The organism is Frigidibacter sp. SD6-1, assembly GCF_030143255.1.
Classification (GTDB): Bacteria; Pseudomonadota; Alphaproteobacteria; order Rhodobacterales; family Rhodobacteraceae; genus TMP-24.
This window is the reverse complement of sequence record NZ_JARJNR010000012.1, coordinates 1-54,211: the sequence shown is the minus strand read 5'-3', so window position 1 is coordinate 54,211 and position 54,211 is coordinate 1. Positions and strand designations below refer to the sequence as shown.

Sequence of the window (54,211 nt, the reverse complement as noted above, 5' to 3'; positions counted from 1 at the left end):
CGGTTCCTTCCACTGCGCAAAGCCACGCCCCAGGGCGGTGGCGCCAAGGCCAAGGAGGACGAAGATCGTTGTCACTCCAAGCGCGAAAGCCAGCGCCTGCACCACCAGCCGCCCACGCGCACCGGGGGCGATCGTGCCGCCGTCGCGAAGTTCGCGCACCGTTAGGCCCGCCATATAGGACAGGTAGAACGGCACCATCGGCAGGATGCAGGGCGAAAGGAACGACAAGAGGCCGGCAAGGGCTGCACCGCCAAAGGAAATATCCAGCATTGCCCCTCCTCCTGAGGAAAGCGCTGCCTTGCCGGAAGGGCAAAGGTAGATTACGATAGTTCTATGTTTCTATAGGACTGTCAACGTGGCGTATCCCGGTCGACTTGCCTTGACGGTATTGGCGCTGACCCCTGCCGACGTGACGGCTGGCGATTTGCAATTGCTGATGTTCGAACAGCCCGGTTGCATCTATTGCGCGGCGTGGAACGAAGAGATCGCGCCCGAGTATCCGCTTACTGCCGAGGGGAAAGCCGCCCCACTGCGCCGCCTGCAGTTGCGCGCCGCCCTACCCGAGGGGCTGACAGTTGTCTCGCCCCCAGTTCTCACGCCGACCTTCGTGCTGGTCGAGGACGGGATGGAATCCGGCCGGATCGAGGGCTATGTAAGCGAGGATTTCTTCTGGCCTCTCTTGGCCGGATTGATCGCCGACGCAAGGAAGAACTGAGGCAGCCGCGCCGCTTTGCCCGGACAATCGCAGGCAAGAGAAGTAAGTTGGGTTGCCCTTTGCGTCGGGCGCACGCAATAACGGAGTCAGGTGAAACCGGGGCAGACGCATTGGCAGGTGACGACTTCCAGAAACAGAACGGACAGGATGGCCCGGTAGATGGCTGCGATCTTTCCGACCTGATTTCGGCTGCCGAACAGGCCTCGACGCTCCTCAAGGCCATGGGCCATGACGGGCGGCTCACTATCCTGTGTCACCTTCGGACCGGACCGAAAAGTGTGACCGAGCTTGAAAACCTTCTGTCCGCGCGTCAGGCTATCGTCAGCCAGCAACTTGCGCGGCTGCGGCTGGAGGGTCTGGTCAGCGCCCGGCGCGAGGGGCAGGCGATCTACTATTCGCTGTTGGATCCGAAGGTCACCGAGATGATCGAGGTCCTGGCGCGGCTATATTTGGCAGAGCGCGGCTGAGAGGCCGAAGGGAGGCGCAGATGCTGGAATCGGTTCCGATCGGGGTGCTCGCGGCATTCGTCGGTCTGGCGGGCGGGTTTGTCCTGGGCCTTGCGGCGCGGTTGGGGGATTTCTGCACGCTCGGGGCGCTGGAATCGGCGGTCTACGGCCGCGACCAGACCCGGCTCAGGCTTTGGGGTGTGGTGCTGGCGACCGCGATCCTGACCACCCAGGCAGGCGCGATGATCGGATGGATCGATCTTGGCGGCACCTTCTATCACGCGATCCAGTGGAATGCGCTGGGGTCCATACTGGGCGGGCTGGTCTTTGGCTACGGCATGGCCCTGGCGGGCAACTGCGGCTTCGGCGCGCTGGTGCGCTTTGGCGGGGGTGATCTGCGGTCGCTGGTCGTCGTGGTCGTCATGGGGATCTTCGGCTTCATTGCGCTGTCCGGACCACTCGCCCCGCTTCGGGTGATGCTGTTTCCCCAACCAGATGCCACCGGGCCGCAGGGGATTGTGCATGACCTCGGCCAGCTTGGCCTGCCACCCGCAGTGGTGATCGTTGCCATAGCCGGGGGTTTCCTGATCTGGGGCCTGTCCCATGCCGGACTTCGCCAGAGCCCACGCCAGATCGCCTGGGGCGTTGCAGCGGGCCTTGCGGTCGCCTGGTGCTTTGTCGGAACGACCTACCTTGCCGCCGAAAGCCTGGGCGAGATAACTGTCGAAGGCCCGTCATTCACCGCGCCCGTCGGCCGGACGCTGATCTTCCTGATGACCTCGACTGCAGGGGGGATCACCTTCTCGGTCGGCTCGGTGGTGGGCGTGATGGCAGGCTCGCTGATCGGCTCGACGATCCGCGGCCTGTTCCGGTGGGAGGCCTGCGAGGACCCGCGCGAGCTTGGCCGACAGGTAGGCGGAGCGGCCTTGATGGGGATCGGCGGCGTGGTCGCCATGGGCTGTTCCTTGGGCCAGGGTATGACCGCCTTTGCAACCCTGGCCTGGTCCGGCCCGGTGACCATTGCGGCAATTGCCGCAGGCGCGCTTGTCGGCCTGCGCCAACTCATCGCGGGCTACCAGCCGGAGTGATGCGCATCCGGCGGCCTGCTACTGTCGACCGGTTCGGATGACTTCAAGCAATCAGGCCATCAAAGACTGGGGAGCGCCAAGGGTAGCTCCTCACAGCACGGTGTCAGAAAGAAGGAGCACGACATTAACCAGTCGGTCCAACGTTGGGGGTTGGATCATATTGCCTGCAGCATGCAACAGGCAGTGGACGCAATGGAAGCAGACTGGTTCTCATTGTGAAGTTGTGGCCAGTTCGGGAACCTGGGCGTTGACCGGGGACGCGGGCTACGACCTCATAGAGCAGAGCGCCCCTTCCGACAAAGCTGCCATGATCGCGCCCATCATGGCGCAGACATGAGCGCGAGCAACATTGCCTTTGCCCGTTCATCCAACATCTTTGTGCGTCTCGTTTGTTCCTTCTGCCCCGGGAACGGAGATGTGCCCAAGAAGCCGCCAGCACGCCATTCGGTAGCAGTTGCGATCAACGCCCGCCAGGCACAGACTTGCAACTAAGGTAGCCGGCCCCCGACAACAGGCGGTCATCGCCGATCTTCCGGGGAAGGTTCGGGTTGCGAGACCTTGAACCGACAACGGAGATGACGATGACCGAAGAGAGAGTGGCGCTGATCGAGCTGGTTGAGAAGCAGGCCGATGGCGACCTCGTGCGCGAGATGCTGGCCTACGCGGCCGACCGCATCATGGAGCCGAGATCGAGGCCCGGACAGGCGCGGCCAAGGGCGCGCGCTCGCCGATGCGGGAGGTTCAGCGCAACGGATACCGCGACCGCGATTGGGACACGCGGGCGGGGCGGATCGCGCTGGAGATCCCGAAGCTGCGCAAGGGCAGCTACTTCGCCAGCTTCCTGGAACCTCGCCGGACTGCCGGGAAGGCCCTCGTTGCGGTGATCCAGGAGGCCTACGTCCACGCCGTCTCGACGCGCGCCGTCGATGATCTGGTCAAGGCGATGGGCGCGGGCGGCATGTCCAAGAGCCAGGTCAGCCGGCTGTGCGCCGAGATCGACGAGCGGGTGAATGCCTTCCTGGCGCGACCGCTGGAGGGGCGTGGCCCTATCTCTGGCTGGATGCGACTTACCTCGGCGCTCTTACACCATCCCGCGGGGCACTATCGAAGTCGTAGACGACGTCGAGCTCGTCCTCGTAGATCGAAATCTGCCTTGTGCAAGAGAACGAGCTTGACCATGCATCTAGAAGAGCAGGATCGCCGAAGATCGCAAGCGTTCTTGGACGCCCAGCTGCACCTGGACAGGATGTTGATGGTAGTTCGAGATGGTCGGTCCAATCCGGGCTTTGATCGCATCCTCAAGCACTGCAGTGCTGCTTCACCACGCCGGCCATTCGCCGCGTCTGAAACACAGTGTGGCTGAACTGCGCTCGTGGCTCAGGCCGTGCGCTCCGACGAGGTGATCAAACGTCGAATCTCGGGCCGCATTCCCTGCCGCTGCCGGTCGCGCAAGGTCGTGCGGAAGGCGCGCGGGGTCTGGCCGAACTGCTGCTTGAACGCGCGTGAGAAAACGGCCGGATAAGAGAAGCCGCAGGAGAGGGCGACGTCCTTGATCGAATATTCCTCGTAAAACAGGATATTCCGCGCGGCCTGCAGGCGGATATGCAGGTAAAGCCGCATCGGAGATTCGCCGAAAATGCGGCGGCACATCCTGACAAGGGACCGTTCCGGCATCCCGGCGGCCTCCGCTATTTCGTGCAGGCTCAGCGGAAAATCGAGGTTCCGTTCCATCAGGCTGACGATGCGCTCGGCCTGTCGCGCCTGTTTCGATCCGACCCCCGTATCGCCGCGCTGTTGGGTTTCTGACGGGCGGCGGGTGTGGATCAGGGCATTGGCCACCTCATTGGCCAGCGCCTCGTTCTGGAACCGGCCGACGAGATCAAGCATCATGTCAAGCGTCGCCACCCCGCCCGCGCAATGGGCGCGGTTTCCGGAGACGCGATAGATGCGATCCTCGGGCCTTGCCGCCGGAAACTCCTCGCGGAAAGAGGCTTCAGCCTCCCAATGCACCACGGTTTCCGGGGAGGTCTCGGTGCCGCTCAGCCCCGCCCTGGTCAGCGCGAAGGCGCCGGTGTCGATACCGCCCACAATCGCGCCATAGCGCCCGGCTTCACGCAGCCGTCCGAGAAGCGTGCGCGAGATGTTCTGCGTGGGCAGGTTACCTTCAAACAACAGATAGACATCGGCCCGCGGCATGTCGTCGAGCGCATGATCGGCTGCGAACCACATCTGGTTCGAGGCGCGGACCGGTTCGCCCGTCTCGGTCACATAACACCACCGGAAGAGGTCGACCCCGGAGTTCTGGTTCGCGATCCGAAGTGCGTCCGAGGCCAGAATCAGCGCGTTGAGTGGAAATTCCGGTTGCAGCAGGAAATTGAACTGCGGAACGGCAGAGGGTGATGCGGGCGTGTTCATTCTGACAGACTGACAATATTTGGCCGAGAAAATCAACTTATTGGCCAGAATTATCAGTCCAATGGCGAGAGAGGACGCAAGACTACGCCATCGGGGAACGCCGCGTGCCGCAGCCCTGATCCTGAAAAATGAAAAATGGGCCTTTCGGCCCGCGACGGATTGCAAGTGCGCTTTCCGTCCGCGGGTGGACTGTGACCGATCAGACGAGGGTCGATTGTGACGCCAGAAAAGATGAAAAAAGCGCTGGAAGGGTGTTACGTGACCATCCCGACGCCGTTCCGGGACACCCCCGAGATGGAGGTCGACGAGGCGGCGCTGCGGGCCTATGTCCGGTTTCTCGTCGATGCCGGACTGACGGCGGATTACGCGACTTTCCTTGCCGGTGGCGCTGCGGGCGATTTCTCGACCATGACCTTCGACGAACGCATCCGCGTGGCCGAAGTCGTGGTGGAAGAGGTTGGCGGCGCGGCCCCCGTCGCGATGGGGGCGCAGACCACATCGACGCTGGAACTGGTGCGGCTCGCCAAGGCAGCCGAGGCACTTGGCGCGACCTTTATCCAAGTGTCTTGCCCGTTTTACTTCGCCCATACCGAGGCCGATTTCGAAGACTATGTGCGCGCCGCCGCCGAAGCCGCACCGGGTGTCGGCCTGATCATCTACAACACGTTCTGGACCAGCCAGAACCTCTCGTTCGGCATGATCGAGCGGCTGTCCGAGATCCCGAACATCGTCGGTCTGAAATGGGCGACGCCCCGCACCGACGCGATGGAATTCGAGGATGTGACCTCGAACTTCTCGGACCGCTTCACCATCATCGACAACAACCTTCTGTTCCCCGTCAGCGCCATGCCCGCGCTCGGTGCCCGTGCCTTCGAGGTGCATCACTGCAACTTCTGGCCGGAGTGGGGGATCAAGCTGGTCGATGAGGTCCGGGCGGGGAACTATGCCGAGATTGCCCGGATGCTGGTTGAGGAAGGCATGCCCTTCTACAAGCTCTGGGTCGATATCGAGCGCACTTACACCTCTGGCGACGGCTATCTCGACAAGCTCTGCATGGAGTTGATCGGCCTGCCGTCCAGCCGCTGCCGCCCGCCCACGCGGGATGTCCGGAACCGTTACCGGGACCGTTGCCACGCGATGATGAAAGCCATCGGTGTGCCGCGGTTGATCGAAAAGTGAAATCCAACGACTTCTAGGGAGGAGACTGGGATGACCAAGATGAAGAATGTGATTGCCGCTGCCGTGACGCTGACCGCGCTCACCGGGGCGGCCATGGCCGAGGACGATGTGCGCCTGCGGCTGAACTGGATGTATTACGGATCCCATGCGGGGTTCGCCTATGGCAAGGACATGGGGTTGTACAAGGAGGCCGGGATCAACCTCGATATCCGGTCGGGCAACGGGTCTTCGTCGGCCCACCGGCTGGTCGCCAATGGCGACAGCGATTTTGCCTACGGGTCCTGCGGCGCGCTTGTGAACCTTGCCTCGCAAGGGGCCGAGATCATCTCGGTCGGCGTTATCGACGCGATGGGGTCCGAAGCGATCCTTGTCCGGCCTGACAGCGGCGTGAAGGAAATCGGCGACCTGAAGGGCAAGAAGCTGCTGACCACGGCGAATGCCGGGGTGAACACGTTCTTTCCGATCGTTCTGGCCAATGCCGGGCTGACCGAGGCCGACATCAACCTGACCAACGTCCCCGACGGAGCGCTGGTGTCGAGCTATCTTCAGGGTGCGGGCGATGCGGTAGGCATGCTGGGCGGCATCGACGACAAGCCGGCCGAGATCAAGGCCAATGGCGGCGAGGCGCCGGTGATCTTCCCCTACAGCGACTATGGGGTGAACCAGGTCGGCTACTGCATCTCGACGCGCAAGGATCTGGTTGCGAACAACCCCGATCTGGTGAAGCGCTTCGTGGCGGCGACGATGAAAGCCTATGCCGCGACCGAGGCCGACCCGGATGCCGCCGTGAACGCCATGGCCGATATCGTCGGCGGCACGATGGCCGAGGACGAGGGCAAGGCGCAGTCGCGCGCCGTGCTCGACGTGACGCTGGGCCTTCTCTACTCGAACGCCAATACCGACCGGAAGATCGGTCTGAACGTGGCGTCCGATTGGGAGGGCATGGTTGCCCTGATGAAGGAATACAACGACCTTGATCCCAACGCGGATCCGGCGTCGTTCTACACCAACGACTTCATCGAGTGACCTGTCGCGCCGGGGGCCGCGCTCCCTGTCCCCGGCGCCTTCATTGACGGAAATCGGACATGTCGACCCTGATTGATCTTGCCGGTGTGACGAAAGTCTTCGGCTCCGGCACCGGCGCGGTGCATGCCTTCGGGCCGGTGGATATGACCATCGAAGACGGCGAATTCATCTCGCTGCTGGGGCCTTCGGGCTGCGGCAAGTCCACCCTGATGCTGATGATCGCCGGGCTTCTGGGCATCACCAAGGGCGAAATCACACTTGCGGGTCGTAATGTGACGGGACCGCAGACCGACATCGGCATCATGTTCCAGGACAATACTCTCGTCCCATGGCGCACCGTGCGCGGCAATATCGACCTGCAACTGGAAATGCGCGGCATCGACCCGGCCAGCCGGGAGGAGGATGTCGAGGAACTCTTGCGCTCGGTCCATCTGGAGGACTTTCAGCAACGCTTTCCACACGAACTGTCCGGCGGCATGCAGCAGCGCGCGGCCTTCTGCCAGGCGATGGTGCACCGGCCGAAGACGATGCTGCTGGACGAACCCCTGGGCAAGCTCGACGCGATGACCCGTGAAAACATCCGCAAGGACCTGCAATCGCTCTGGATGCAGAAACGGCCCACTGTGATCTTCGTCACCCATTCCATCGAAGAGGCGATCCAGCTTTCGACCCGCGTCGCGGTCATCACGCCGCGCCCCGGAAGGATAGAAAGGATCATCGACATCGACTTGCCCTTCCCGCGCGACTTCGATGTCAAAAGCTCGCCCGAGTTCACCGCCTATGTGCGCGAAACACAGGAGATTTTCCGCAATTATGGCGTCATCTGACAAAAAACCCTACTTCGCGGCGCTGAGGATTCATCTGGCCAACTCCTGGATGTTCATTGCCTTCTTCATCGGCTTTTTCCTCTTCTGGGAATATGCCGTCGTCTGGTTCGACATCCCGCGTTACATCCTGACGCCGCCCTCGCTGATCGTTGAGAAGGGCGCGGCCGATCTGGACCGGCTTCTCTACTACACCTATGTCACGGGGCTTGAGACGGTGCTGGGCTATGTTGTCGCCGTGGTCCTTGCCCTGCCCATCGGTCTGGCCATCGCCTTCTCGACGATCCTGCGGCGCACCATCTATCCGTTCCTCGTCTGTATCGAGATGGTGCCGAAGATCGCCTTCGCGCCCTTGTTCATCTCGTGGCTGGGTTTCGGCCTTCTGCCCAAGGTGATCATCGTCTTCCTCGTCTGCTTCTTCCCCATCGTCCTGAATGCGATCCTCGCGTTCAATTCGCTCAGCGAAGAACTCACCCGCTTCGCCCGTTCGACCGGGGCGAGCGTCTGGACGACCTTCCTCAAGATCCGGCTGCCCGCCGCCTTGCCCCAGTGCTTCGTCGGCTTCAAATACGCGGCGATCAATGCGACCGTCGGCGCGGCGATTGCCGAGTTCATCGGCTCGGACGAGGGGCTGGGATTCTACATCCAGATCGTGACCGGCAACATGCGGCCCGATCTTGCCTTCGCGGGGATCTTCTTCCTGACGCTGCTCGGGCTTGCCCTGTTCGGCATCGTGACGCTCGCCGAACGGCTGCTGATCCCCTGGCACATCTCGGTCCGCCGGACCGCTCACTGAAAGAAGCGGAGGTTTCCATGTCTCTGACCAAGGCACAGGCGCAGAAGATCGCCGCAGGCCTCAAACCCGAAACCCGGGCCTTCATCGCCGGATCGTTTCGCGATGCGTCCGACGGTGGCACCTTTGTCACGATCAATCCCTCGACGGGTGAGACGCTGTCAAATGTAGCCCACTGCACCGGCTCCGATGTGGACCGCGCCGTTGCGGCCGGACGCAAGGTCTTTGACGACGGCGTCTGGTCACGCGCCGCGCCAGAGGATCGCAAGGCGGTGCTGCTGAAACTGGCCGACCTCGTGCGTGAACATCGCGACGAGCTGGCAGTCCTCGAAAGCCTCGACAGCGGCAAGACCATCACCGATTGCCTGCACGAGATCGGCAACGAGGTGCCGACCTTCTTCCAGTGGTATGCTGAACTGACCGACAAGAGCTTTGGCAAGGTCGCGCCGACGGGCGAAGCCAACCTCGCGCTGATCGTCAGGGAACCGGCGGGCGTTGTTGGCCTTGTCCTGCCGTGGAACTTCCCGCTTCTCATGGCGGCCTGGAAACTCGCGCCCGCGCTCGCGGCAGGATGCTCCTGCATCGTCAAACCTGCCGAACAGACACCGCTCACGGCGCTCAGGCTGGCGGAACTGGCGCGCGAGGCCGGAGTGCCGGACGGTGTTCTGTCTGTCTTGCCCGGACTGGGGGAGACGACAGGACAGGCTATCGGTCGGCACCCTGACATCGACATCGTCTCCTTCACCGGCTCGACCGAGGTCGGCGGCTATTTCCTGCGCTATGCGGGTGAGAGCAACCTGAAGGTCATCGGGCTGGAGATGGGGGGAAAGAGCCCGTTCATCGTGCTCGACGATGCCGATCTGAATGATGACCTCATCGAACATGCCGCCATGTCGGCCTTCTGGAATGGCGGGCAGAACTGTTCGGCCAACATGCGGCAACTGGTGGATGCAAAGCTGGCGGCTGAGTATGCCGAACGGATCATCGCCCGCGCGAAAGAGTTCGTGGTCGGCGATCCGCTCGACCCGGACACCTCTATCGGCGCGATGGTGACGGTTGAGCATCAGACCCGTGTCATGTCCTATATCGGCAAGGGCAAGGCCGAAGGCGCGCGGCTTCTGACCGGCGGCGATGCCTTCGGGCCGGGTTCTTTCATCCGGCCCGCGGTCTTTGCGGGCCTGACCCGCGACATGACGATCGCACGCGAGGAGATCTTCGGCCCGGTCCTCGGCATCCTGCCGGTCAAGGGCATGGACGAGGCTTTGCAGATCGCGCGGGATTCCGAATATGGCCTGCATGCCTCGGTCTTCACCCGCGATATCGACCGCGCGATCCACATGGCGCGGCGGCTGCCCTGCGGCACCGTCTCGGTCAACGGGTTTTCCGAAGGCAACGTCACAACGCCCTTCGGCGGCTACAGGAAGTCCGGCTCGCTCTCGCGCGACAACGGGGCCGAGGCTATGGACCAGTATCTGCAGACCAAGACGATCTGGATCTGCACCTCTCAGCCAGGGGCCGCCTGATGGAAATCGCCGTCTGCCTTCCACTGAAAGAGGCGCAACAGGTCCGTCTCAGGCGCGGGGTCGGGGATGCGACGCTGCGGCTTCGCGATCCGGCCGATCCTTGCGATGCGCCCATCGTGTTCGGAAATCCGGAACCGGAGGTCATCGCAGCCAATGCCAGCCTGCGCTGGATGCAACTGGAATCGGTCGGGTTCGGGGAATATGCCGGGCTCGACTGGTCGCGGCCCGGCGGCAACGCGCAGGTCACGAACCTTGCGGGGTTCTTCGCCGATCCGGTGGCCGAAACCGCGCTTGCGGGCATTCTTGCGCTGATGCGCGGGATCGACCGCCTCGGGACGCTGCGCTGGGCGGGCGACTGGGTGGGCGACCCGGTCCGGGCGGAGCTGCGGCTTCTGACCGGGGCGCGGGTGGTTCTCTTCGGGCGCGGGGCGATCAACGGGCGGCTGGCAGAGTTGCTGACGCCGTTCCGCTGCAAAATCACCTCCTTTGGCCGTGACTGGACGGAACAGGCGCTCGACGCAGCCCTGGCCGACGCCGACATCGTTGTCGCGACCGTGCCGCACACACCGCAGACCGCCGGTCTGCTCGATGCCCCACGGATCGCGCGGATGGCGTCCGGGGCGGTTTTCTGCAATCTCGGGCGCGGCTCGCTCGTCGACGAGGCGGCGCTGGCCGAAGCCCTCACCGAAGGCCGACTTGTCGGTGCGGTGATCGATGTGACCCGCGACGAACCGCTGCCCAAGGGCCATGCCTTCTGGTCCACCCCGAACACCATCCTCACCCAGCATTCCGGCGGTGGTTTCGCCGAGGAAACCGACCGCAAGATCGACTGGTTCCTCGACAACCTCACCCGGTTCCGCGCCGGAGAACCGCTGCGCGGGCTTATTGATTTCGCCAGAGGCTACTGATGCACCAAATCACCAATATCCGCTGCATACTCCTGTCCTCGCCTTACGCCGATGCCGACGATCCCGAGATCAAGGAATGCTTCCCCAACGGTCCGAAGCGCACCATCGGCATGGTCGAGGTGACGCTCGACAACGGCGTGACAGGACTCGGCGAGGGCTACATCGCCGTCTTCGCGCCCAAGGTCTTCCAGTCCATCGTCGAGCTTTGCGCGCCGCAGGTCATGGGCAAGGACGGGTTCGACATCGCCGCACGGGTGCGCGATCTGCGGTCGCTCTGCGATTACTGGTCGTTGCAGGGGGCCGCGCGCCACGTCATCGCCGCCTTCGAGATCGCGCTCTGGGATGCCAAGGGCAAATCGCTCGGCAAACCGGTCTATGATCTTCTCAGCGACGGGCCGAAGGCCGATGCAATCCGCATCTACGGCTCCGGCGGATGCTGCGACCGCAAGGAACAGTTCCTGCGCGAACTGGACCTGCTGGAGAGCCTCGGCATCACCATCTTCAAGATGCGCTCGGTCAAGCATGATATCCTGCGCACCGCCTGGGTGCTGGAGGAAGCCGGGCGGCGCGGGATCGAGGTCGGCGTCGACATGTGCCAGAACCTCGCCGACCCACCGCAGGCGGTGGATGATGTGGTGGGCTTCGTCGAGGCCGTCCATGCCAAGACCGATTTCCGCATGGTTTTCGTCGAGGAGGCGATCGGCCCCGATGCGCCCGAAGGGTTCAAGGAACTCAGGTCCCGCATCGACGTGCCGGTCTGCGGCGGTGAGATCATCACCACGCCGAAGGAGATGATCGAACGGCTGAACAATGAGGTCTACGACTTCGTCCAGCCGGATGCCTCGGTCATGGGCGGGATATCGGCGGTGATGGATGTCTTCGCGGCGGCAAGGGCGAAGGGCACCGATGTGGTCGTCCACGCCTGGGGCGGCGCGGCGGCGATCATGGCCTCCTACCATGCGGCCTTTGCGGCAGGTGGCAAACTGGTCGAGTTTCCAATGCTCGACTTCCCGCTTGGGCGCGAGATGATGGGCGATCAGGCGCGGATTGTGGGGGGCAAACTCCTGCGCCCTTCGGCAGCCGGCCTTGGCCTGTCTCTGACCCCCGAGATGGAAGAGCGCTACCCATTCGACGAGACAGCTGTCTATTCCTGCGCGTTGCTGGACTATGGTCCGCCGCCTGACGCCTATTGGTCGGACTAGGTCATGTTGACAAATGGCGGAGCCATAGGCGGATCGACGTGATGTCGATGAAGCCGAGGAAGCTCTCGGCGGTCTTGTCGCAGCGGGTGGCGACGCGGCGGGCGTTCTTCAGCTTGTTGAAACACCGCTCGACGAGGGTGCGCAGCCGGTAGAGGGTGCGATCGAAGGCCACGCGCAGCTTGCGTGTCTTGCGCATCGGGATGACCGGCACCACATTGCACGCCTCCATGGTTTTGCGAACGATGTCAGAGTTATAGCCGCGGTCGGCGAGCAGGATGGTCGCCTCGGGCAGGTTGTCGGCCATGACCAGATCAAAGCCCAGGTAGTCCGATGTCTGCCCGGGCGTGATCTCCGACCTCATGGGCAGGCCTACGCCGTTGACGCGGAGGTGGATCTTGGTCGTGACGTGGAAGGTGGTCCAGAAAACGATCCGGTGGATCGTTTTCCCACCGGACGCTCGCGAACGGCCAAAAACCTGTCTTGGAGTCCCCCTTTAGCGCCCGCTGCCTGATGACGTGCGCGAACCACCCTCGCCGGTTCTCTCGCACCAGTGGCGTTCACCGGCTCGATGTCGATCATCTGCAGGGCATCGGGAACCAGCCGACTTTCGTTCAGCGCGTCCAAGATCAGCTCCCAGAGCCCGGCCAGCGTCCAGCGTCGGAACCCGCGATAGACCGACGACCACTTGCCGAACTCTTCCGGTAGATCGCGCCACGGCGATCCGGCGCGTGCAATCCAGAAAATCCCGTCCAGAAAAGGCGATGGTTCAGGGGTTTGCGTCCGTTCGGGGCGCTGGCGGCCAGGATGAAGCGTTCATGAGACGCCCACTACTCGTCCGATATCAGGTCTCTTGCCAAGATCGTCTCCATTGCAGATACCGGCTTGAATCACGTTCAGCCCGCCCTGCGAATCCCTTTTGTCAACAAGGCCTAAACCTTGGGATCACGTATCCGGGAAGTTTGCGACACAGACCGGCAATGCCCTCGGGCGGCATGTATGCGCATCGGGTGGCGGGCGCTGGCGGGTGTCGAGACGGAGCGAGCGCTCTTGAGCGAGAGCTTCGCGCCCGCAGGAGATGCTGGCCCCGGCTGACCCGGGACCAGCGAAGGTCTGCACGATCACTTCATCAGGTCGGCAACCGGAATCGCCTCCGGGATGGTCCATTCGTCAACGACGCCAGGTTTGCCATTGGTCGTCTCGACGATCAGATAGCGCGCCTTGTTCTGGTGATGGATCTCGCTCGAGAAGGTGCGCGGACCGAAGAGCGTCGGCTCTTCGTTCATCTTCTCAAGCTCGGCCACCACCGCATCGGCGTCCGTAGTGCCGGCGCGCTCGACCGCCTTGGCCCAGACGTCGATCAGCACGTAACCCGGATAGACATATTGGGTAGAGGGATCGCCACCGGTCGCTTCCTTGTAGGCGGCATTGAAAGCCGTCACATCCGCGTTCGGATCGTCGCCGTAGATCGAACCCTGGACCGGCACGAAGAAGTTCGACAGGTCCGGCACCGCCGACAGCCAGTAGCTGCCATCGACGCCCGAACCGTTCAGGATCATCGAATTGATGCCCGCCGCCCGGATCTGCTTGATGGCCGACACCGCACCCGGCATCATCGTGCAGAGCATGATCGCGTCCGGCTCTTCGGGCAGCGACTTGATGCGGGTGATCTGCGCGGCGATCGAGGCATCCTCGTTCTTGAACGTGTCTTCGCCCACGAGCGTGGCATCGGCCAGTTGCGGCAGCGCCCAGTCGAACCCGTCGCAGATGCCCTTGTTATATTCGGTCCAGGTGTCGAGAAGGCGGTAGTAGCTGCGCGCGCCCTTCTTCTCGTAGGACCATTGCGCCATGGTGGCACCCTGCACCGCGGCCAGGACCGAGGCCGAGAAGCTGTGCGGGCCGACGCCCTGGATACCGGCCTTGATCGATTCCGCGCAGAGGAAGAACGAGACGAGGCCCGCGCTTTCGGCCGTCAGCGCTGCGGGCGCGCCGAAATCGTAGTCGCAGGACACGACGACAAGGTCGGCGCCCTGGTCGATCACCGACAGGCCGGCCTTCGCGCCTTCGGCGCGGTCGGTTTTGGTGTCGGCGTTCACCACCTCGATCTGCTTGCCCAGAAGGCCGCCCGCATCGTTGATCTCCTTGATGCGGATCATCGCGGCATCCTGCGCGGGCTTGTCATAGGCCTGCATGAAGCCCGATTCCGCCGTGGCGAAGCCGACGACGATCCTGTCGTCGTCCGCCCGCGCCGGGGTGCTGGCCAGCGCGGCGCCCAGAAGCGTCGCGGTCAGATATGTCCGTCTTTTCATTTGGATACTCCCTTGCTGAGGTCAGGTTGTTTTTGTCCGGATACGTCCGGAGCCACTGAGCCGGCGCGCCGCCAGCCGAGTTCCTTGTTGCCCATCAGGCCCGAGGGGCGGCGGGCGAGGATCAGGATCATCACGACCCCGAGCGCGATTTCCTGCACGCCGTTCGGCAGGGCGAATTTCGAGGCGCCGATGGTGACGCCTGCCTCCAGCCAGCGCAGCGCCTGGATCAGGACCGACAGGAAAAGCACGCCGATGACCGCGCCCGACAGGCTGCCCATGCCGCCGACGACCAGCATGGAAAGGGTGATGAAGGTCAGGCCGAGGTAGAATGTGTCGGGCGTCACGACGCCGATCGAATGGGCGAAAAGCGCGCCGCCCATGCCCATGACCGCGCCCGAGACGACGAAGGCGATCAGCCGTTCGCGCGGCAGGTCGATGCCAGAGGCCGAGGCGGCGGTGGGTTCGTCGCGTGCCGCCCGCAACGCCAGCCCCGCGCGGCTGATCGCATGGGCCCAGGCGATGAAGACCGCAAGGATCGCGGCGATCAGGTAGGGCCAGACGGTGCGCACGATGGGAATGCCGACGACCGAGGATGTGGCACCTGTCACATCCTCCCAGTTCGAATAGATCGTGTTGATCATGGCGAGCATCGCGAAGGTCGCGATCGAAGCGGCGATGCCCGACAGCCGCATCAGGATCTTGCCGAAGAGCGCCGCCCAGACTGCGGCCCACAGGGCGGCCAGCCCCGCCCCCGCCCAGTAGGGCAGTTGCAGTGCCGTCAGCCACTCCGGCAAGCCCGGCAGAAGCGTCTGTTTCATCATCGGCGGCATGGTCAGCCAGGCGGCGGCATAGGCGCCGAGGCAGGTAAAGCCCGCGTGCCCGAACGAGATCACGCCGGAATTGCCGACGAAGATGTAAAGTCCGACGACGAGGATCACGCGCAGGAAGATGTCGATGATCGTCTGGTTGAAGGGCTTCGAGCCGACGAACCAGGCCAGAAGCGCGAAGACGATCAAGAGCGCCGACAGGATCAGTGGCGTGGCCAGGGTACGGCGGGCGACGGAGGTGCGGGCGGACATCTCAGACCCTCTCTTTCGTGCCGCGTGCGGCCAGAAGCCCCTGCGGGCGGAAGATCAGGACAAGGATCACCGCGCCATAGACGAAGGCATCGCGGAAGGGCCGCGCGTCGATGGGCAGCGTGACCTGCATCACGACCGAGGCGGCGCCGAGAAGGAACCCCGCGATCACCGCGCCGGGCAGGCTGCCGAGCCCGCCGATCACGGTGGCGATGAAGGCCATCAGCATCACATTCGCCCCCATCTGGATATCCGCCGTGCCGGTCTGGCTGCCAAGGATCAGACCGATGGCGGCGGCGAGCGCGCCCGAAAGCGCGAAGGCCCCCATGATCACCCGGTTCGCCCGCACCCCCAGCACCCGCGCCATGGTGAAATTCTCCGCCGCCGCCCGCATTTCCAGCCCGAAGCGCGTGCGCTTGAGAAACGAGGTCAGCCCGAAGAGGATCGCGACCGTCACCGCAATAGTGATGACCTGCAACAGCGGGATGCGCGCGCCAAGGATTTCCACCGGCTGGCTGAGCGCGGGCAGAAGCGAGATCGACTTCGGCCGCGAGGAGAAGAGCATCAGCAGGAAGTAGCGGATGACGAAGCCCAATGCGAAGGAGGCGATCATCATCGTCGCGGGGCTCGCTTTCCTGAACCGCCGGAAGACGGTGATTTCCGCCAGAACCGACAGCCCCGCCCCCATGACCAGCACGAAGGGCACCAGCAGGAACCACGGCAGATTTCCGGCGAAGATCACCGCAACCGCGTCGGTCGAGGGCCAGAGGAGCGCGAATATCGAAAAGGCGATCACGTCGCCATGGGCGAAGTTCACCAGCCGCATCACCCCGAAGATCAGCGCGATACCCAGCGCGCCAAGCGCGTAGAGCGAGCCGAGGCTGAGCGCGTCGAACAGGATCTGAAGGATCGCGGACATCAATGCTCCCCGTAACCGAAATAGGCGTCCTGCATCGCCTCGGACTGCCCCATGGCGCTTGCGTCGCCGTCCATCATCACCTGCCCGCCGCGCATCAGGATCATCCGGCCGCCGACCATCATGGCGCGGGTGGAGCTTTGCTCGACGATCAGGAGCGTCAGCGCCCGCTGGCGGCGGAGCGCGATGAGCCGTTCATAGACCTGGTCGGTGATATTGGGTGCGAGGCCCAGCGAGGGCTCGTCGATGGCGATCAGGCGCGGATTGGTCATGAGCGCCCGGCCGATCACCAGCATCTGCTGCTGCCCGCCGGAGAGAAGCCCGGCCTGCGCGTTCCGGCGGTCCTTCAGGATCGGGAAAGTCGCGTAGACTTCTTCAAGCGCGCTGGCGGCACGCGCCCGCCAGCCGCGTTCACCCGCATGCATGCCGGTGCCGACGAGAAGGTTTTCCTCGATGGTGAGCGAGCCGAAGACATCGCGGCCCTCGGGCACCATCGACAGGCCAAGGCGCGCAATATCCTCGGGCGCGCGGCCAGTGACATCATGATCGGCGAAATCGATCCGCCCGCCCGCAGGCGGCGTCACCCCGGCGATGGCGCGCAGGAGCGAGGACTTGCCCGCCCCGTTCGGCCCGGTGATGAACAGGATTTCTCCTTCCGCCAGCGACAGGGACACAGACCTGACGGCGGTCAGACGGCCGTAGCGGATGGTCACGTCGGCGAGTTTCAGAAGGCTCATGCCACCCCCTCCGGCATCTGTGCCTCGGCGGCGGTGCCCATATAGGCGTGGCGGACCTTTTCCGAGGCGCGGATCGCGGCCGGATCGCCGGTCTCGATCACCGCGCCGGAATCGAGGACGACGATATGGTCGCACAGCTCGAGCACCAGCCCGACATTGTGCTCGATCAGAAGGACGCCGCAGCCCATCTCGAGCGCGATCCGGCGGACGAGCGCGGCAAGGTCGGCGGCCTCGGCGGCGCTCATGCCCGCGGCGGGTTCGTCCAGCAGGATGTAGCCCGGACGCCCCATCAGCGCGCGACCGATGGCCACGCGCCGTTCGTCGGTATAGGGCAGGGTGCCCGCGATCCGGTCGGCGAGGGCGGCGATGCCGACCCAGTCGAGCATCGCCTCGGCCTCGGCAATCGCCGCGCGGCGGCTCTGGCCAAGACCGACGCCGGTGACCTCGAGGTTGTCGATCACGGGAAGATCGCGGAAGAGCCGCCCGCCCTGGAAGGTGCGGGCAATGCCCTTCCGACGTATCTCATGCGGCTTCAGTCCGGTCAGGGCGGTGCCGTCCAGCGTCACCGCCCCGCCGGTCGGGGCCTGAAACCCGGTCAGCACATTGACAAGGGTGGTCTTGCCCGCGCCGTTCGGACCGATCAGCCCGGTGATCCGGCCGGGAGCGACCGCCAGATTCACCTCGCTGAGGGCCGTGAGACCGTCGAACGCCACCGTCACCCCGTCTGCGCCAAGCCGCCGCATCAGCCCCCCTTTCTTTCCCTGGTGATGAGGTAGGACCCGCTGTCGTCCAGCGCGGCCGTCCAGCCGGGCTCGATCACGATGGTCGTGGTCACTTCCTCGATAATCGCGGGGCCTGCGATCTTCGCCCCCGTGCCGAGCAAACCGCCGTCATAGACCGGGGTCTTCACCCGCTTGCCATCGGCCGAGAAGACCGCGTCGCGGTGCCCCTTCAGGGCCTTGGCGACAGGGGTGCCCTTGCCAAGCGCCATGCGCTTCGGCTTGTCCACCCGGCCATAGACGGTGCTTTCGATGTTCACCACCTCGACCGTCGAGTGACGTTCGGAATAGGTGTAAAGCTCTTCATGCCGCTTGTGGAACGCCTCCTTGATCTTCGCGATGGACTTCGCGTCGACCTTGAAGGTGCCGATCTCGACCGTGCATTCATGGACCTGACCCACATAGCGCATGTCGAGACTGCGGCGGATGTCGATGTCCTTGCGGGCGAAGCCGTCGGCCTTCAGATGGGCGATGCCCTGTGCCTCGATCTCGTTGAAAAGGCTGTCGATCCTGGCATAGGCCGCGTCGTTGTCGAGCCGAAGCGGCGCAGTGGCCATGTAGTTGTATTTCACGTCCGAGATGATCTGGCCGAAGGCGCAGAGGCCCGAGGCGAGTTTCGGCAGGACGATCGTGTCGATCCCCATGTCGGCGGCCAGCGCGCAGATATGGGCGGCTGTCGCGCCGCCCGCGCCGACCAGCACGAAATCGCGCGGGTCGTAGCCGCGTTCCACGGTCACGCGGCGGATGCCGTTGACCATGTTGGCGTTGACGATGGTGAACATGCCGTAGGCGGCGCGTTCGACCGAAAGCCCAAGAGGATCGGCGAGCTTCGTCTTCACCGCAGCCCGCGCGAGCTTCGCGTCCAAGGGCAGCCGCCCGCCGACCAGACCGTCGGGGTTCAGATAGCCAAGGACAAGGTTCGCGTCCGACACCGTGGGCTCCGCCCCGCCCTGTCCGTAGCAGGCAGGCCCCGGGTCCGACCCCGCCGATTGCGGCCCCATCTGCATCAGCCCCATCTCGTCGATCCAGCCGATGGAGCCGCCGCCTGCGCCCAAAGTCTCGACCTGGATCATCGGCACGCCGATCCTGTAGCGCAGGAAGTCGATGTTCTTGTTGACGTTGGTCACGCCGCCCTTGGTCAGCGTGATGTCGAACGATGTGCCGCCCATGTCGACGGTGATGACGTCGGTCTTGCCGAAGGGCTCGCAGACATATTGCCCGGCGGCGGGCGCGGAAGCCGGGCCGGAGTTGATCGCATAGACCGACCGGTCCGTCATCGCCTGCCCGATCGCAAGGCCACCGTTCGACTGGTAGTAGCGCACCGGCTGCTTCGCGCCGAGCGACTGGAAATAGGCGTCCACCGCGGTCACGTAGCGTTTCATGATCGGGGCGAGATAGGCGTTCACCACCGCCGTCGAGGTGCGGGTGTATTCGCGGACCTGGGGGTAAAGCTCTGACCCCAGCGTCAGGATGACGTCCGGCAGCATCTCGCGCAGGATCTCGCCCGCGCGGCGTTCATGGTCGGGGTGAAGGACCGACCAGACGAAGCTGATCGCCACCGTCTCGACCCCCTCGGCCTTGAACACTTCGCAGGCCGCGCGCACGTCGGCCTCGTTCAACGCCTCGCGCACCGATCCGTCCGACAGCACCCGCTCGCGGATGCCGCGCCGCAGGTAGCGGGGCACGAGCATGGTCGCGGGGGGATATTCCGGGTCGTAGCGGTAGCCGTCTTCCTTGTGGCCAAGGCGGATTTCCAAGCTATCCTCGTGCCCGGCCGTGCAGATCAGCCCGGTCTTGGCGCCCTTGTGCTGGATTAGCGCGTTCAGCCCCACGGTCGTGCCGTTGATGCAGAGATCGCAGTTCGAGATGATCTTTTCCGCCGGAACGCCGAGGTCTTCGGTGATCAGCGCAAGGCCGTTCCGGATGGCCTGTGTCGGGTCCTGCGGGGTGGACAGCGCCTTGTAGAGCCTGACCTGCCCGCTTTTGTCGGCCAGCACGAAATCGGTGAAGGTGCCACCCGCGTCGATGCCGAGGCGATAGTCGGTTCTCATGATCCCGCCCCCCTCAGTTCGCGCCCGCGCGCCGGTCGGCGCGCAGGGCCTTGGTGGCGTTCATGTCGACGGCGAGCGTCGCGGCATCGGTGATGACGACGCCGTAATCCTCCTTCGCGCCTTTCAGCGAGACGAGGCCGTTCTTCACGTCCCAGACGACCTTCTCGACCGCGCGCTCCATCGGGTCGCCGTAACCGCCGCCGCCGGGGTTCATGTTGGTGATGCGGTCGCCCGGTTTGATGACCTCGATCACGTTCTCGCGGATCGTCTTCGCGTCACCGCCCTTCACCAGTTCCAGCCGCCCGACCTTTTCGTCGGTCATGGTCGAGGCCGCGCCGGCCGCGCCCACCGCCGGGATGCGGCGGCCTTCGCCGAAGGTGATGAAGGTCATGTCGTCGTTGAGGGGCTCGACCTCCCACGCCGTTCCCGACCCGCCGCGGAACTTGCCGGCGCCTCCGCTATCGGTCATCAGCGAATAACGGTGGATGATGATCGGGTAGGAATATTCCAGCAGTTCCACATCGCCCGAGGTCAGCGCGCCGAAGCAGCATTCCGGCCCGCAGGCGTGCCAGCCGTCCTGGCTTGGCGTCGCCCCGGCGCCCGAGATGATGGTGGCGAGCACCATCGTCACATATTCCTCGTCGTGCCGCTTGTCCCAACCGGCGATGTTGAGGCCGTTGGCATGGCCCCATGACGCCGAGACCTTCGACGGCACCGCCTTTTCGAAGGCAAGCCGCACCGCGTCGGTCAGCGTCTCCATCGGCGTTGTCGTGCAGTTCATGTGCGGCGCGGGTTCACGCGCGTTGCACAAGGTTCCCTTCGGCCCCATGTCGACCGTCACGCAGCGGTAAAGCCCCTCGTTATAGGGGGGCGGGAGCTGGGCGAACATCATCAGGCCGAGGTAGACGCCGGAATAGGAATTGCCCTCGTAGGAGTTGATGAAATAGGGGATCTGCGGCGGGCTGGAGATCTCGATGTGGCAGGTATCCGCCTTGATCGTCACCTTTGCCCTGATCTCGAAATCCCCAAAGCCGTGGCCGGCATCCTCAAGGATCGCCGCGCCTTCGTAGGTGCCATCCGGCACGCTCGCGATAAGGCCCCGCATCTGTTTCTCGGCCATATCGAGAAGGGTCGCGATGCAGGCATCGACCTCGGCCTCGCCGTACTTCTCCAGCATGTTCAGAAGCGCGCGTTCGCCGACCTGGCAAGCGCCGATCAGCGCGTTGAAGTCGCCCTCCTGATCGCGGCGGGCGCGCATGTTGGTCAGGATGAAGTTCAGGACATCCTTGCGCGGCTGCCCCCGGTCCCAGACCTTGACCGGCGGAATACGCAGGCATTCGGCGTAAATCTCCTTGGCGCCGGGGTTGTAGCCCGCAGGCACCGGGCCGCCCACATCGGTCAGGTGACCCTTGCAGACGGTCCAGTACTTGAGCTTCCCCTTCCAGAAGACCGGCCGGTAGAAACAGGTGTCGATGGCGTGCGACCCGCCCCAGGCGGGGTCGTTGTGGATGATGAGGTCGCCCTCGTGTATGTCGTCGCCGAAATAACCGGCGACCACTTTCATCGCGGGGATGAGCGAGCCGAGGTGGATCGGAATGTCCTGCCCCTGCAGGATCATCTCGGGCACCGCGTTGAAGAGCGCCGTCGAATAATCATGCGCGAGGTTGAAGACCGACGACCGCGCGGTCTTTTCCAGCGACAGCGTCATCTCGCGCTGGGTGGTTTCCAGAATCCCGCGCACGACCGACAGGGTGATCGGATCGACCTTCACGGGCTTTTTGGCAGCTTTCGCCATCATCGCGCCTCTCTCTTGAGGCCGCGCACAAGGGGGACGGACGGGCGGATCGCCCGGTCGAATCGCGGAAACTCCCTGTCGCGCGGCGTTCTTTGCACCGTTGCGACGATCAGGCTAGCGCCGGTTTTCCCGGCCGGTCTTTGCGCCGGGCGCATGCTTTCTTGTCGGGGAGTGCACGGAAGGCCCGCGCAGGAAGACAGGTCTTTACAGGCGCGGCGTGGCTCTTTCACACTTGCCTTCGGGAGGTGCCGGGGATGAAAACGACGATCACGACGCGCGGGGTGGATCAGGCGGCGCGCAGCCGCCACTGGCACGAGACGATCGGGCGCGCTTACTTCCCGCTTGATCTCAGCTTCCGCCGGCCCGAGGCGTTCGACGGCGAACTGACAAGCTGGCAGCTTGGCACTGTCTCGCTGTCCCGCCTGACCTCCGACGCGCTTCTCTACCGCCGCCTGCCGCGTCATCTGACCGCTCAGGGGCCTGAGGAATTCCTCGTCACCGTCCCCGCCAAGTCCGAGGTCCGGTTCAGCCAGTGCGGCAAGGAGGTGCGGGCCAATCCCGGCGCCTTCATCCTTGAACGCAGCGACGAACCCTACGAGTTCAGCCACGCCGAGGCGGCCGATCTTTGGGTGATGAAGGTCACCGCCGACATGCTCGGTGGCCGGGTGCGCGCGCCCGACCGGTTCTGCTCGCTCGAATTCGACGCGACGAACGGGGCGAACGGGCTTTTCGTCGACATGCTGCACCTCGTCCCCGGCCGCTATGACGCGATGACCGAGGAGACGCGCGCCACGGTCGGCCGCCAGCTGGTCGACCTTCTGGCGTTGGCGCTTCAGTCCGACGACCGGGTGCTGACCTCGGGCCTGTCGTCCGTTCGCGCCGGGCATCTGGCACGGATCGAGGCCTTCGTGCATCGCCATATCGATGATCCCGACCTCGGGCCGGAGGGCGTGGCCGCCGGCTGCGGCATATCGGTTCGCTACCTGCACGAGCTTTTGCGAGACACCAATACGACGCTCGGCCAGTGGATCAGGGACCGGCGCCTGCAGGCCGCGCAGGAAGACCTTGCCAACCCCGCCGATGCCCGCAGCATCGGCGAGATTGCCTATGCCCATGGCTTCGCCGATCAGGCGCAGTTTTCCCGCGCCTTCCGGGCCCGCTTTGGCCTTACGCCGAAAGAGATGCGCGCCGGTCATCGCCGCACCGATCCCGCCTAGCGCGCGCCGCGACGGGCGGCGGCGGTCGCAAGCGCCGTGGCGATCGCGAGCTTGAAGGCCTCGGCCGGCAGGAAGGGCACAAGCCCGCCTGCGATTGCCTTGCCGGAACCGATCAGCGCCGCAAGCCAGGCAACCCCCGGGATATAGATCAGAGCCACGCCTGCCAGCATGACGGCGGCGGTCGGCACCAGCCCCCTCAGCCAGCCGCGATCGGACGCCCAGCCGACGAAGACGGCGGCGAGGAGGAAGCCCAGAAGATACCCCCCCGTCGGCCCCGCCATATAGGCAAGCCCCGCGCCCGAGGCGAAGACCGGCAGGCCGGCGGCGCCTTCGGCCAGATAGGCCAGAAGCACCGCGCCCGCCATCCGCGCGCCAAGCGTCGCGCCGATCATCAGGACGGCAAGCGTCTGCAGGGTCATCGGCACCGGCCAGAACGGCACCTGCACCTTGGCCGACAGCGCCAGAAGTGCTGTTCCCGCCAGAACGATCCCCGCCCGCGCCCAGAGGCTTTGCGGCAGGCTTGAAGCCATGAGGCCATTTGCTGATTTCGTCATGTTTGTCTCCCTCCCTCACAGTCCCAGATGGTCGCGGACGCGCTGCAATGCGGCCTGCCGGTCGGCCCGCGCGGCCAGCGACTGATCCATCGTCACCTCGACGAAGCGGGCGGGCGCGTGGGGCTGAAGCTGGCCGATCAGATCCATGTCGGCGGCGATCACGCAGCCGAGCATCATGTAGCCGCCGCCCGACACGGCATCGCGGTGCAGGACGATGGGTTCCGTGCCCCCCGGCACCTGAATCGAGCCGTAGGGATAGCAGGCATCGACGATGTTCGACGGGTTCGAGCCTGCGCCGAACGGCTGTTCGCGCGGCACGAAATCAAGCGCGGTACCGCCCTTGAAGCGATAGCCGATCCGGTCGGCCTCGGGCGCGACCTTCCAGGTATCGGCGAAGAACTGCTTTCCGGCGGCAGATGTGATCCGGTGCCAGTAGAGCCCCGGCAACATGCGCAGTTCCGCCGGATTGCCCGGCATGCGGCGCAGGTTGGCGGGCACTGCGCCCTTGCCCGGCCCGCCGCCGCCGCCGACGGCAAGCTCGTCGCCCGCCTTCAGCGCGCGCCCCTCATGCCCGCCAAGCGCGCCGAGCGTGTAGGTCGAGCGCGAGCCGAGCTTTACGGGCACGTCGATCCCGCCCGACACGGCGATATAAGCCCGGGCGCCCCCCTTGAGGAACCCGAACGAGAGACGATCCCCCGCCTTAACCTGAAACGCGGACCAGCTGTCGCGATCCTCACCATTGACCTTCGGCGGAAGATCGCCCCCCGTCACCGCCACCGTGGCCGGTGCGGTGAATTCCAGTTCCGGCCCCATGAACACGGCCTCAAGCACCGCGGCGCCTTCGTCGTTGCCCACGAGCATGTTGGCGACACGCAGCGCGAAACGGTCCATGCCGCCCGAGATCGGGATACCCAGATGGTAGTAACCCGGCCGCCCGAGGTCCTGCACGGTCGTCGACAGGCCCGGAGAGATCACCTTAACGGCCATGGAGCACCTCCATCAGCTTGGCATTGGTTCCGTCGATGTCGCGGTTGAAATCGGCCAGCGAAAAGCTGCAGTCGCGGATCACCGGCTCGAACCGGTTCTCTTCCACCGCCTCGACCGCGGCGTCATAGGCGTCGCGCCCGATAGGCTTCCATTTCACGATGTCGCCGGGCCGGAAGAGGCACATCTCCTCAGTCAGGTAGCTGATCTTCTGGTTCGGGTCGTAGATCGGCATCGGCGTGATGCCGAACATCTGGTAGCCGCCCGCGCCCCTGACCGAATAGATGCAGGAAAAGCAGCCGCCATAGCCGACCGTCAGTTTCGGTGTGTCGGTCCGGGGGCGCAGGTATTTCGGCACCTCGATCTGCCGCTTGCGTTCGACCATCTGGTACAGGAACGGCAGACCGGCGACGAAACCCACCATCGAGACGAACCAGGGGCTGCCGGAATGGGCGGCGATGAAATCCTCGACCGATCCGTAGCCATTCACGCTTGCCGCATATTCGATGTCGGTCGAACTCGGGTCCTGATGGCGTTCGCGGAACCGCATCAGCGTCTCATGCGTCCAGGGGTCCTGATAGAAGACCGGGATCTCGATGATCCTTGTCTTCAGCGTAGCATCGGATTTCGAGGCTGCGCCCTCCATCGACTGCAATTCCTTCAGAAGATCGGCGGGCCTGATCCGGTCGGGATCGAACTTGATCTGGAAGCTTGCGTTCGCGGGGCAGATCTCGGTCACGCCCCTGATCCCGGCCGCCTTGACCGCATTGGTCATCGACAGCGAGGTGAAGAACGCCTCGAGCGACATGGATTCGGACACCTCGGCGAAGATATGTTCGTCACCGCCAAAGCTGAAACGGATAGACATGGTCCCTCCTTCCCTCAGGGTTGCGGATCGGGCGCGAGCGCGCCCGAATGGGTTTCAAGCCAGCCTTCCAGCCAGCGGGTGTGAACCGCCCCCGCCTGCACGTCGGCGTCCCGCGCCAATGCGAGGAAGAGTGGCTTCGTCGTCTTCATCCCGCCGATGTCCAGCTCATCGAGCGCGCGGACCAGCCGCGTGATCGCGGCCTCGCGCGTTTCGGCATGGACGATCAGCTTGGCGAGAAGGGAATCGTAGAAGGGCGGCACCTGATAGCCGGGGTAGAGCATGGAATCGAACCGCACCCCCGGCCCGCCGGGAATACGCAGATCGCCCACCGTGCCGGGGAAAGGCGCGAAATCGCGGGCCGGATCCTCGGCGTTCAGCCGGACCTCGATCGCATGGCCCTTCACCCGCAGATCGGATTGCCGGAACCGCAAGGGCTCGCCCCCCGCGATCCGCAGCATCTCGGCCACGAGGTCGATGCCGGTGATCGCCTCGGTCACCGGATGCTCGACCTGGATCCGGGTGTTCATCTCGATGAAGTAGAACCGGTCGGCCGCATCGTCATAAAGGTATTCGACCGTGCCCGCGCCCGAATAGCCGACCGCCCGCGCCAGCGCGACGGCCGAGGCGCAAAGCTCTTCCCTCACCCGGTCCGACAGGGCGCGCGAGGGCGCTTCCTCCCACACTTTCTGGCGGCGGCGCTGCAGCGAACATTCGCGTTCGAAGCAATGGACCGCATCCCTGCCGTCGCCCAGCACCTGCACCTCGATATGACGGGCCCGCGCGATGACCTTTTCCATGTAAAGCCCGCCGTCGCCGAACGCCGCGAGTGCCTCGGCCTCGGCCTGGGGGAAGGCCTGTTCGAATTCGGCCAGCGAATTGGCGATGCGGATGCCGCGCCCGCCGCCGCCTGCGGCCGCCTTGATCATGACCGGAAAGCCGGTGTCGATCAGGATTTGGCGGGCCGCCTCGATTCCGTCGACGCGGCCCGCCGACCCCGGAACAACCGGCACGCCCGCAGCCGCCGCCGCCGAGCGTGCCGTGACCTTGTCGCCCATCATTCGAATCGCGTCGCCCGACGGGCCGACGAAGGTCAAACCCTTAGCCGCGACCGCATCGGAAAATGCAGCGTTCTCGGCCAGAAACCCATAGCCGGGATGAATCGAATCCGCCCCGGTCGCCTCGGCGGCCTTCAGGATCGCCTCGGTGTTCAGATAGCTCTTCTTCGCCGCCGGCGGGCCGATGTTCACCGCCTCGTCCGCGATCTGCACATGCAGCGCGGTCGCATCGGCGTCGGAATGCACCGCCACCGTCGCGATACCAAGGTCGCGCGCCGCCCGGATGATCCGCACGGCGATCTCTCCGCGGTTGGCGACGAGAAGCTTCTTCAGCATCAGTCAAGCTCCGCCAGCAGCGCACCGGCCATCACCGGCTCTTCATTGTCGGCCACAAAGCGGACGTTCGCGCCCGCCACGTCCGACCTCACCTCGTGGAAGCTTTTCATCACCTCGATCAGGCCGATCACGTCGCCCACTGCGACGGCATCACCGTCGGCCTTGTAGGGCGGCTTGTCGGGCGAGGAGGCGCGGTAGAAGGTGCCCGGCAGGGGCGAGAGGATCTGGGCCATGAGTTACTCCTTGCGGTCGGAATGGGGCGCGATGGCCGCGCGCACGGCGGCGGCGATTTCAAGGGCGTTCGGCGTGTCGGAATGGATGCAGACCGATTCGCAGCGCGTCGGGAAGTGAGAGCCGTCGGTCGCCGTCCCTTCCCGCTTCTCGATCGCGCGCAGGACACGCGCGGCCATCTCGGACGGGTCCTTCGCCTCGTGCTCGCGCGTGACGATCAGCGTGCCGTCGGGGCGATAATCCAGGTCGCCGTAATATTCGGCCACCAGCCGGTGCCCGCGCGCGGGATAGATCGTCTCGTGCAATGTGCCGACCATGCCCAGGATCGGCACGCCGAAGATGTCGGCGGCGTCGCAGACGGCATGGGCGATCTCTTCCTGCCGTGCGGCCATGCCGAACAGGCTGCCATGCGGCTTGATATGGTTCAGCTCCATCCCCTCGGCCCTGAGGAAACCGCAAAGCGCGCCGATCTGGTAGATCAGGCAGTTCGCCATCTCCTCGCGCCCCATCTTCATCTCGCGTCGGCCAAAGCCCTGCAGGTCCGGCAGCGAGGGATGCGCGCCAACCCTGACGCCATGCGCCTTGGCCATCCGCACCGTCTTGCGCATATGATTGAAGTCGGACGCATGGAACCCGCAGGCGACATTGGCGATGTCGATCATCGGCATCATGCCGGCATCGTCGCCCATGTGATACAGGCCAAATCCTTCGCCCATGTCACAGTTGATGGTGACAGCCATCACCCGCCTCCCCGAATGAACCTTGTCGAGGGGATCGTGCGGCGCGACCCTCATATTGTAAAATTCTAAATTCTGTATCATCGTATCGAAAAATCAGATGAGGTTGAGTGATGTCCATTACGTTCCGGCAGGTGCGATACTTCATCGCCGCGGTGGAAACCGGACAGATCAGCCATGCCGCCATGGAGATGAACGTCTCGCAATCTGCCGTCACGGCCGCGATACAGGCGCTCGAAGCGCAGTTGGGTGTCCAGCTTCTGGAACGCACGCCGGCCGGCGTGACGCCCACCATCGCGGGCGCGCGCTTCCTGCATCACGCGCGCAACATCGCCGCCGCCGTCGAGGACGCCGTGCGCAGCCCGCTCGGCGAGGGGCGCGCGGCGCAGGGCAGCCTGCGCGTCGCCGCCACCTATACTGTCGCGGGCTATTTCATGACCCGGCACTATGCCCGCTTCCGCCGCGCCTATCCCGATATCGCACTGGAAATGATCGAACTGCCACGCGGCGAGATCGAGAAGGGCATCATCGAGGGCTCGGTCGACATCGCGGTGATGCTGGTCTCGAACCTCGCGAACCGGGCCGAGATCGAACAGGAAACGCTGATGCGGTCGCGGCGCAGGCTGTGGCTTCCCGCCGACCACCCGCTTTTGGGCCAGGACCGCGTGACCCTGGCCGACGTGGCCCGTGAACCCTATGTGATGCTGACCGTCGACGAGGCGCGCACCACCGCCGGACGCTACTGGCAGGAGGCGGGGCTGGCGCCGAACGTGATCTTCGCCACCAGCTCGGTCGAGGCCGTCCGGTCGCTGGTGGCAGCGGGCATGGGCGTGACGATCCTGTCGGACATGGTCTATCGCCCCTGGTCCCTGGAAGGGCAGCGGATCGAACTCAGGCCGGTCGATCAGGACATTCCCAGCATGGATGTCGGCCTCGCCTGGTCGCGCAAGCGTCCGCACAGCCAGCCCGCAACGATCTTCCGCGCCTTCATGTCGGTCGCGATGGGCGGCGGCGGCTGAGGGTTAGGCTGAGGCTGAGGTTCCGCACTTCCGGTCGGCCATCCGCAATCCCTACCGCGGTCCGCGCCCGCTATCGCGGTACTTCCCATCGGTTTCTACTGATTGGCTCCGGCGGTAGGGATCGAACCTACGACCAATTGATTAACAGTATCGAGCCGCGCACCTTTACGCAGCTTTGCATAACCCCGGTGTAGCTTTATTTTTGTAGCAAAATCAGATACTTGACTGACTAACCTGCCCGAGCGTAGCTTTATGCAGCCGTACCGCAACCGTTTGCTATTTGCTTGCTGGGGATTTTGCTATGTCCGACAGAACAACCGTCAAACTCACCAAGACCTTCGTCGACAAGGTGGTTGCTAGCAACCAAGACGCCTTCTTTTGGGACACCGACATTGCCGGGTTCGGCTTAAAGGTGACCCCCAAGGGCAAGCGCATCTTCATCGTGCAGCGCCGCATCAAGGGCGGTGCCAGCGCCGCAGTGCGGATCACGGTGGGCGCCTATGGTCCGCTGACAGTCGAGCGCGCACGGGACGAGGCGCGGGAGTTGGTGCTGGCAATGAGCCGGGGTATCGACCCGCGCGCCGTGGAAGCGGAGAAGAAGGCGCAGGAGGAAGCCGCGAAGAAGAAGCAGGAGCTGGAAGGCATCACGCTCAAGGACGTGTTCGACAGCTACCTTGGCAGGCCGGGCAAGCTGAAGGAGAGCACGAAAGACTGGTATCGCTTCTTCATCGACAAGACCTTCAAGGACTGGGCAGACAAGCCTGTGGTCAGCATCACCCGCGACATGGTGCGCGAGCGGCACGCGGAACTGGTACGCGGCGGGTTGAAGGGGAAGAAGCGGAAGGGCGGGGCACCGGCCAGCGCCAACTCGGCGATGGTGGTCCTGCGCATCATCCTGAACTACGCCGCCGACGAACACCAGCTTGCGGACGGTAGCCCGCTGATCCCGGTCAACCCCGTCGGTGCGATGAAGCGGCACTGGGCAACGCTGGGCGACCGCACCGACCGTTATGTCCCTTTCGACAAGGTGGGTGCGGTCTGGAACATGCTGCTCGCCGCGCGCGAGACCGCTCGCAACCGTGATGTGTTGGCCGGGGTGAATTTCGTGATGTTCCTGCTCACCACAGGTTGCCGCAGGGGCGAGGCGTCCAAGCTGCTGTGGACTGACGTTCACATCGACCGCGAAGGCCCCGCCAGGTCGTATTGGTTCCTCGGGGACCGGAAGCAGGGCAAGCCGATCATGTTGCCGTTGTCCTCCGCCACCATTGCCATCCTTGATGCTTGCAAGCGGGTGGAGGGGAACGACCATGTGTTCCCCAGCCGGGGCAAGGATGGGCATATCACCGACCCGCGCACGGTGTTGGCTGAAGTGGACAGGCTGGCTGGGCGCATCGTCGGAGCGCACGGGCTGCGCAAGACGCTTTCCAACATCTCGCAGCGCGAGCTGCGCATCGAGAAATTCCGCACCGATTTGTTGATCGGTCACAAGCCTGCCCAAGAGGACGTGACCAGCCGCGCGTATCTTGACCTGACCGACCTGCGCTGGCTGCACCCCGAGATTGAACAAATCGGCGGCTGGATCGAACAGAAGGCGGCGGTCGCAGCGGGGAAGAACGTGGTGCAGCTCGGGGCTACCGCCTGACCAACATCGTCCATAGCTCAAAAACCGACTGTTGAAAGCGCGGGCAGGAATAACACTTGCTCGCGCTGTTCTTTTGTGATTCTTTCTAACGGCGCGCCATGCAGGACATGGGTCAATGGCGGGTTCTAATCACATCACAACCCGCTAGCCGTCTGCAATGCAGACGGCTGCATCCAAATGGGATGACCACAATGACCGATCTCGGTATTCGCATCAGTATCGAAGAGGCTCTTTCAGTTTTGGACTACGCCGCTTGCGAAGTTGATAAAAACACTTACTCCGATTGCTGCGACCCTGACCGCCCGCGCGTGTCCTTGCGCGACCTCCAATTTGCTGTCCAACAGTCGTTGGTCGCTCACCTCGAAAAATGGGAACGTGAAACGGGATCGGCCCGCAGCAATGTGGTGCCGCTACCCCAGCGCTAATAGCACCCCGTACACCCCGTTTTCCCGCGCGGCAGCGGGGGTGCGGGGTGGGCCGCTACCCTACCAGTGGCCCCGCGCTCTCAGCGCTGTACGCGCGTTTTTTGGGGGGTGGCCGTGCAACCGCATTTACCCGCAGAACGCGTGCAATATTTCGCTTGCTAGAATTAAGCAGCTTATTGTAGCTTCCCAAGGCCTGCCCTTACTGCCGCGCTGAGGAAGCGCTCTCGGCATTGAGCCAAGTGGTTTGGGCGAAAAATTGCGGTCCATGGGGACGCGGCTACGTCTGAGTGACATGGCTCACAGGCGGGAACCCGATCCCCATAGGACCGCTAGTATGTCTGACACCATTACGCCTCCGTGGATCAACGGGAACCGTGCGGCTTCTATTCCGCCGACCGAGACCGCGACATATCGCGCGCCCGATCCCAACAAACTTCTCACCTCCCAAGAGACCGCCGAGCTGCTCGGCATTCGGAACAATTCTCTCGAGATATGGAGATTCAAGTCCAAGGGACCGCGCTTCATCAAACTTGGTCCGACTGCCCAATCGCCCGTGCGCTACCGGCTCGGTGATGTTCTTGAGTGGATCGAACAGCATAGCGCCGGGAGTACCAGCGAGTATTCCGCGAACGCTTTACGGTCCATCAATGGCGGGGGCAGGTAATTGCTGCCGAATTTGGACACGAGCCGCCCGCAGCAAGTCCGCAGTAAGCGCCGCCAATAAAATCGCCCGGAAGTGACCAGCTCCCGGGCGATAGCAACGCAATCCCACCTTGCATAGCGAGACAAGCACAATGGGAAACCTACCCGATACCGCGCTGCACGGCCAGCGCTTCAATTACAGGCGTAAACCCAATTCGTGCATTCGCGCGGCGGAGGTGCGCCGTGGCTGACAATTCCAAAGCCGATGGTAAAGCGCTTGATTGGTTCGCGGTGCGTGAGACCACGCCTGAGGAAGATCGGTTCCTTGCGTCAATCGCCCCGGAACATCTGCGCGCCGAACATGAAGAAAGAGCGGCAATGGACCCTCAGACCCGGAAAACGGAATTTGAGGCGCGCAAAGCTGAGGCTGAGCGGGACCGAATGGCCGAAGCCAAGAAGCTGCAAGAGGAATTTACGAAGGGCGAAGAACTGAAGCTCAAGCAGGAGGAAGAACGGACGCGGCGCGAGGGGATGAAGCAGGGCGCACAGACCAGACTCCCGCCGCAGGCCGACCCGAACAGCATCGAATTGGAGTTTGCTATGTCCAGCGATACCGCCAAGATCACGCTTCGCTACCTTCTGGACCCGTATCTGCCTGAGCGGTGCGTTGTCGGCTTCTACGGACGAGGGTCCAGCGCAAAGTCGTCCTTCGTCGCGAGTATGGCTGCTCACATCAGCGGCTTCGCCTCCACCCTCTGGATCAGTTGCGAGGAATTGACGGACTGGATCAAGGTGCGCCACACGAAGGCCGGCGGCGGGGACGGGACGCTTCAGGTCGTGAAGGCGGTCGCCGTGAAGCAGGATCACCAAGGGCGCACGGTTGGCTCGACCTTCAACGTATACGAGCACCTGGAACCGGCGATCATTGCCGCTGCCGTGCGCATCGAGAACCTGCCCGCCCACGCGGGGGTGCAATCGCTGCGGTTGGTGGTGCTGGACACGGCGGTCGGGCTGACCACATGGGAGCGGCAGGCGGGACCGAACAGCGATGAGGGCGTCAAGAAGCTGATGGCCTACCTCCAAGGGATTGCGGAGCGGCACAACCTGACGATTGCCGTGATCGGACACGCCAACAAGGGGAAGCATGAATACCTCGCGGATTCGGTGATGGGGGCAACGGCGTGGGTGAACAGCCCGCGCTTGTCATTCCTGCACGCGCAAGACCTTCGGGAAGAAAATGAATACGTCGCGGTCGTTGCTAAAACCAACCTCGTCTGGTTCGGGCTGTCGTACAAGACCGCGCCGGTGCATGTGCTGTACGAGCGCAAGGATGGTCCCGACACGGTGCTGGTGAAGGTCGAGCCGGGGGCGGTTGTGTGGGGCAGGCGCGCGATGGAGGAGCTGTGGCAGGAGGCAACCACAGTGCCGAAGGAGGGTGAAGGCTTCGAGGACCGTCGCAAGCTCACCGTGGCGGACATTGTTCGGAACAAGCTGGTCGAGATGGTCCACGCGGGCAGCGAACCGTTCATTACCCGTGAGCAGGTCGAGTGCCAGTTGCCGGACGTGAAGGTGAACCGGGCGCAATGGGCGAAGGTCGATATGGACCTGCGTCAATTCGAATTTGTCCATAAAGTCGAGCTGACCACAGGGGCAAAGAACCTCACCCTGTACCGCCCGATTAAGGCCGAGGAAACGAACTGACGCGGGGTGTTGTAATCCCACCCCCCCTATGCAAATTGGGATAACAACACTTACAACACTAACATCTGAAATTGCTGTTCGTCCAAAACGAATAGTAAACAGTTAGCGCTAACATTTGGTGTGTTGTTAGTGTTGTTAGTGTTGTAACTCGGATTTGCATATAGGGGTGGCAGTTACAACTACCTGCATTACGCGGTTATTTGCGTCCGTGTAATGGTCGTCCACTTGACCGGGTATCAACGGCACGGGGCACCTAACCCGTTGTGTCCGTTGCCGGTGTGGTCATCCAAACCTTCCGTAGCATCCAGCTGGGGAGCCATCGCAGCGATGAGCGCCGCGCCGTGCGTGGTGAACGCATGTTGCGCACGATACTTGAATTTCATGCGTACCGTGATAAATTCATGCGTGAAGCATGTCGTATGGAGTCAAACATGGCATTTCGTGCAGAAGAAGACGCAGCCGGTGGCTACGAGAGGGTCAAGTCGTACCTGTTGGGCAGGCACCTGTCCGGTCCCGACCGTCAGCGCGCAGAAGAAGCGCTGCTCGACATCGTAGACAAGTGCGGTCCCGTGGTGGACGCCTACCCGACCTGGCACCCGCTTGTTGTGAACCATGATGGGCGGCATCCCGAAACGAACCCGAACGAACGCTGCGGGTATGAGGGACTCGACCACACGAGGCACTTCGCCCACGGCTTTATCACCTGCCCCTACGGTAACCCCGACAGGGTGATTGAGGCGGTGGAGGCGCTGCCCAGCCACCCGTGCGCGACCATCACCGCCGAGCAGGTTGACATTCCGTTCTACGCAGACGGGACCACCCCGGTTCTGGTGCGCTGTGAATGGTCGCAGCCCCTCAACCCCGGCAAGATGGTTCCGAAGTCGCTTGCGGTGCCGCTCATGCTTGAGCAGGAGCTGCCGTGTTGGCGGTGGGCGGAAAGGGCGGAATCTTGGGAGACCATGCGCCCCTACCTTCTTGGCGTACCTCACGGGGCTAGGTCGTCGCTGTTCGTGGAACAGGACACCGCCATTGCGATGAAGAACATCTACATGGCGATGGTGCAGTCAGGGATGTTTGGTCCCCTGAAGATGGGGTAGCGCCGCTAGCTCCCGGGTGTGGCTATCGGCGAAATGGGGTTCGTGAGGCGGTCCCACGCCTCACGAAACTCAGGCTTGTCGTAGTTCTTTGGTTCCAGCCACCACGCGCCACCGTTCCGGTCCTGCCCCGCCAGCGACCGCACCTCTTCCAACCGGAGGATAAAGCAAACCGGGTTGTCGCTGTTGGCGTGGATCGTAATGATCCACCAATCCGAACGCAGGTTGTTGATGTGCTGCCCGAGGGGGACCGCCGAGCGCTTGCTTAGCGCTTTGGACTGAATGCCGAGGAAAACCGTTTCGTCGTCGTTGGTGGCGATTAGGTCCGATCCTCGGGCATTGCGAATGGTCGGCATGACGTGCCAGCCCCGCCGCGAGAGTTGCCACGAGGCGTAATTCAGCCCGGCATTGCCGGTCAATTGTGGTCGGGGTTTCTTTACGTCCATGCTGCTGGCTTTCGGCGAATTGTTCGAGAGGGTGAACATGAACGGTGTCAGGCGTGAGGCGCAAGCGGGGCATGGATGCATTTTCGCCGGAGACAGGCGCGACGGCTGATGTGATGCAGGTCGTAGGTGAGAACAGAAAAGGAACCACCGATGACCGACTATGCCACGATGAACAAGACCCAGCTCCGCGCCGCGTGCAAGGAAGCGGGGATCAGCTACGCCAACCTCGACAATGACGGAATGCGCGCCGCGCTGACGGGTGTGGTTACCCACACCGACGAGCAACCCGCCCCGATCAAGGTCAAGGTCGAGAACAACGGCATCATCCGCCCGCGTGCCGGGGGCAAGCTCGATGCGGTGTGGACCGCGCTGGACGGGATGCTCGCCGAGACCGGCAAGGCACCGACGCTCAAGGAGGCGAAGGCAGTCGCAGCCGAGCGGGGATGGGCGGCGGGCACCCTGAACGTCCAGTTCTACCGCTGGAAGCAGTTCATCGCCGCGTAGCCCCGGCTCCACCACCTGTCCCGCACCGGGGCGCTGCCGCAGGGTAGCGCCCCGTTTGCTTTCGCACCCCTGCCGCACCGCAGCGCGCGCTGTAGGGGGTGAGCGCGGCTTTGGGGTGCCAGGGTAGCGCCCCAGCAAACCCCCGCTGTAGCGCGCGCTGTACGCGCGGCTGCGCGGTCCCGCCCCATGCAGGGTGCGCGAGGTGCCCATGCCAAAGATTGACAATCAATGGGACGACTAGACGTAACGCATTGATCTAAAACAAATATCAGGAGACCGCCCGGGGGTTAACAGCTAGTGTAGCCATGCAACAGCAAGCCACATCAGGGTTTCCCACACCATGGCCGACCAAATCGACACCCGAATTTCACCCGCGCTTCACAGCGCCAACATCGCCAACCTCGACGGGTACACCGACGAGACCGCCCCGCTGGTGGCGAGCGCCACCGAGGCACTGGACGCAGCCTATGGCTACCTGTCCGGCATCCACGACCTGCGGGCTGCGGCCTTCGCGGACCCGACGCTGACCCCGGAAGCGGCGTTGCTGAAAACCGATGACCACGCACGGGCGAAGCTGGCGGGGGTGACCAGCAAGATCGACAGCGCCGTGGCGCAGTTCGAGAAGACCATCGGTTCGTACGAGCGCGATCTGGCCGCCCCGGTGAAGCAGAAGGCGGGCGAGGTCATCAGCACCGAGGTTCGGGCGCACCTGAAAGCCAGCCCCAACCGCATCGACCTTGTGAGAAAGGCAATCGCGGACGGCGACGACGAGGTTGCCGCCAGTGCGCTGGGGGCGCCGCCGATGCTGTCCGGTCTGACGCCTGAAATTCACCGCGTGCTTCTGGTCGAGTACCACACCGCGCGCCAGCCCGTCATCGCACAGCGCCTGCGTGCCCTGCGCTCCGCCAAGACCTACCTCGAGAACCACGGCGGCAAGGTGCTGGCCGAGGCGGTCAAGGCCGTGGGCGGCTTGCCCGTCACCGATGCCCGCACCGGGCACGTGATCCGCACCGACGGTCCCGAGGCGATCCGCGCCAAGCGCGACAAGTCCGCTGCGGTCTATGCGAAGCACGCCTGACCCGCTGCGCGCCAACTGTTGAGATCAGGAAGCCCCCATGACCGATCAGACACAGCCCGAGTGGATGCAGGGCTACGTGCCCAACACACGCAGCGGACGCTTTCAGAAAGGTGTCAGCGGCAACCCTGCCGGACGTCCGAAGGGCGTCCCGGATAAGCGGCAGCGGGTGCAAGCCGCCCTGCGCGATGATGGGTTGGCTGTCGCGGAGAAGGTGATCGAGGCCGCACTGGCAGGGGACATGCAGGCGGCGGGGCTTGTCCTCGCCCGCATCGCGCCCACGCTCCGCAGCCAGACACAGACTGTCGAGTTCGACTTTGACCCCGAGCTGCCCATCGGCAAGCAGGTCGAGCAGGTGCTGGCGGCGGTGGCATCCGGTCAGGTGCCGCCGGATGTGGGGCAGATGATTATCAACGCCATCGGCTCCCTTTCCTCGATCCGGAAGGACGAGGAACTGGAACAGCGGATTATCGCGCTGGAAGCGCGGGAGGTGAACTGATGCCGGTCCATCACGTTGAGAACGGCGGCATGGTCGTCGCCTACGAACCGACACCCGCAGATCGGTTTGTGGTCGTCATCATTGGCACGCCCGCCGGGTCGAGCGATCTGCACACGGTGCCGCTGAGGCGCTACGATGAGGTGCTGGCGTTCGCCAAGAAGATTGCGACGTGGCAGCACCATCCGGTCACCCTCTTGCCTATCACCGCGAAGGAGTACGTCGAGCGGAACAAGGCATCGCTGACGGAGCTTTGGGGCGAGCTGCCCCAAGACGTTCGCGAGACGGCAATCGCCGCCTACGAGGGGCGTTACCAATGAACGCCCGCGCTGCGATGTGGTTATCCCCGGCACGGGCCGCTGACCCCGAACCGCACCGGGCGCAGGCCAGCGAAGATGACCACACCGGCCTCAGCTTCCACTCGGGGCGGTTCTTCCGCCGCGAGACTATGCGCGACGATCCCGACAACACGGTGACCCCCTCGGAACAACGCCTGCTGGGGCTGCGCGCGATGCGAGCCGCACGGGCGCGGCTCGCATCGCGCGACCGCGCACTGGCAGGGCTGCGGGAGCTGGGGGCGGCATTGAGAGCGGCGGGAGGCGCGGGGTGACCACATGCCCAGCACGCAATCGCTCCTTGCCCGCGTCCGAAAGCTGGAACGGGACCGCACCGCCGCGCAGCTCTCGCCGTTCGCAGCAATCTACGGGACGTTCGAGCAGTTCGAGGCTGAGTGCCGCGCCGAGATGGAGGCGGGCAAGCTAGCGAAGGACTTTCCGATTGACTGCCTCGCCCGCTGGGAGCGGGACGGTACATGGGCGCAGTGGCGGCGCGGCGGGAACCGGGTGTGGACCCGATGACCGAGCAGCCCGACTGGCTGGTCGCGTGGCGAGCCTCGAACCCCACAGCGACGATCCCGAAACCCGCACCAAAGCGCACCACGAAGCCTGCACCCGTGTCCACCGCGCCCGAGAAGACGCGCGGCGGACTATACTGGCAGGGGTTCGAGGAACCGCCCTCGGAGGCTTGGGCATGGGATGGCGGGGTGCGGCGGGAGCCGGTTCTGGACCATGACCAGTCGCCGCCCCGTGTGGTTCGTCGTGTCGGCTGGCGGGTCTGCCTACGCTGCGGATCGCCGTTTTGGAGCACTGACGTGACAGCGATCCGCCTCTGTCACGGATGCAAGCAACCCACTGACCGCCGCGCCGGAGTGGCACGCGGCGGCGCAGGCTAGCCACCTGCACGTCCTTGAGGAAACCGACGGACGCTAAACCATCGGGACCAGTCGGCGGCGGTGCTCCTTCGCTGCCCGAACCGACAGGCGCCCTCGCGGCATGGGTTGTGGGGGCGCCTTACTTACCGTCGCGCTTCTCAATCGCTTTGCGTGCTTCCTCCGGGAGCGCCGCGTAGACCTCATCAACGTGTTTGGGTTCGGAGATCATCTTTTCCACGATCAAGTTGAGCAACCGGAAGAGGCTTTCCGCGGTCGCTCTGTCATCCTTGAGTTCGATTTGGCCGGGGTGAACTGCGTGGTTTCCTACCACGCGGACCACGTCCAAAGCCTTCTGTATGCGCGGGTCAAGCCCTCCCGCGACAAGTTCCTTGATGTCATCGTTAATGCTCTTGCCCGGTTGACCAAGGTGCTTACAGAGCTTTTGGATGCAGAGCCTAATAAGAGCTGCCGCGCCTCGGGGCGATTGGCCGAGGATGTTACTGGCCTCATCATAATCGTTGCGGATATCCGGGGGCATGTCGGGATTGGCCAACGGTGCATCACCGATCTGAGGATAGATCATTTGATCTGTTATCCAAAGACTGACTTCGTCGCAGTTGTGGCACCTGCTGCACCAAGCATTCTTCAGATCGTAATCCCGTCTGACTTGAAAGGGGGTAAGGAAGGGCCGGGCGGTCCGTAATCGCTCAATGAAGCGCAACTTCTGTTCCCGTTCTTTCTCGTCCTTGAAAGGGCCCGACGCCAGCTCCTTGAGTTTGTCGTCGTCAATCACTTCTGGTAGGCCGTTCCGCCCACGAGGGTCCGCATGAAGTGAATGCCAGTATTGGGATGCCAGAACACCGCAGTGCGGGCAGTTGAAGGCGGTCTCTTTGACGGAGGGAGGAACGAACTTCATGAGCAAGCCACTGAATCGAAATGAGGGTGCTGAAATTTAGCACGCTGGCTCGGACAGCGAAACCGAGCAACCGCGTTTGCTTGCTAATTGGTTGCTAGGTAGTTCTAGAACTACAAAGACCGCCAGTGGCGGTCTCGGTAAGTAGCTGCTTTTATTGGTTTAATTGGCTCCGGCGGTAGGGATCGAACCTACGACCAATTGATTAACAGTCAACTGCTCTACCGCTGAGCTACGCCGGAACACCGGGGGCGATATAGCAACTGGTCCGGGGGGCGTCCAGTGGGTTTTCCAAGTTTTTTGGCCGGTCGGGCGGCCGCTGGTCAGGTAAGGCGAAAGCGGGCCGAGAAGCGAAGATCGCCTTCGGCGATGGCTTCATTTTTCTCTGACAATTCAATAAGATGTGCGAATGTGTTGAGGGCCGCGGCGCCGAGGAGCGCGGTCGGTGTGTCGGTATAGATCTGCCGGGCGAGATTAAGCGGCGTTGCGGGGCCTTCGCGCAGGGCTTCCGTGATGGCGCGGGCGCGCGCCTGACGGTGGAGGGTCAGCTCCGCAATCCGGGCGAGGGGGGCGAGGACCGGATCGCCATGGCCGGGCCAGAGCCGCGCTGGTCTGGCGGCCGCAAGCCGGTCGAGCGAACGCATGTAGGCGCCCATGTCGCCGTCGGGGGGCGCGACGATCGAGGTCGACCAGCCCATGACGTGATCGCCCGAGAAGACCTCGCCTTGCCAGTCCAGGCACAGGTGGTTGCCGAAATGGCCCGGCGTGTGAAGGGCGGTGAGGGACCAGTCGCCCCCGGCGACCTGATCGCCGTCGGCGACGAGTCGATCGGGCCGGAAGGCGCGGTCGGCGCCTTCGCCGCCCGTCGGCGCTTCGCGCCGGGCGAGGTCTTCCATCAGCTCGGACCGGCCTGCCGTCGCATCACCGAAGGCGAGGACCGGCGCGCCGGTGGCGGCGGCAAGGCGGGGGGCAAGCGCGGAATGGTCGCGGTGGGCGTGGGTGACGAAGATATGGCTGATCCGCTCGCCCGGATCGAGCGCCGCGAGGAGGGCCGCGAGATGGCGGTCGTCATCGGGGCCGGGGTCGATCAGGGCGACGCTGCCGGTGCCGACAATATAGGAATTGGTGCCGCGGCCGGTCATGGGCGAGGGGTTCGGCGCCAGAACGCGCCTCAGGCCGCCGTCCTTGCCGGGGCGCAGCCATTCGGCAACGCCGGGCGGGGCAGGGGGCGCATCGACGGGCATGAGGCTTTCCTCCCTTCGCGCCTGCCGCTAGGCTTGGATCATGTTCGACTGGCTCAAGCATTTTCTGCCCAAGGGTCTTTACGGCCGGGCGGCGCTTATCCTGATCCTGCCGATCCTGACCATCCAACTGGTCGTCTCGGTGCTTTTTGTCCAGCGCTATTTCACCGATGTCACCCAGCAGATGTCGCGCAACATGATGCCCGAACTCAGGATGATCGAGACGGAGCTGCGGGGCGCGGCCTCGGCCGAGGCGGGTTTTGCGGCGGCGGCGAGCCGGGCGAGCGGTCTGGGGCTCGTCCTGACGCGGCAGGCCGAGGCCCAGACCGGGGACGGCCGCGCTTTCTATGATTTCTCCGGCCGTGTGGTGATCCGCACGCTGCGCGAGGCGTTCGAGAGCCTCAAGGGCGTCGATCTGTCCGATCTGCGAACGGTGCGCCTGTCGTTCGAGAGCCCGCACGGCCCCTATCAGCTGCAGTTCAGCCGCAATCGGGTGACGGCGCGCAATCCCCACCAGCTTCTGGTCTACATGCTGGCGACCGGTGCCCTCATGACGCTTGTCGCCTTCGTCTTCCTGCGCAACCAGCTCCGGCCGATCCGGCGGCTTGCGGCGGCGGCGGAGGCCTTCGGCAAGGGCCGTACGGTCCCTTACCGGATTGCCGGGGCGAGCGAGGTGCGCGCCGCAGGGGCGGCCTTCCTCGACATGCGGGCGCGGATCGAGCGGCAGATGGAGCAAAGGACGCAGATGCTGTCGGGCGTCAGCCATGATTTGCGCACGCCGCTGACCCGGCTGAAGCTTGGCCTCGCGATGCTGGGGGACGGCGAGGAGGTGGAGGCGCTGGAGCGCGATGTCGAGGACATGCGCCGGATGCTGGACGGGTTTCTTGCCTTCGCCCGCACCGATGCGCTTGAAGGGGATGCCGAGGAGGTCGACCCGGCGGAGATTGCGCGCCGCGCGGTTGATGATGCGCACCGGATGGGGCGGCATGTGATCTTCCAGGGCGCGGCCGGTGAGGGCGTGGCGCTGTGGCGGGCGGGCGCGGTCAGGCGCGCGCTCGACAATCTCATCTCGAACGCGGTGACCTATGGCGGGATCGCCGAGGTGTCGGTCGCGATCCTGGAAAGATCCGTGCGCTTCACGGTAGAGGATGACGGACCGGGCATTCCCGAAGACAAGCGCGAGGAGGCGCTGAAGCCTTTCGTTCGGCTGGTTCCCGGGCGCAACCAGGATCAGGGATCGGGCGTCGGGCTGGGGCTTGCCATTACCGCAGATATTGCGCGGAGCCACGGCGGCAGTCTCAGGCTGGGCGAAAGCGAACGGCTGGGCGGGTTGAAGGCGGAACTGATCCTCGCGCGCTAGCCAGACGGGGCCTCCTCGGTCACTGCGTGCCTCGTCGGGGTGGCCCGAGGAGTGCATGAAATGCTCGACGAGGCCCGCCGGAAGGAAAGGCCCGCATTCCGCGGGCCTTTCGGGATCAGCGCAGGTCGAAGCGGTCGAGTTCCATCACCTTTGTCCAGGCGCTGGCGAAATCGCGGACGAATTTCGCGGCATTGTCGCCTTGCGCATAGACCTCGGCCAGCGCGCGCAGCTGCGAGTTCGAGCCGAAGACCAGATCGACGCGGCTTGCCTGCCATTTCTGCGCGCCGCTTGCCCGGTCGCTTCCCGTGAACGCATCGGCAGCGTCGGAGGTCGGCGCCCAGGTGGTGGCAATGTCAAGAACCTCGGTGAAGAAATCCTGGGTCAGCGCGCCCGGCCGCTTGGTGAAAACGCCCTGGGCATTGCCGCCGTGATTGGCGCCAAGCACCCGGAGGCCGCCGACCAGCACCGTCATTTCCGGCGCCGACAGGGTCAGAAGCTGCGCCTTGTCGACGAGCATCTCCTCGGCCGTCGTGCGATAGGCCTGACGCTGCCAGTTGCGGAAGCCGTCCGCTTCGGGCTCCAGCGCGGCGAAGCTTTCCGCATCGGTCTGTGCCTCGGTCGCGTCCATGCGGCCGGGGGTGAAGCGCACTTCGACAGGATGGCCTGCGGCGATGGCCGCCTGTTCGACGGCGGCCGTGCCTGCGAGCACGATCAGATCGGCGAGCGAGACGGCCTTGCCGCCCGTGGCCCTGGCATTGAACGCCGCCTGGATTTTCGCAAGCGCGGCGATCACCGGGCCGGTGCGGGCGGGTTCGTTGACCTCCCAGTCCTTCTGCGGGGCAAGCGCGATGCGCGCTCCGTTGGCACCACCACGCTTGTCGGAGCCCCGGAAGGTCGAGGCCGAGGCCCAGGCGGTGAAGATCAGATCGGCGGCCTTCTGGCCCGAGCCGAGAATGTCCTCCTTCAGCAGGGCGATGTCGGTCGCGTCGATCAGCGCGTGGGTGCGCGCCGGGATCGGGTCCTGCCAGATCAGGTCTTCGGCGGGAACCTCGGGGCCGAGGTAAAGCGATTTTGGCCCCATGTCGCGGTGCGTGAGCTTGAACCAGGCGCGGGCGAAGGCGTCGGCGAACTGGTCGGGGTTCGCGTGGAACCGGCGCGAGATCGGCCCGTAGATCGGGTCGAAGCGCATCGACAGGTCCGCCGTCGTCATCATCGGGCGGTGCTTGATCTTGGGGTCGTGCGCATCGGGGATCAGGTCCTGCGGCTCGACATCCTTCGCCAGCCAGACGATCGCGCCTGCGGGCGTGGTGGCCTGTTCCCACTCATATTTGAAGAGCACGTTGAAATAACCCATGTCCCAGGTGGTGGGATTGGGTTTCCATGCGCCTTCGAAGCCGGATGTGGTGGTGTGGATACCCTTGCCGGTGCCGAACTTGTTGGTCCAGCCAAAGCCCATTTCTTCCAGGGCTGCCGCTTCCGGGTCGGGGCCGACAAGGGCTGCGTCGCCCGCGCCATGGGCCTTGCCGAAGGTATGGCCGCCCGCGACCAGCGCCACTGTTTCCTCGTCATCCATCGCCATGCGGCCGAAGGTCTCACGCACGTCGCGGCCCGATGCGACCGGGTCGGGCACCCCGTCGGGGCCTTGCGGGTTCACGTAGATCAGGCCCATCTGCACGGCGGCAAGCGGGTTTTCCAGCGCGCGCTCGCCGGAATAGCGGCTGTTTGCCTTGTCCGATGTGGCGAGCCATTCGGTTTCGGCCCCCCAGTAGATATCCTCTTCCGGCGCCCAGACGTCTTCCCGCCCGCCGCCGAAGCCGAAGGTCTTGAAGCCCATCGATTCGAGCGCGACGTTGCCCGCGAGGATCATCAGGTCGGCCCAGGAAATCGCGTTGCCGTATTTCTGTTTGATCGGCCAGAGAAGGCGCCGCGCCTTGTCGAGGTTGCCATTGTCCGGCCAGGAGTTGAGGGGCGCGAAGCGCTGCGTGCCGGTCGAGGCGCCGCCGCGGCCGTCGGCCGTGCGGTAGGTTCCGGCCGAATGCCAGGCCATGCGGATCATCAGCCCGCCATAGTGACCCCAATCGGCGGGCCACCAGTCCTGGCTGTCGGTCATCAGTTTTGCGAGGTCGGCCTTCAGCGCCTTGTAGTCGAGCTTGCCGAAGGCGGCGCGATAATCGAATTCGGCACCCATCGGATTCGACACCGGCTGATGCTGGTGCAGGATCGAAAGGTTCAGCTGATTGGGCCACCAGTGCCGGTTGCCCCGGCCGCTGAACCGTGTCGCGGGGCGCGCGGCGCCATGCATGACCGGGCATTTGCCCTGGGTATCGTTGCCGTCCATCGAAGTCCTCCTCGTCTTTTGTATCCCCTCGGCAGGGCTCGCCCTGCCGTTGCGCGCCATCATGGCGATCTAGAATGATTCTAAAAGACCGCGAGCCGGAGGTCACGAAAAACTTTCCTGTGAGCGGCAGGGAACGGCCAGCCCGGTATGCGGGCTGGCGCGCATGTTGTTGCGTGTCAGGCCGCGCGGGTCATGCCCGCCTTGTAGAGCGCCCCGGCGACGAGGCCGCCCGCGAGCGGCGCGACGATGAAGACCCAGAGCTGCGCGAGTGCGGCTCCGCCTGCGAAAAGCGCGGGGCCAATCGAGCGGGCCGGGTTCACTGAAACGCCGGTGACATTGATGCCGACGAGGTGGATAGCCGCCAGTGTCAGACCGATCGCCAGCCCGGCAAAACCTGGAGCTGCGCCGGCACCTGTGGCGCCAAGGATCACCGTGACGAAGAGAAAAGTCATGACCGCTTCGAAGATCAGCGCGGCGCCAAGCGCATATTCCCCCAGATAGCCGGGACCGTAGCCGTTCGATCCCAGGCCCCACTCCCCAAGCGCAAAGCCCGGCTTGCCGCTGGCGATCATGTAGAGCAGAGCTGCACCGAGAATGGCGCCCACGATCTGCGCAACCGAATATTGCACGGCCTCGGTGACCGTCATGCGGCCCGCCGACACCATGCCGAAGGAGACGGCGGGGTTGAGATGGGCGCCCGAGATGGCGCCGAGCCCGTAGGCCGCCGCGACGATGGCGAGGCCGAAGGCCAGTGAGATGCCGGTGAAGCCAATCTCCGGCCCGGCGATGACGGCCGATCCGCAGCCGAACAGAACCAGAATGGCGGTGCCGATCACTTCGGCGATGAGTTTGCGTGTCATGTTCCCTCCTGCGGCCCCTTCCCCGGAGCCTGACTTTGCTGCCCGAAGGCGGCGGGCGCGGTTGCCTTCCCGCAGGCGAGACCTTATTGGGAGAGATGCGGGCCTTTCAGGGGAAAAATCCGATGCGGGACATCAAAATTCCACAGGAGCGTCACCCCGAAAAGGCGCACCGCCCCGATCAGGCGCAGCCGAAGAAACCGGCCTGGATCCGGGTGAAGGCGCCGACCTCGACGGGCTACAAGGAAACCCGCGAGATCCTGAAGACCAACAAGCTGGTGACGGTCTGCGAGGAAGCGGGCTGCCCCAATGTCGGCGAATGCTGGAGCCAGGGCCACGCCACCATGATGATCATGGGCGACATCTGCACGCGGGGCTGTTCCTTCTGCAATATCGCGACCGGCAAGCCCAGTCAGCTTGACCAGTTCGAACCGGGCCGGGTGGCCCACGCCGTCCAGACGCTCGGGCTCAATCATGTGGTGGTGACCTCGGTCGACCGCGATGACCTCGATGACGGCGGGGCGGAGCATTTCGCCCAGACGATCCGCGCGATCCGCCACCGTTCGCCCGGCACGACGATCGAGATCCTGACGCCGGATTTCCTGAAATGCCCGCCCGCGGCCCTGGAAAAGGTGGTCGAGGCGCGCCCGGACGTCTTTAACCACAATCTGGAAACCGTCCCCGGCCTCTATCCCTCGGTCCGGCCCGGCGCGCGCTATTTCCATTCGCTGAGGCTCTTGCAGCGGGTCAAGGAGCTTGACCCCGCGATGTTCACCAAATCGGGGATCATGGTGGGCCTTGGCGAGGACCGGCAGGCGGTTCTGCAGATCATGGATGACATGCGGGCGGCCGATGTCGATTTCCTGACCATCGGCCAGTATCTGCAGCCGACGCCGAAGCATCACCGTGTCGACCGGTTCGTGACGCCCGAGGAGTTCAAGGCCTATGAGACATCGGCCTATGGCAAGGGGTTCCTGATGGTGTCTGCCACGCCGCTGACGCGCTCGTCCTACCACGCGGGCGACGATTTCGCCCGGTTGCGCGCGGCGCGGCTGGAAAAGCTCGGCCGCGCCTGAGGCGACGGGCAGGCCGCTCTTCGCGCCTTTCAGCGCTCATCGCTTGGCGCGCGCTCGCCAGAGCGAAGACTGCGCGGCCGCGCAGTATGAGCGGCCAGTCAGGCCCTTGGCCTGAGGCCGATCTCGTCGAAGACCTTCTCCAGCCGGTGCAGATCGCCCGCGGCATCGGGGCTGCCCGCCGCCTCGGCCTTCAGCGCGTCGAACGTCGCGCGGAGCGCGGCCTTTTCCTTGCCCTTGCAATCGTTCCAGGGCCGACCCTGCAGGCCCATGACCAGCACGTAATAGCCGATGAAATGCGGCTGCGAGCCCGACCGCAGAAGCTTCAGATAGGCCGCGTCCGCGCCCATTGCGCGGACCTCCTCGGCCGAATGGATGCCCGCGCGGGCAAAGGCTGCTTCGGAAGCGGGGCCGAGATTGGGAATCGATGAAACAGGTGTGGCCATGGCCCTGAATAGCTCAGGGCACGGAGCCACCCAAGTTCAGATCGCCGCCCAGTCCCTGTATTGCGTGGCCTGCATCTGGCGGGGCGCCTGGCCGCCCCCCGCCTGCTGGCTCATCTGGCCGTTCTGCGCCTGTGGCACGCGGCGGGGCTCGTCGCCCTGTCGGTCCTCCGGACGCGCCGCACCCATCTGCTGCACCTTGTCCATCTTCGCACCCACTCTCGGCCGTTTCCCGGCCGTCCCTTCTCTGCCTCACCATCTTTCCGCATCTGCACGGCAATGGCGCGGCGCAGATAGGGTCGGTTTGCGGCATCGTCAAGATAGAATGCGACAGGATCGGATGCAGACAAGCGACTTTCTGCGGGGAGTTATCCACAGTTGCGGCAGTTGTCACAAATTTGCAGCATTGTTGCCGACAGGGCGCGGATTCAGCCCCGGAACGCCGCCGCAAACGGTTCTGGCAGGGCGAAGTCGGCAAGTGCCCGGGCGCGGGCTGAGTCGGACATCTTGCGCGCCGTCTTCTCGACGATCTTCAGAAGCGCGTCGGGGGCGCGCCCTGCGGCGAAGGGTTTGAAATACCAGCGCAGGAAGGTGAAGCAGATCACATCCTCAAGCGCCTGCACGTCCGGATCGCGCTTGATGCCCTCCTTGCGGATCATCCGGCCGACCCGCTCGACCTCGTCGGCGCCATAGCCCTCAGCCGCCATGATCTCGCCCACCCGGCGGGCGTGAAAGGCGGCCAGATCGCGCCGCCAGTTCAGATAGCCCTGCTTGCCCTCGGGATAGGCGCTGCGCGGGCTGGTCCAGCGTTCGATATGCTGGCCGCGCGCGGCAATGCGGAGCCGGTCGGGTGCGTCCGGAAACAACCGGTCCAGGTCCTCGGTCATCCGCTGACCGTAGAGAAGCGCGGCAGGGGCGCCTTCGCTGACATCGGGGTCGGCCGCGTTGGCCGCGTCGATGGCGGCAAGCGTGGCGGCAAGGCGGTCGTCGGTCATGGCTGGGGCTCTGGCTCTGCGCTGCGTCTGTCGCCATAAAGCAGGATCAGGCCCGCCGCCACAAGCACCGCGATCCCCGCCCATTCGATGGGTTCCGGCCAGTCCTGCCAGAAGAGCCAGCCCCAGGTCAGGCCCCAGATCAGCGCGGTATATTCGAAAGGTGCCACCAGGCTTGCCTCGGCGAGCTTGTAGGCCTGCGTCAGGAAGGTCAGGCCCACAGCGGCGATCACCCCGCAGGAGAGCATGAGGCAGAGGTCGCGCAGCGAGGGTTCGACCCAGCCGCGGGTCAGGAAACCGAGGCTTGCCTGCCCTTCTTCTGCAAAGGCGCCGCCGCCGAAGATGGCGGAAAGGATCGTCGCCCCGCCGAGGAAAGCCAAGTTGGAATAGAAGCTCATCGCGGTCGCGCTTTCGCGCACGCCCATGCGGCGGGCGAAGATCTGGGCGGCGGCGTAGAAGAGGCCCGAGACAAGCGGCAGAAGCGCCGCCCAGTCGAAGAGCGAACTGCCGGGGCGCACGATGACCAGCACGCCCGCGAACCCGGTCAGAAGCGCCAGCCAGCGCGCGCCCGTCACCCGCTCGCCCAGGAAGGGGACGGAAAGCGCGGTGATGAAGAGCGGCGCGGTGAAGAAAAGCGCGACGGTAGTCGCAAGCGGCAGGGCGGCCAGCGCGAGGTAATAGGCGGTATAGGCGCAGAAGTTCAGCACGCCCCGCGCCGCCATCGCCCGCCAGCCGCGCGAGGCAAGCGTCGCAAGCCCGCCGTCCCACAGCGCCATCAGGAGGAGCGCCGGGATGGCCGCCAGGCTGCGCATCACCATCGCCTCATGCAGCGGATAGGCGCCCGAGAGGAATTTCAGAATGAGATCCTGCACCGAAAAGACCGCGATCCCCGCGAGCAGGAACAGGATGCCGTTAAGGCGGCGGGATCGCAGGACCATCGGGCACCCATGGGCCCTTGGCGGGCCATGGGCGAACTCTAGGGGCAAGGCCCGCGCCCGGATCGCAGATTACCGACAGGCTTTGCCTGTGGGCGACCGGGATCAGAAAAGATCGACGCGGCGTAGGTCCAGCGCGCCCGCGCCGGTCTCAAGGGTCAGGGTCCAGCCATCCTCGCCAAGGCTGAAGCTCTCGATCGAGGCAAGCGCCTGCGCAAGCCGCTCTTCCAGTGCCGCGCCCTCGCCCCCGCAGTCAGCCCGCGTCATCATGAAAGCGCCGAAGGCGAGCGGTTGGCCGACGATCGCGTAATCGGTGCTGAACCTGTTGCAGACCAGCGTGCCTCTGGCGGATCCGTCGGCGGCGATGGTCACGAAGGGCCGGACGCCGTCAGGCAGGGGCGTGCCGCCGATCCCGTCGACCCGCCATGTGAGGCCGGCGATTTCGCCCAACGCGGAACGCGCCGGATCATCGCTGGTCGCCCCGGCGTCCGGCAGCAGCGGCGGAAGGCAGGCCCAGGCCGTGTCGAGCGTGGCGAGGAAGGCCACAAGTGCCAGCACGCCGAGATTGAGCCCAAGATCCATCGCACCCTCCCTGATCCGCCGGATATGATCTTCCGACGCACGGGCGCGACTATTCCTTGGCTCTGTCGCAGTTTCTTGTCGCTTCGGCGAAACCTGGCAGAGAAATCGAAGGAAGCGCGCCGGACGATCCCGGCGCGCCCCGGAGGTTAGAGGGTTATGCGGAAGCGGGCATAACCGTCGGCGCCGTCGCCCGCCGCCTCGATGGCAACGCCCTTGACCTCGCCCAGATACTTGGTGCCGCCCGGCCCGGTGTCGAACAGGACCGTCGTCCCCGGCAGCGGTGCGAAACCCCAGTTCGCATCCGCTGCCGGATCGATCGTGCCCTGTTCGACGATATAGCGCACGATCACGTCGCGGTTGGTGTCGGGCCCTTCGAAGATGATCGTCGTGCCATCTGCGCCGGGGAACTTGCCGCCGCCGCCCGCGCGGTAATTGTTGGTGGCCACGACGAAGCGCTGTTCGGGGTCGATGGGGGCGCCATTGTAGCTGAGGTCGACGATCCGGCTGGCATCTTCCTCCACCAGCGCCCCGTCCTTATCGAACTTCGAGGGCTGCGACAGGTCGATCCTGTAGGTGACCCCGTCTATCACGTCGAAATTGTAGCTGGGGAAGTCCGGGTTGATCAGCAACTGGTCGGGCTGGCCGGGGGTGATCTGGTTGAAGATGCCCGCCGAACGTTCCAGCCAGTCCTTCACCTGCGCTCCGGTCACGACGACCGCCCTGACCGTGTTGGGATAAAGATAAAGGTCGGCCACATTCTTTATCGCCACGTCCCCTACGGGCACGTCGGTATAATATTCCGGACCCTGCCGCCCGCCGGCCTTGAAGGGGGCAGCGGCAGAGAGAAGCGGCAGGTCGGCATAGTCCGTTCCGGCAAGCATCTGCTTTATATACCACAATTGCGCAATCGACACGATCTGCACCGAGGGATCGTCCGCCACAAGCGCGAAGTAGCTGTAGAGGGCCGCGTCCGTCTTGCCCACGGCACGGCGGACATAGTCGAGCGTCGCCTCATGCTCGGCCTGCGCCGCCGCAAGGACCGTTGGCGTATCCTCGACCAGCGCGGTGATGGACCGGTCCTCGTTCCGCTTCGAGATCGGCCGGGCCTCGGATGTGTGGGAAATCACCTTCCAGCCGTTCTCCTGCCTTTCCAGCAAAAGATCGACAAGGCCCATATGGCTGCCCCAGAAGCCCGCCATCACCCCGGGCTTGCCTGCGATGGTGCCCGCTGCCGTATCCACGCCGGCGAGCGCCTCGAAATCCCCGCTCGGGAAGACGAGATGGCTGTGGCCGGTCAGGATCACGTCGATCCCATCGACCGCGGCGAGCGCGATTGCCGCATTCTCGGCGCCATCGGCCGCGTTCGGCTCGCCCATGCCGGAATGGCAAAGGGCGACGACAAGCTCCGCCCCTTCCTCGCGCATCTGGGGAACCCAGGCCCTGGCCGTCGCGACGATGTCGCGGGCGGTGACATTGCCTTCCAGATGCTTCGCGTCCCAGTTCATGATCTGCGGCGGCACGAAGCCGATCAGGCCGATGCGGATAGCATGCTCGGCCCCCGCGCCATCGGTCACCGTGCGGTCGATGATCTGATAGGGCGGCAGAAGCGTCTTGTCGTCGCGCGGCGTGGTCCCGGCCTTTGTCGCCACATTGGCCGACACCACCGGGAAATTCGCCCCGGCGACCGAATTCATAAGGAAGGGCAAGCCATAGTTGAATTCGTGGTTCCCGAGCGTGGAGCCATCGTAGCCCAAAGTGTTCATCGCCGCGATGACCGGGTGCATCTGGCCTTCGGCCATGCCCCGCTCATAGGCGATATAGTCGCCCATCGGATTGCCCTGCAGGAAATCGCCATTGTCGAGCAGGATGGAATTCGCGGCCTCGGCCCGGATGGCCGCGATCAGGCTGGCGGTGCGGGCGAGGCCCACGGTGTCGACCGGCTTGTCGGCGTAATAGTCGTAGGGGAACACGTGCACATGCAGATCGGTCGTCTCCATGATCCGCAGATGCGCCTGTCCGGCTTCGGCACGGACGGCGAATGGATGCAGGACCAGAAGGCCGGTCGAACCGGCGATGAACCCACGGCGTGTCAGACGAATGGACATTTTTCCCTCCATGGCAGATCACCAGCCTATGGAAGACCTGAAACGGTTGCGTGACAACCCGGCAATTCCGGTCGGCTGGAATCTGCCGCCCAAAGAAAAACCGCGCCCGGTTGCCCGGACGCGGCTTTTCTTGTCCTCGAAGTTTTCGATCTCCGGTCGCGGCCAGTCGAGCGAGTTGCAGGTTTGCGGAGCCAAAAGTGAAAAAGCCGACTTTCCGACAGGAAATCGAAACGACTAACTTTGGTGGTTGGAGAGAGTTCGCAGTTCAGAATGGTGTAAAGGATCCGGCAGTGAGCAAGGCTATCGCGAAGCCGAGCCTGCGGAATGCGCCGCGATCGGGGGAGTTCAGCCACGCCGAGCAATACTCGCCCTTTCCGGATTGTTCGATGAACCAAGTAGTTCCGTCGAAAGAAATCACATCGGTCGACATTACTGGCGGATCGTCGCACAAATGCGCAGAGGAGACCATGGTGTGTAGCCGATCAAGATCTTCTACAGATGCCTGAAACGTCTCCGTCGTTGGCTCTGCGGCACGCGTTCGTGGTACCGTTGTGCAGATGATATTGGCGTGGATGTCGTTTGAGGCTGCAATGCTTTCCGTTGGCCAGCCTTGCACGGCAGGCTGTTTCCCGCATTCGTATGCCCAGCTCAAAGCTTGGAGATAGGCGCGTTGGTAATCGTCATCCAATTCGCGCATTGTGACCTTGCCTGCGCCGCCGGGTTGCTCTTCGACCCGAATGGAATGCGCAAAATGGTTCCAGTCGAGCCATGTAAACCTCCAAGTGATGGTTGCGTCGTCCTTTTGCACGCGCAGATCGCCCTCGCCAAGCGTGGCCAGGGCTTGGTTGAGGTCGAGGCGCATTTGCCGGTCAAATGCAGTATCCGACATCCATGCGCGGGCGTTCGTGCCCATCGTGAATAATATGGCAGCGAAGAACATCGCTTGCGGTCCGCGCCACGACCTACCACGGAAGCCTCTGCGCACGACGCACCTCGCCTTATCAGAAAGAGGAAATTTCGCCCAGAGTGAGGGCGGAGATGTAGGAGATGAGCCGGGAGACTTCATCAGCAAAGAAACCTTTTCCACCGACGACGCAGTACCGACCCGCCTCGACCCGTTCGAGGAAGGTCGAGCCGCGAGACTCAATAATGTTGTCCGGGGAGCCAGTGTGGCACAGGTCCGCCGCGCGATCGAGTTTGGTCAACCGTTCAAGATCGCTGGGTGTCACTTCGAAGATTAGTCGTACGGTCGAAAAAACCGGTTCAGCCAGAGTTTTGCTGCAATCGCGGTCGCTGAATTCTTCCCAAATAACCGCCAGCTGGGGGCCAGGGCCAAAACGCAAGTCGCAATTCAGTTTATGCTCATCAAAAATGTCCTGCTCACGCAGATAGCCATCGGAGGCGCGAGTGCCGACGAGTGCCGGGTTGCCACTTGCGTCGACCGTAACCGTGATCACATAAGAAAGCCCAGGCGTATCTGCATAGACGAGCCTCCAAGTCGAAGTATCGTAACTCGACTGTTTCGACAGCGACTCTTCTCCCAAAAGAGCTAGCGTGGCGCTCAATTCTGGCGCTGTCGCGGTCATTCGTGCGGTATCGGTTGTGGTTTCGGGGGCGGTGTCCGCGGCGACAGCCGTGAAAGCGGGCAACGCCACAAAGGCAGCAGCCTTCAGTGCTGGTCCGAGGCTTTTGAACACCGCTTCTTTCACGCGACACTCCCAATGGGCAACACCGGAAGGCTAGTGGCACGAGGTCGAGACAGCCAATAACAGAATGTGTCGACCTGCAATTATTGGTTGATCTCACGGCCTCCCCAGCAGAAAAAAACCGCGCCCGGTTGCCCGGACGCGGTCTTTTGTCCCTCGTCTTGGCGACGATTATTCTTCGTTCGCAGCCGAACCCATCTCGTCGAAGAGTTCCGCGATCTCGAAATCGGCGGCAGCTTCGGCTTCGGCGGCCAGCTCGCGCACCGACTTGCCCGAGGCCTGAAGTTCGGCTTCTTCGGCCGAGCGGGCGACGTTCATCGTGATCGTGGCCGAGACTTCGGGGTGCAGCACGACGCGGACGTCGTGAAGGCCCAGTTCCTTGATCGGCTGGATCAGGACGACCTGCTTGCGGTCGAGCGAGAAGCCGGCGTCCGTCGCGGCATCGGCGGCGTCACGCGGGGTGACGGAGCCGTAAAGCGCGCCGGCGTCCGAGGCCGAGCGGATCACGACGAACTTCTGACCGTCGAGCTTCTCGGCGAGGCTTGCGGCCTCTTTCTTGGTCTCGAGGTTGCGGGCCTCGAGCTGGGCCTTCTGGGCTTCGAACGACTTGATGTTGGCGTCCGAGGCGCGCAGCGCCTTGCCCTGCGGCAGAAGGAAGTTGCGGGCATAGCCGTCTTTCACTTTGACGACTTCGCCCATCTGGCCAAGCTTGGCCACGCGTTCAAGAAGGATCACTTGCATTGTCGTGGCTCCTTATTTCACGGCATAGGGCAGCAGGGCGAGGAAGCGGGCGCGCTTGATGGCCTGAGCCAGTTCGCGCTGCTTCTTGGCCGAGACGGCGGTGATGCGGGCCGGCACGATCTTGCCGCGCTCGGAAATGTAGCGCTGCAGCAGACGCACGTCCTTGTAATCGATCTTCGGCGCGTTGTCGCCCGAGAAGGGGCAGACCTTGCGGCGGCGGAAGAAGGGTTTGTTCGCCATGGTTTTATCCTTTCAACAAGCCGGGCTCAGCGACGGTCGCCGAACGAGCGGCGCTCGCCGCCACGGTCGCCACCACGATCACCGCGGTCGAAGCGGGGACGGTCGCCGCCTTCGCGATCGCCGCGCTCGCGCTCGTCGCGCTTCTGCATCTGCACCGAAGGGCCATCCTCGTGCGCGTCGACCTTGATCGACATCACGCGCATCACGTCGTCATGAAGACGCGCCAGACGCTCCATCTCCTGCACGGCGCCAGCGGGCGCGTCGGTGCGGAAGAAGGCATAGTGACCCTTGCGGTTCTTGTTGATCTTGTAGGCCATGGTCTTCACGCCCCAGTATTCGGTGCCGACGACCTTGCCGCCGTTGTCCGAGAGGACCGTGGAGAAATGTTCGATGAGGCCTTCGGCCTGCGCGTTGGACAGGTCCTGACGCGCGATCAGCACATGCTCGTAAAGCGGCATGGCATTCCTTTCGTCTCGGGCGGCTTCACGGGCGGGTCCACACCTTCCGCGACCCGTTAGGAGAGGCTTCGCCGGTTGAAGTGACTGGCGGAAGGATGCGGCCTTATACAGAAGCCGCCAGAGGATGCAAGTGGCGCCCCCGAGGTGGGCAGGGCTATCGCATTTGGCCGATGATGGACCTTGCGAAGTCGTCGGACCATGCTGATCGCTTT

The 54,211-nt window shown here is 64.2% G+C and carries 56 protein-coding genes, 1 tRNA gene and 2 pseudogenes (1 of these 59 cut by a window edge); 26 read left to right on the top strand and 33 right to left on the bottom strand.

Translation table 11 applies throughout. From position 1 onward, the window contains the following. Positions 1 to 270, bottom strand: partial view of a cytochrome c biogenesis CcdA family protein gene (locus P0645_RS17560; RefSeq protein ID WP_284165855.1) — the 5' portion only. Its footprint begins 468 nt before the window's first position; only the first 270 of its 738 coding nucleotides appear in the window; its start codon is at positions 268 to 270; the stop codon falls past the left edge of the window. Positions 271 to 355: 85 nt separating this feature from the next. On the opposite strand from P0645_RS17560, the gene P0645_RS17555 reads away from it, so the two are divergent. The 4 genes and pseudogenes from P0645_RS17555 to P0645_RS17540 form a co-directional block, all read left to right on the top strand. Then, positions 356 to 715, top strand: coding sequence for a thioredoxin fold domain-containing protein (locus tag P0645_RS17555; protein WP_284165854.1), 360 nt, complete (start codon positions 356 to 358; stop codon positions 713 to 715). Between the two features lie 110 nt (positions 716 to 825). Continuing rightward, on the top strand, positions 826 to 1,182 hold the full coding sequence (locus tag P0645_RS17550) for an ArsR/SmtB family transcription factor (protein ID WP_284165853.1): 357 nt from the start codon (positions 826 to 828) through the stop codon (positions 1,180 to 1,182). 20 nt (positions 1,183 to 1,202) lie between these two features. Next, a complete protein-coding gene (locus P0645_RS17545) occupies positions 1,203 to 2,249 on the top strand; it encodes a YeeE/YedE family protein (RefSeq protein WP_284165852.1) in 1,047 nt (348 codons plus the stop codon). Positions 2,250 to 2,830: 581 nt separating this feature from the next. After that, positions 2,831 to 3,323, top strand: a pseudogene (locus P0645_RS17540) (transposase); the annotation flags it as partial. Positions 3,324 to 3,626: 303 nt separating this feature from the next. Here P0645_RS17540 and P0645_RS17535 read toward each other — a convergent pair. Continuing rightward, a complete protein-coding gene (locus P0645_RS17535; protein ID WP_284165851.1) occupies positions 3,627 to 4,664 on the bottom strand; it encodes a GlxA family transcriptional regulator in 1,038 nt (345 codons plus the stop codon). Between the two features lie 231 nt (positions 4,665 to 4,895). Between P0645_RS17535 and P0645_RS17530 the strand changes: the two genes are divergently transcribed. Genes P0645_RS17530 through P0645_RS17500 form a run of 7 tightly spaced genes read left to right on the top strand, consistent with a single transcriptional unit; the run spans position 4,896 to position 12,119 of the window. Further along, a complete protein-coding gene (locus P0645_RS17530; protein ID WP_284165850.1) occupies positions 4,896 to 5,843 on the top strand; it encodes a dihydrodipicolinate synthase family protein in 948 nt (315 codons plus the stop codon). A 30-nt stretch (positions 5,844 to 5,873) separates the two neighbouring features. Continuing rightward, on the top strand, positions 5,874 to 6,869 hold the full coding sequence (locus P0645_RS17525) for an ABC transporter substrate-binding protein (protein ID WP_284165849.1): 996 nt from the start codon (positions 5,874 to 5,876) through the stop codon (positions 6,867 to 6,869). Between the two features lie 59 nt (positions 6,870 to 6,928). Next, positions 6,929 to 7,696, top strand: a complete 768-nt coding sequence (locus P0645_RS17520) for an ABC transporter ATP-binding protein (RefSeq protein WP_284165848.1) — start codon at positions 6,929 to 6,931, stop codon at positions 7,694 to 7,696. Then, the gene (locus P0645_RS17515; protein WP_284165847.1) at positions 7,683 to 8,489 is read left to right on the top strand and encodes an ABC transporter permease; all 807 of its coding nucleotides are present in this window, start codon (positions 7,683 to 7,685) and stop codon (positions 8,487 to 8,489) included. Before P0645_RS17520 ends, P0645_RS17515 begins: the two co-directional genes overlap by 14 nt. A 17-nt stretch (positions 8,490 to 8,506) precedes the next feature. Continuing rightward, on the top strand, positions 8,507 to 10,009 hold the full coding sequence (locus tag P0645_RS17510) for an aldehyde dehydrogenase (protein ID WP_284165846.1): 1,503 nt from the start codon (positions 8,507 to 8,509) through the stop codon (positions 10,007 to 10,009). Beyond that, positions 10,009 to 10,917: an NAD(P)-dependent oxidoreductase gene (locus P0645_RS17505; RefSeq protein WP_284165845.1), complete on the top strand. Its 909-nt coding sequence runs from the start codon at positions 10,009 to 10,011 to the stop codon at positions 10,915 to 10,917. The genes P0645_RS17510 and P0645_RS17505 overlap by 1 nt, the downstream gene beginning before the upstream one ends. Continuing rightward, the gene (locus P0645_RS17500; protein WP_284165844.1) at positions 10,917 to 12,119 is read left to right on the top strand and encodes a mandelate racemase/muconate lactonizing enzyme family protein; all 1,203 of its coding nucleotides are present in this window, start codon (positions 10,917 to 10,919) and stop codon (positions 12,117 to 12,119) included. Before P0645_RS17505 ends, P0645_RS17500 begins: the two co-directional genes overlap by 1 nt. A 1-nt stretch (position 12,120) precedes the next feature. On the opposite strand, the pseudogene P0645_RS17495 reads toward P0645_RS17500, so the two are convergent. The 8 genes and pseudogenes from P0645_RS17495 to capB form a co-directional block, all read right to left on the bottom strand. Next, positions 12,121 to 12,925, bottom strand: a pseudogene (locus P0645_RS17495) (IS5 family transposase). A 312-nt stretch (positions 12,926 to 13,237) separates the two neighbouring features. Further along, positions 13,238 to 14,425 carry an ABC transporter substrate-binding protein gene (locus P0645_RS17490; protein WP_284165843.1) on the bottom strand — a complete coding sequence of 396 codons (1,188 nt, stop codon included), beginning with the start codon at positions 14,423 to 14,425 and terminating at the stop codon, positions 13,238 to 13,240. Next, positions 14,422 to 15,504 (bottom strand): branched-chain amino acid ABC transporter permease, encoded by a 1,083-nt coding sequence (locus P0645_RS17485; RefSeq protein ID WP_284165842.1) that lies wholly within the window; start codon positions 15,502 to 15,504, stop codon positions 14,422 to 14,424. Before P0645_RS17485 ends, P0645_RS17490 begins: the two co-directional genes overlap by 4 nt. Before the next feature lies 1 nt (position 15,505). Further along, positions 15,506 to 16,420 carry a branched-chain amino acid ABC transporter permease gene (locus P0645_RS17480; RefSeq protein WP_284165841.1) on the bottom strand — a complete coding sequence of 305 codons (915 nt, stop codon included), beginning with the start codon at positions 16,418 to 16,420 and terminating at the stop codon, positions 15,506 to 15,508. Then, entirely contained in the window at positions 16,420 to 17,154 is a 735-nt protein-coding gene (locus P0645_RS17475; RefSeq protein ID WP_284165840.1) for an ABC transporter ATP-binding protein, read from the bottom strand. Before P0645_RS17475 ends, P0645_RS17480 begins: the two co-directional genes overlap by 1 nt. Beyond that, positions 17,151 to 17,897: an ABC transporter ATP-binding protein gene (locus tag P0645_RS17470; protein WP_284165839.1), complete on the bottom strand. Its 747-nt coding sequence runs from the start codon at positions 17,895 to 17,897 to the stop codon at positions 17,151 to 17,153. The genes P0645_RS17475 and P0645_RS17470 overlap by 4 nt, the downstream gene beginning before the upstream one ends. Further along, positions 17,897 to 19,984 carry a caprolactamase subunit alpha gene (gene capA / locus P0645_RS17465; protein WP_284165838.1) on the bottom strand — a complete coding sequence of 696 codons (2,088 nt, stop codon included), beginning with the start codon at positions 19,982 to 19,984 and terminating at the stop codon, positions 17,897 to 17,899. The genes P0645_RS17470 and capA overlap by 1 nt, the downstream gene beginning before the upstream one ends. A gap of 13 nt (positions 19,985 to 19,997) precedes the next feature. Continuing rightward, on the bottom strand, positions 19,998 to 21,779 hold the full coding sequence (capB, locus tag P0645_RS17460) for a caprolactamase subunit beta (RefSeq protein ID WP_284165837.1): 1,782 nt from the start codon (positions 21,777 to 21,779) through the stop codon (positions 19,998 to 20,000). A 254-nt stretch (positions 21,780 to 22,033) separates the two neighbouring features. Between capB and P0645_RS17455 the strand changes: the two genes are divergently transcribed. Further along, positions 22,034 to 22,996 (top strand): AraC-like ligand-binding domain-containing protein, encoded by a 963-nt coding sequence (locus P0645_RS17455; protein ID WP_284165836.1) that lies wholly within the window; start codon positions 22,034 to 22,036, stop codon positions 22,994 to 22,996. On the opposite strand, the gene P0645_RS17450 is transcribed toward P0645_RS17455, so the two are convergent. From P0645_RS17450 to pxpA, 6 genes are read right to left on the bottom strand one after another with little or no spacing between them, the layout of a single operon-like run. Then, complete coding sequence (locus tag P0645_RS17450) at positions 22,993 to 23,550, bottom strand: biotin transporter BioY (protein WP_284165835.1); 558 nt, start codon at positions 23,548 to 23,550, stop codon at positions 22,993 to 22,995. The two genes, P0645_RS17455 and P0645_RS17450, sit on opposite strands and share 4 nt — an antisense overlap. A 15-nt stretch (positions 23,551 to 23,565) precedes the next feature. Next, positions 23,566 to 24,537 (bottom strand): 5-oxoprolinase subunit C family protein, encoded by a 972-nt coding sequence (locus P0645_RS17445; RefSeq protein WP_284165834.1) that lies wholly within the window; start codon positions 24,535 to 24,537, stop codon positions 23,566 to 23,568. Continuing rightward, positions 24,527 to 25,402: a 5-oxoprolinase subunit B family protein gene (locus tag P0645_RS17440; RefSeq protein ID WP_284165833.1), complete on the bottom strand. Its 876-nt coding sequence runs from the start codon at positions 25,400 to 25,402 to the stop codon at positions 24,527 to 24,529. The genes P0645_RS17445 and P0645_RS17440 overlap by 11 nt, the downstream gene beginning before the upstream one ends. Positions 25,403 to 25,416: 14 nt before the next feature. Beyond that, positions 25,417 to 26,793, bottom strand: coding sequence for an acetyl-CoA carboxylase biotin carboxylase subunit (locus tag P0645_RS17435; protein WP_284165832.1), 1,377 nt, complete (start codon positions 26,791 to 26,793; stop codon positions 25,417 to 25,419). Continuing rightward, the gene (locus P0645_RS17430) at positions 26,793 to 27,026 is read right to left on the bottom strand and encodes an acetyl-CoA carboxylase (protein ID WP_284165831.1); all 234 of its coding nucleotides are present in this window, start codon (positions 27,024 to 27,026) and stop codon (positions 26,793 to 26,795) included. Before P0645_RS17430 ends, P0645_RS17435 begins: the two co-directional genes overlap by 1 nt. Before the next feature lie 3 nt (positions 27,027 to 27,029). Further along, the gene (gene pxpA / locus P0645_RS17425; RefSeq protein ID WP_284165830.1) at positions 27,030 to 27,764 is read right to left on the bottom strand and encodes a 5-oxoprolinase subunit PxpA; all 735 of its coding nucleotides are present in this window, start codon (positions 27,762 to 27,764) and stop codon (positions 27,030 to 27,032) included. 110 nt (positions 27,765 to 27,874) lie between these two features. Between pxpA and P0645_RS17420 the strand changes: the two genes are divergently transcribed. The 5 genes from P0645_RS17420 to P0645_RS17400 all read left to right on the top strand — a co-directional run bounded on the left by P0645_RS17420 (position 27,875) and on the right by P0645_RS17400 (position 34,287). Continuing rightward, positions 27,875 to 28,780: a LysR family transcriptional regulator gene (locus P0645_RS17420; protein WP_284165829.1), complete on the top strand. Its 906-nt coding sequence runs from the start codon at positions 27,875 to 27,877 to the stop codon at positions 28,778 to 28,780. A 301-nt stretch (positions 28,781 to 29,081) separates the two neighbouring features. Next, positions 29,082 to 30,422, top strand: coding sequence for a tyrosine-type recombinase/integrase (locus tag P0645_RS17415; RefSeq protein ID WP_284165828.1), 1,341 nt, complete (start codon positions 29,082 to 29,084; stop codon positions 30,420 to 30,422). Positions 30,423 to 30,613: 191 nt separating this feature from the next. Continuing rightward, on the top strand, positions 30,614 to 30,847 hold the full coding sequence (locus tag P0645_RS17410; RefSeq protein WP_284165827.1) for a hypothetical protein: 234 nt from the start codon (positions 30,614 to 30,616) through the stop codon (positions 30,845 to 30,847). 885 nt (positions 30,848 to 31,732) lie between these two features. After that, a complete protein-coding gene (locus tag P0645_RS17405) occupies positions 31,733 to 33,190 on the top strand; it encodes an AAA family ATPase (protein WP_284165826.1) in 1,458 nt (485 codons plus the stop codon). A gap of 341 nt (positions 33,191 to 33,531) precedes the next feature. Then, positions 33,532 to 34,287 (top strand): hypothetical protein, encoded by a 756-nt coding sequence (locus tag P0645_RS17400; RefSeq protein ID WP_284165825.1) that lies wholly within the window; start codon positions 33,532 to 33,534, stop codon positions 34,285 to 34,287. A gap of 5 nt (positions 34,288 to 34,292) precedes the next feature. Here the strand turns inward: P0645_RS17400 and P0645_RS17395 are convergent, their stop codons facing one another. Next, the gene (locus tag P0645_RS17395) at positions 34,293 to 34,769 is read right to left on the bottom strand and encodes a hypothetical protein (RefSeq protein WP_284165824.1); all 477 of its coding nucleotides are present in this window, start codon (positions 34,767 to 34,769) and stop codon (positions 34,293 to 34,295) included. A 111-nt stretch (positions 34,770 to 34,880) separates the two neighbouring features. Between P0645_RS17395 and P0645_RS17390 the strand changes: the two genes are divergently transcribed. The 6 genes from P0645_RS17390 (at position 34,881) to P0645_RS17365 (ending at position 37,662) form a co-directional block, all read left to right on the top strand. After that, positions 34,881 to 35,234, top strand: a complete 354-nt coding sequence (locus tag P0645_RS17390) for a hypothetical protein (protein ID WP_284165823.1) — start codon at positions 34,881 to 34,883, stop codon at positions 35,232 to 35,234. Positions 35,235 to 35,574: 340 nt separating this feature from the next. Then, on the top strand, positions 35,575 to 36,312 hold the full coding sequence (locus P0645_RS17385) for a hypothetical protein (protein WP_284165822.1): 738 nt from the start codon (positions 35,575 to 35,577) through the stop codon (positions 36,310 to 36,312). A 37-nt stretch (positions 36,313 to 36,349) separates the two neighbouring features. Further along, entirely contained in the window at positions 36,350 to 36,808 is a 459-nt protein-coding gene (locus P0645_RS17380) for a DUF5681 domain-containing protein (protein ID WP_284165821.1), read from the top strand. After that, positions 36,808 to 37,125 (top strand): hypothetical protein, encoded by a 318-nt coding sequence (locus P0645_RS17375; RefSeq protein ID WP_284165820.1) that lies wholly within the window; start codon positions 36,808 to 36,810, stop codon positions 37,123 to 37,125. Before P0645_RS17380 ends, P0645_RS17375 begins: the two co-directional genes overlap by 1 nt. Before the next feature lie 14 nt (positions 37,126 to 37,139). Next, positions 37,140 to 37,415 carry a hypothetical protein gene (locus P0645_RS17370; protein ID WP_284165819.1) on the top strand — a complete coding sequence of 92 codons (276 nt, stop codon included), beginning with the start codon at positions 37,140 to 37,142 and terminating at the stop codon, positions 37,413 to 37,415. Between the two features lie 4 nt (positions 37,416 to 37,419). Next, complete coding sequence (locus P0645_RS17365; RefSeq protein WP_126977505.1) at positions 37,420 to 37,662, top strand: hypothetical protein; 243 nt, start codon at positions 37,420 to 37,422, stop codon at positions 37,660 to 37,662. 492 nt (positions 37,663 to 38,154) lie between these two features. Here the strand turns inward: P0645_RS17365 and P0645_RS17360 are convergent, their stop codons facing one another. The 3 genes from P0645_RS17360 to P0645_RS17350 all read right to left on the bottom strand — a co-directional run bounded on the left by P0645_RS17360 (position 38,155) and on the right by P0645_RS17350 (position 40,172). After that, positions 38,155 to 38,931, bottom strand: coding sequence for a DUF4145 domain-containing protein (locus P0645_RS17360; protein WP_284165818.1), 777 nt, complete (start codon positions 38,929 to 38,931; stop codon positions 38,155 to 38,157). Between the two features lie 164 nt (positions 38,932 to 39,095). Beyond that, positions 39,096 to 39,170 (bottom strand) — tRNA-Asn (locus tag P0645_RS17355). Between the two features lie 81 nt (positions 39,171 to 39,251). Beyond that, entirely contained in the window at positions 39,252 to 40,172 is a 921-nt protein-coding gene (locus P0645_RS17350) for an MBL fold metallo-hydrolase (protein ID WP_284165817.1), read from the bottom strand. A 40-nt stretch (positions 40,173 to 40,212) separates the two neighbouring features. Between P0645_RS17350 and P0645_RS17345 the strand changes: the two genes are divergently transcribed. Next, entirely contained in the window at positions 40,213 to 41,529 is a 1,317-nt protein-coding gene (locus tag P0645_RS17345; RefSeq protein WP_284165816.1) for an ATP-binding protein, read from the top strand. Between the two features lie 115 nt (positions 41,530 to 41,644). Here P0645_RS17345 and katG read toward each other — a convergent pair whose 3' ends face one another. Next, on the bottom strand, positions 41,645 to 43,867 hold the full coding sequence (gene katG / locus P0645_RS17340) for a catalase/peroxidase HPI (protein ID WP_284165815.1): 2,223 nt from the start codon (positions 43,865 to 43,867) through the stop codon (positions 41,645 to 41,647). Between the two features lie 176 nt (positions 43,868 to 44,043). Beyond that, a complete protein-coding gene (locus P0645_RS17335) occupies positions 44,044 to 44,727 on the bottom strand; it encodes an aquaporin (protein WP_284165814.1) in 684 nt (227 codons plus the stop codon). 122 nt (positions 44,728 to 44,849) lie between these two features. Here P0645_RS17335 and lipA point away from each other — a divergent pair, with 122 nt between their 5' ends. Continuing rightward, complete coding sequence (gene lipA / locus P0645_RS17330) at positions 44,850 to 45,800, top strand: lipoyl synthase (protein ID WP_284165813.1); 951 nt, start codon at positions 44,850 to 44,852, stop codon at positions 45,798 to 45,800. 98 nt (positions 45,801 to 45,898) lie between these two features. Here the strand turns inward: lipA and P0645_RS17325 are convergent, their stop codons facing one another. From P0645_RS17325 to P0645_RS17300, 6 genes are all read right to left on the bottom strand, one after another. Beyond that, complete coding sequence (locus P0645_RS17325; protein WP_284165812.1) at positions 45,899 to 46,243, bottom strand: TfoX/Sxy family protein; 345 nt, start codon at positions 46,241 to 46,243, stop codon at positions 45,899 to 45,901. Between the two features lie 36 nt (positions 46,244 to 46,279). After that, on the bottom strand, positions 46,280 to 46,447 hold the full coding sequence (locus P0645_RS17320; RefSeq protein WP_284165811.1) for a hypothetical protein: 168 nt from the start codon (positions 46,445 to 46,447) through the stop codon (positions 46,280 to 46,282). Between the two features lie 221 nt (positions 46,448 to 46,668). Then, positions 46,669 to 47,235 (bottom strand): DUF4202 domain-containing protein, encoded by a 567-nt coding sequence (locus P0645_RS17315; RefSeq protein WP_284165810.1) that lies wholly within the window; start codon positions 47,233 to 47,235, stop codon positions 46,669 to 46,671. Then, complete coding sequence (locus P0645_RS17310; protein WP_284165809.1) at positions 47,232 to 48,170, bottom strand: DMT family transporter; 939 nt, start codon at positions 48,168 to 48,170, stop codon at positions 47,232 to 47,234. Before P0645_RS17310 ends, P0645_RS17315 begins: the two co-directional genes overlap by 4 nt. 102 nt (positions 48,171 to 48,272) lie before the next feature. Beyond that, on the bottom strand, positions 48,273 to 48,749 hold the full coding sequence (locus tag P0645_RS17305) for an META domain-containing protein (RefSeq protein ID WP_284165808.1): 477 nt from the start codon (positions 48,747 to 48,749) through the stop codon (positions 48,273 to 48,275). Positions 48,750 to 48,895: 146 nt separating this feature from the next. Further along, positions 48,896 to 50,854, bottom strand: coding sequence for a bifunctional 2',3'-cyclic-nucleotide 2'-phosphodiesterase/3'-nucleotidase (locus P0645_RS17300; RefSeq protein WP_284165807.1), 1,959 nt, complete (start codon positions 50,852 to 50,854; stop codon positions 48,896 to 48,898). A gap of 10 nt (positions 50,855 to 50,864) precedes the next feature. On the opposite strand from P0645_RS17300, the gene P0645_RS17295 reads away from it, so the two are divergent. Next, positions 50,865 to 51,092: a hypothetical protein gene (locus P0645_RS17295; RefSeq protein ID WP_284165806.1), complete on the top strand. Its 228-nt coding sequence runs from the start codon at positions 50,865 to 50,867 to the stop codon at positions 51,090 to 51,092. A gap of 27 nt (positions 51,093 to 51,119) precedes the next feature. Here the strand turns inward: P0645_RS17295 and P0645_RS17290 are convergent, their stop codons facing one another. The 5 genes from P0645_RS17290 to rpsF form a co-directional block, all read right to left on the bottom strand. After that, complete coding sequence (locus P0645_RS17290; RefSeq protein ID WP_284165805.1) at positions 51,120 to 51,794, bottom strand: hypothetical protein; 675 nt, start codon at positions 51,792 to 51,794, stop codon at positions 51,120 to 51,122. Positions 51,795 to 51,855: 61 nt separating this feature from the next. Then, positions 51,856 to 52,563 (bottom strand): hypothetical protein, encoded by a 708-nt coding sequence (locus P0645_RS17285; RefSeq protein WP_284165804.1) that lies wholly within the window; start codon positions 52,561 to 52,563, stop codon positions 51,856 to 51,858. 168 nt (positions 52,564 to 52,731) lie between these two features. Beyond that, positions 52,732 to 53,301, bottom strand: coding sequence for a 50S ribosomal protein L9 (gene rplI, locus P0645_RS17280; RefSeq protein ID WP_284165803.1), 570 nt, complete (start codon positions 53,299 to 53,301; stop codon positions 52,732 to 52,734). A gap of 12 nt (positions 53,302 to 53,313) precedes the next feature. Continuing rightward, on the bottom strand, positions 53,314 to 53,541 hold the full coding sequence (gene rpsR / locus P0645_RS17275) for a 30S ribosomal protein S18 (RefSeq protein WP_284165802.1): 228 nt from the start codon (positions 53,539 to 53,541) through the stop codon (positions 53,314 to 53,316). A gap of 26 nt (positions 53,542 to 53,567) precedes the next feature. Beyond that, positions 53,568 to 53,999, bottom strand: coding sequence for a 30S ribosomal protein S6 (gene rpsF / locus P0645_RS17270; RefSeq protein WP_284165801.1), 432 nt, complete (start codon positions 53,997 to 53,999; stop codon positions 53,568 to 53,570). Between the last annotated feature and the right edge of the window lie 212 nt (positions 54,000 to 54,211).

What these genes read in the sequence shown, in the direction of transcription:
- P0645_RS17455 (WP_284165836.1), top strand. Translation starts at nt 22,034, where the DNA reads ATGAAAACGACGATCACGACGCGCGGGGTGGATCAGGCGGCGCGCAGC.
- P0645_RS17360 (WP_284165818.1), bottom strand. Translation starts at nt 38,931, where the DNA reads ATGAAGTTCGTTCCTCCCTCCGTCAAAGAGACCGCCTTCAACTGCCCG.
- P0645_RS17395 (WP_284165824.1), bottom strand. Translation starts at nt 34,769, where the DNA reads ATGTTCACCCTCTCGAACAATTCGCCGAAAGCCAGCAGCATGGACGTA.
- P0645_RS17365 (WP_126977505.1), top strand. Translation starts at nt 37,420, where the DNA reads ATGCCCAGCACGCAATCGCTCCTTGCCCGCGTCCGAAAGCTGGAACGG.
- P0645_RS17525 (WP_284165849.1), top strand. Translation starts at nt 5,874, where the DNA reads ATGACCAAGATGAAGAATGTGATTGCCGCTGCCGTGACGCTGACCGCG.
- P0645_RS17500 (WP_284165844.1), top strand. Translation starts at nt 10,917, where the DNA reads ATGCACCAAATCACCAATATCCGCTGCATACTCCTGTCCTCGCCTTAC.
- P0645_RS17305 (WP_284165808.1), bottom strand. Translation starts at nt 48,749, where the DNA reads ATGGATCTTGGGCTCAATCTCGGCGTGCTGGCACTTGTGGCCTTCCTC.
- rpsF (WP_284165801.1), bottom strand. Translation starts at nt 53,999, where the DNA reads ATGCCGCTTTACGAGCATGTGCTGATCGCGCGTCAGGACCTGTCCAAC.
- P0645_RS17335 (WP_284165814.1), bottom strand. Translation starts at nt 44,727, where the DNA reads ATGACACGCAAACTCATCGCCGAAGTGATCGGCACCGCCATTCTGGTT.
- P0645_RS17535 (WP_284165851.1), bottom strand. Translation starts at nt 4,664, where the DNA reads ATGAACACGCCCGCATCACCCTCTGCCGTTCCGCAGTTCAATTTCCTG.
- P0645_RS17370 (WP_284165819.1), top strand. Translation starts at nt 37,140, where the DNA reads ATGTGGTTATCCCCGGCACGGGCCGCTGACCCCGAACCGCACCGGGCG.
- P0645_RS17320 (WP_284165811.1), bottom strand. Translation starts at nt 46,447, where the DNA reads ATGGACAAGGTGCAGCAGATGGGTGCGGCGCGTCCGGAGGACCGACAG.
- P0645_RS17440 (WP_284165833.1), bottom strand. Translation starts at nt 25,402, where the DNA reads ATGTCTATCCGTTTCAGCTTTGGCGGTGACGAACATATCTTCGCCGAG.
- P0645_RS17310 (WP_284165809.1), bottom strand. Translation starts at nt 48,170, where the DNA reads ATGGTCCTGCGATCCCGCCGCCTTAACGGCATCCTGTTCCTGCTCGCG.
- P0645_RS17515 (WP_284165847.1), top strand. Translation starts at nt 7,683, where the DNA reads ATGGCGTCATCTGACAAAAAACCCTACTTCGCGGCGCTGAGGATTCAT.
- P0645_RS17390 (WP_284165823.1), top strand. Translation starts at nt 34,881, where the DNA reads ATGACCGACTATGCCACGATGAACAAGACCCAGCTCCGCGCCGCGTGC.
- P0645_RS17290 (WP_284165805.1), bottom strand. Translation starts at nt 51,794, where the DNA reads ATGTTCTTCGCTGCCATATTATTCACGATGGGCACGAACGCCCGCGCA.
- P0645_RS17475 (WP_284165840.1), bottom strand. Translation starts at nt 17,154, where the DNA reads ATGAGCCTTCTGAAACTCGCCGACGTGACCATCCGCTACGGCCGTCTG.
- P0645_RS17350 (WP_284165817.1), bottom strand. Translation starts at nt 40,172, where the DNA reads ATGCCCGTCGATGCGCCCCCTGCCCCGCCCGGCGTTGCCGAATGGCTG.
- P0645_RS17490 (WP_284165843.1), bottom strand. Translation starts at nt 14,425, where the DNA reads ATGAAAAGACGGACATATCTGACCGCGACGCTTCTGGGCGCCGCGCTG.
- P0645_RS17505 (WP_284165845.1), top strand. Translation starts at nt 10,009, where the DNA reads ATGGAAATCGCCGTCTGCCTTCCACTGAAAGAGGCGCAACAGGTCCGT.
- capB (WP_284165837.1), bottom strand. Translation starts at nt 21,779, where the DNA reads ATGGCGAAAGCTGCCAAAAAGCCCGTGAAGGTCGATCCGATCACCCTG.
- P0645_RS17295 (WP_284165806.1), top strand. Translation starts at nt 50,865, where the DNA reads ATGGCAGATCACCAGCCTATGGAAGACCTGAAACGGTTGCGTGACAAC.
- P0645_RS17385 (WP_284165822.1), top strand. Translation starts at nt 35,575, where the DNA reads ATGGCCGACCAAATCGACACCCGAATTTCACCCGCGCTTCACAGCGCC.
- pxpA (WP_284165830.1), bottom strand. Translation starts at nt 27,764, where the DNA reads ATGGCTGTCACCATCAACTGTGACATGGGCGAAGGATTTGGCCTGTAT.
- P0645_RS17480 (WP_284165841.1), bottom strand. Translation starts at nt 16,420, where the DNA reads ATGTCCGCGATCCTTCAGATCCTGTTCGACGCGCTCAGCCTCGGCTCG.
- P0645_RS17380 (WP_284165821.1), top strand. Translation starts at nt 36,350, where the DNA reads ATGACCGATCAGACACAGCCCGAGTGGATGCAGGGCTACGTGCCCAAC.
- capA (WP_284165838.1), bottom strand. Translation starts at nt 19,984, where the DNA reads ATGAGAACCGACTATCGCCTCGGCATCGACGCGGGTGGCACCTTCACC.
- P0645_RS17435 (WP_284165832.1), bottom strand. Translation starts at nt 26,793, where the DNA reads ATGCTGAAGAAGCTTCTCGTCGCCAACCGCGGAGAGATCGCCGTGCGG.
- P0645_RS17315 (WP_284165810.1), bottom strand. Translation starts at nt 47,235, where the DNA reads ATGACCGACGACCGCCTTGCCGCCACGCTTGCCGCCATCGACGCGGCC.
- rpsR (WP_284165802.1), bottom strand. Translation starts at nt 53,541, where the DNA reads ATGGCGAACAAACCCTTCTTCCGCCGCCGCAAGGTCTGCCCCTTCTCG.
- P0645_RS17430 (WP_284165831.1), bottom strand. Translation starts at nt 27,026, where the DNA reads ATGGCCCAGATCCTCTCGCCCCTGCCGGGCACCTTCTACCGCGCCTCC.
- P0645_RS17445 (WP_284165834.1), bottom strand. Translation starts at nt 24,537, where the DNA reads ATGGCCGTTAAGGTGATCTCTCCGGGCCTGTCGACGACCGTGCAGGAC.
- rplI (WP_284165803.1), bottom strand. Translation starts at nt 53,301, where the DNA reads ATGCAAGTGATCCTTCTTGAACGCGTGGCCAAGCTTGGCCAGATGGGC.
- P0645_RS17510 (WP_284165846.1), top strand. Translation starts at nt 8,507, where the DNA reads ATGTCTCTGACCAAGGCACAGGCGCAGAAGATCGCCGCAGGCCTCAAA.
- lipA (WP_284165813.1), top strand. Translation starts at nt 44,850, where the DNA reads ATGCGGGACATCAAAATTCCACAGGAGCGTCACCCCGAAAAGGCGCAC.
- P0645_RS17545 (WP_284165852.1), top strand. Translation starts at nt 1,203, where the DNA reads ATGCTGGAATCGGTTCCGATCGGGGTGCTCGCGGCATTCGTCGGTCTG.
- P0645_RS17415 (WP_284165828.1), top strand. Translation starts at nt 29,082, where the DNA reads ATGTCCGACAGAACAACCGTCAAACTCACCAAGACCTTCGTCGACAAG.
- P0645_RS17470 (WP_284165839.1), bottom strand. Translation starts at nt 17,897, where the DNA reads ATGCGGCGGCTTGGCGCAGACGGGGTGACGGTGGCGTTCGACGGTCTC.
- P0645_RS17300 (WP_284165807.1), bottom strand. Translation starts at nt 50,854, where the DNA reads ATGTCCATTCGTCTGACACGCCGTGGGTTCATCGCCGGTTCGACCGGC.
- P0645_RS17485 (WP_284165842.1), bottom strand. Translation starts at nt 15,504, where the DNA reads ATGTCCGCCCGCACCTCCGTCGCCCGCCGTACCCTGGCCACGCCACTG.
- P0645_RS17520 (WP_284165848.1), top strand. Translation starts at nt 6,929, where the DNA reads ATGTCGACCCTGATTGATCTTGCCGGTGTGACGAAAGTCTTCGGCTCC.
- P0645_RS17375 (WP_284165820.1), top strand. Translation starts at nt 36,808, where the DNA reads ATGCCGGTCCATCACGTTGAGAACGGCGGCATGGTCGTCGCCTACGAA.
- P0645_RS17410 (WP_284165827.1), top strand. Translation starts at nt 30,614, where the DNA reads ATGACCGATCTCGGTATTCGCATCAGTATCGAAGAGGCTCTTTCAGTT.
- katG (WP_284165815.1), bottom strand. Translation starts at nt 43,867, where the DNA reads ATGGACGGCAACGATACCCAGGGCAAATGCCCGGTCATGCATGGCGCC.
- P0645_RS17345 (WP_284165816.1), top strand. Translation starts at nt 40,213, where the DNA reads ATGTTCGACTGGCTCAAGCATTTTCTGCCCAAGGGTCTTTACGGCCGG.
- P0645_RS17325 (WP_284165812.1), bottom strand. Translation starts at nt 46,243, where the DNA reads ATGGCCACACCTGTTTCATCGATTCCCAATCTCGGCCCCGCTTCCGAA.
- P0645_RS17420 (WP_284165829.1), top strand. Translation starts at nt 27,875, where the DNA reads ATGTCCATTACGTTCCGGCAGGTGCGATACTTCATCGCCGCGGTGGAA.
- P0645_RS17530 (WP_284165850.1), top strand. Translation starts at nt 4,896, where the DNA reads ATGAAAAAAGCGCTGGAAGGGTGTTACGTGACCATCCCGACGCCGTTC.
- P0645_RS17450 (WP_284165835.1), bottom strand. Translation starts at nt 23,550, where the DNA reads ATGACGAAATCAGCAAATGGCCTCATGGCTTCAAGCCTGCCGCAAAGC.